59 protein-coding genes (1 of these 59 cut by a window edge) are annotated in these 57493 nt (G+C 32.8%); 24 read left to right on the top strand and 35 right to left on the bottom strand.

All coding sequences use genetic code 11. The annotated features are described in order from the left end of the window. Positions 1 to 43: 43 nt before the first annotated feature. A protein-coding gene (locus ACTJIW_RS05460; RefSeq protein ID WP_440718436.1) for an IS3 family transposase occupies positions 44 to 1410 on the top strand; the annotation gives its coding sequence in 2 pieces (ribosomal slippage) (positions 44 to 512 and positions 512 to 1410; 1368 coding nt in all). Between the two features lie 73 nt (positions 1411 to 1483). On the opposite strand, the gene ACTJIW_RS05465 is transcribed toward ACTJIW_RS05460, so the two are convergent. Next, on the bottom strand, positions 1484 to 1867 hold the full coding sequence (locus tag ACTJIW_RS05465; protein ID WP_440715031.1) for a helix-turn-helix domain-containing protein: 384 nt from the start codon (positions 1865 to 1867) through the stop codon (positions 1484 to 1486). A 136-nt stretch (positions 1868 to 2003) separates the two neighbouring features. Here ACTJIW_RS05465 and ACTJIW_RS05470 point away from each other — a divergent pair, with 136 nt between their 5' ends. The 3 genes from ACTJIW_RS05470 to ACTJIW_RS05480 all read left to right on the top strand — a co-directional run bounded on the left by ACTJIW_RS05470 (position 2004) and on the right by ACTJIW_RS05480 (position 4436). Then, entirely contained in the window at positions 2004 to 2447 is a 444-nt protein-coding gene (locus ACTJIW_RS05470; RefSeq protein ID WP_440715030.1) for a hypothetical protein, read from the top strand. A 210-nt stretch (positions 2448 to 2657) separates the two neighbouring features. Beyond that, positions 2658 to 3662 carry a hypothetical protein gene (locus ACTJIW_RS05475; protein WP_440715029.1) on the top strand — a complete coding sequence of 335 codons (1005 nt, stop codon included), beginning with the start codon at positions 2658 to 2660 and terminating at the stop codon, positions 3660 to 3662. Positions 3663 to 3929: 267 nt separating this feature from the next. Then, positions 3930 to 4436, top strand: coding sequence for a GNAT family N-acetyltransferase (locus ACTJIW_RS05480; RefSeq protein ID WP_440715028.1), 507 nt, complete (start codon positions 3930 to 3932; stop codon positions 4434 to 4436). A gap of 324 nt (positions 4437 to 4760) precedes the next feature. Here ACTJIW_RS05480 and ACTJIW_RS05485 read toward each other — a convergent pair whose 3' ends face one another. Next, on the bottom strand, positions 4761 to 5330 hold the full coding sequence (locus ACTJIW_RS05485) for a Crp/Fnr family transcriptional regulator (RefSeq protein WP_012024633.1): 570 nt from the start codon (positions 5328 to 5330) through the stop codon (positions 4761 to 4763). A 234-nt stretch (positions 5331 to 5564) separates the two neighbouring features. Here ACTJIW_RS05485 and ACTJIW_RS05490 point away from each other — a divergent pair, with 234 nt between their 5' ends. After that, positions 5565 to 6671, top strand: a complete 1107-nt coding sequence (locus tag ACTJIW_RS05490) for a pectate lyase family protein (protein WP_274253022.1) — start codon at positions 5565 to 5567, stop codon at positions 6669 to 6671. A gap of 357 nt (positions 6672 to 7028) precedes the next feature. On the opposite strand, the gene ACTJIW_RS05495 is transcribed toward ACTJIW_RS05490, so the two are convergent. The 3 genes from ACTJIW_RS05495 to ACTJIW_RS05505 all read right to left on the bottom strand — a co-directional run bounded on the left by ACTJIW_RS05495 (position 7029) and on the right by ACTJIW_RS05505 (position 9207). Further along, positions 7029 to 7412 (bottom strand): DUF3037 domain-containing protein, encoded by a 384-nt coding sequence (locus ACTJIW_RS05495; protein ID WP_012024631.1) that lies wholly within the window; start codon positions 7410 to 7412, stop codon positions 7029 to 7031. Further along, positions 7402 to 8181 carry a HipA family kinase gene (locus ACTJIW_RS05500; protein ID WP_440715027.1) on the bottom strand — a complete coding sequence of 260 codons (780 nt, stop codon included), beginning with the start codon at positions 8179 to 8181 and terminating at the stop codon, positions 7402 to 7404. The genes ACTJIW_RS05495 and ACTJIW_RS05500 overlap by 11 nt, the downstream gene beginning before the upstream one ends. A gap of 180 nt (positions 8182 to 8361) precedes the next feature. After that, positions 8362 to 9207 carry an NAD(P)H-hydrate dehydratase gene (locus ACTJIW_RS05505; protein ID WP_440715026.1) on the bottom strand — a complete coding sequence of 282 codons (846 nt, stop codon included), beginning with the start codon at positions 9205 to 9207 and terminating at the stop codon, positions 8362 to 8364. 331 nt (positions 9208 to 9538) lie between these two features. Between ACTJIW_RS05505 and gcvT the strand changes: the two genes are divergently transcribed. From gcvT to ACTJIW_RS05520, 3 genes are all read left to right on the top strand, one after another. Beyond that, a complete protein-coding gene (gcvT, locus tag ACTJIW_RS05510; RefSeq protein ID WP_012024628.1) occupies positions 9539 to 10621 on the top strand; it encodes a glycine cleavage system aminomethyltransferase GcvT in 1083 nt (360 codons plus the stop codon). A gap of 209 nt (positions 10622 to 10830) precedes the next feature. Next, positions 10831 to 12861: a S41 family peptidase gene (locus ACTJIW_RS05515; protein ID WP_440715025.1), complete on the top strand. Its 2031-nt coding sequence runs from the start codon at positions 10831 to 10833 to the stop codon at positions 12859 to 12861. A 138-nt stretch (positions 12862 to 12999) separates the two neighbouring features. Next, the gene (locus tag ACTJIW_RS05520; RefSeq protein WP_012024626.1) at positions 13000 to 13713 is read left to right on the top strand and encodes a YebC/PmpR family DNA-binding transcriptional regulator; all 714 of its coding nucleotides are present in this window, start codon (positions 13000 to 13002) and stop codon (positions 13711 to 13713) included. A gap of 268 nt (positions 13714 to 13981) precedes the next feature. Here the strand turns inward: ACTJIW_RS05520 and ACTJIW_RS05525 are convergent, their stop codons facing one another. The 4 genes from ACTJIW_RS05525 to ACTJIW_RS05540 all read right to left on the bottom strand — a co-directional run bounded on the left by ACTJIW_RS05525 (position 13982) and on the right by ACTJIW_RS05540 (position 19685). After that, positions 13982 to 14875 carry a LamG domain-containing protein gene (locus ACTJIW_RS05525; protein WP_440715024.1) on the bottom strand — a complete coding sequence of 298 codons (894 nt, stop codon included), beginning with the start codon at positions 14873 to 14875 and terminating at the stop codon, positions 13982 to 13984. Positions 14876 to 15219: 344 nt separating this feature from the next. Next, entirely contained in the window at positions 15220 to 16140 is a 921-nt protein-coding gene (locus ACTJIW_RS05530) for a LamG domain-containing protein (RefSeq protein WP_440715023.1), read from the bottom strand. Between the two features lie 373 nt (positions 16141 to 16513). After that, entirely contained in the window at positions 16514 to 17554 is a 1041-nt protein-coding gene (locus ACTJIW_RS05535) for a PLP-dependent cysteine synthase family protein (protein ID WP_012024623.1), read from the bottom strand. A 70-nt stretch (positions 17555 to 17624) separates the two neighbouring features. Next, positions 17625 to 19685, bottom strand: a complete 2061-nt coding sequence (locus ACTJIW_RS05540) for a S9 family peptidase (RefSeq protein ID WP_433810211.1) — start codon at positions 19683 to 19685, stop codon at positions 17625 to 17627. 150 nt (positions 19686 to 19835) lie between these two features. Here ACTJIW_RS05540 and ACTJIW_RS05545 point away from each other — a divergent pair, with 150 nt between their 5' ends. Further along, positions 19836 to 20156 (top strand): YbaB/EbfC family nucleoid-associated protein, encoded by a 321-nt coding sequence (locus ACTJIW_RS05545; protein ID WP_121361669.1) that lies wholly within the window; start codon positions 19836 to 19838, stop codon positions 20154 to 20156. A 140-nt stretch (positions 20157 to 20296) separates the two neighbouring features. Here the strand turns inward: ACTJIW_RS05545 and ACTJIW_RS05550 are convergent, their stop codons facing one another. Then, positions 20297 to 21316, bottom strand: a complete 1020-nt coding sequence (locus ACTJIW_RS05550; RefSeq protein WP_012024620.1) for a threonine aldolase family protein — start codon at positions 21314 to 21316, stop codon at positions 20297 to 20299. Positions 21317 to 21660: 344 nt separating this feature from the next. Here ACTJIW_RS05550 and prfB point away from each other — a divergent pair. From prfB to lpxD, 3 genes are all read left to right on the top strand, one after another. Then, positions 21661 to 22759 (top strand): peptide chain release factor 2 gene (gene prfB, locus ACTJIW_RS05555; protein ID WP_121361670.1). Its coding sequence is split into 2 segments (ribosomal slippage): positions 21661 to 21723 and positions 21725 to 22759, totalling 1098 coding nucleotides; the frame shifts between segments, so codons are not numbered across the junction. A gap of 82 nt (positions 22760 to 22841) precedes the next feature. Continuing rightward, on the top strand, positions 22842 to 23288 hold the full coding sequence (msrB, locus tag ACTJIW_RS05560; RefSeq protein WP_012024618.1) for a peptide-methionine (R)-S-oxide reductase MsrB: 447 nt from the start codon (positions 22842 to 22844) through the stop codon (positions 23286 to 23288). 333 nt (positions 23289 to 23621) lie between these two features. Then, entirely contained in the window at positions 23622 to 24620 is a 999-nt protein-coding gene (gene lpxD / locus ACTJIW_RS05565) for a UDP-3-O-(3-hydroxymyristoyl)glucosamine N-acyltransferase (protein ID WP_440715022.1), read from the top strand. A 217-nt stretch (positions 24621 to 24837) separates the two neighbouring features. Here lpxD and ACTJIW_RS05570 read toward each other — a convergent pair whose 3' ends face one another. The 4 genes from ACTJIW_RS05570 to ACTJIW_RS05585 form a co-directional block, all read right to left on the bottom strand. Further along, a complete protein-coding gene (locus ACTJIW_RS05570) occupies positions 24838 to 25044 on the bottom strand; it encodes a hypothetical protein (protein WP_073409753.1) in 207 nt (68 codons plus the stop codon). 5 nt (positions 25045 to 25049) lie between these two features. Further along, positions 25050 to 25361, bottom strand: coding sequence for a DUF3817 domain-containing protein (locus tag ACTJIW_RS05575; protein WP_073409752.1), 312 nt, complete (start codon positions 25359 to 25361; stop codon positions 25050 to 25052). A gap of 2 nt (positions 25362 to 25363) precedes the next feature. Then, on the bottom strand, positions 25364 to 25822 hold the full coding sequence (locus ACTJIW_RS05580) for a hypothetical protein (RefSeq protein ID WP_440715021.1): 459 nt from the start codon (positions 25820 to 25822) through the stop codon (positions 25364 to 25366). 70 nt (positions 25823 to 25892) lie between these two features. Continuing rightward, complete coding sequence (locus ACTJIW_RS05585; RefSeq protein WP_433810199.1) at positions 25893 to 26483, bottom strand: TetR/AcrR family transcriptional regulator; 591 nt, start codon at positions 26481 to 26483, stop codon at positions 25893 to 25895. Between the two features lie 321 nt (positions 26484 to 26804). Here ACTJIW_RS05585 and ACTJIW_RS05590 point away from each other — a divergent pair, with 321 nt between their 5' ends. The 5 genes from ACTJIW_RS05590 to hemN all read left to right on the top strand — a co-directional run bounded on the left by ACTJIW_RS05590 (position 26805) and on the right by hemN (position 31517). Further along, positions 26805 to 28433: an acyl-CoA carboxylase subunit beta gene (locus ACTJIW_RS05590; RefSeq protein WP_440715020.1), complete on the top strand. Its 1629-nt coding sequence runs from the start codon at positions 26805 to 26807 to the stop codon at positions 28431 to 28433. Positions 28434 to 28553: 120 nt separating this feature from the next. Further along, positions 28554 to 28976 carry a DoxX family protein gene (locus tag ACTJIW_RS05595; protein ID WP_012024611.1) on the top strand — a complete coding sequence of 141 codons (423 nt, stop codon included), beginning with the start codon at positions 28554 to 28556 and terminating at the stop codon, positions 28974 to 28976. Between the two features lie 117 nt (positions 28977 to 29093). Further along, positions 29094 to 29441 carry a hypothetical protein gene (locus tag ACTJIW_RS05600; protein ID WP_440715019.1) on the top strand — a complete coding sequence of 116 codons (348 nt, stop codon included), beginning with the start codon at positions 29094 to 29096 and terminating at the stop codon, positions 29439 to 29441. A 112-nt stretch (positions 29442 to 29553) separates the two neighbouring features. Further along, complete coding sequence (locus tag ACTJIW_RS05605; protein ID WP_149207899.1) at positions 29554 to 30024, top strand: hypothetical protein; 471 nt, start codon at positions 29554 to 29556, stop codon at positions 30022 to 30024. Between the two features lie 128 nt (positions 30025 to 30152). Further along, on the top strand, positions 30153 to 31517 hold the full coding sequence (hemN, locus tag ACTJIW_RS05610; RefSeq protein ID WP_440715018.1) for an oxygen-independent coproporphyrinogen III oxidase: 1365 nt from the start codon (positions 30153 to 30155) through the stop codon (positions 31515 to 31517). Here the strand turns inward: hemN and ACTJIW_RS05615 are convergent. The 8 genes from ACTJIW_RS05615 to ACTJIW_RS05650 form a co-directional block, all read right to left on the bottom strand. After that, the gene (locus ACTJIW_RS05615) at positions 31514 to 32215 is read right to left on the bottom strand and encodes a sulfite exporter TauE/SafE family protein (RefSeq protein ID WP_440715017.1); all 702 of its coding nucleotides are present in this window, start codon (positions 32213 to 32215) and stop codon (positions 31514 to 31516) included. The genes hemN and ACTJIW_RS05615 overlap by 4 nt on opposite strands. A gap of 92 nt (positions 32216 to 32307) precedes the next feature. Further along, positions 32308 to 32757: a FixH family protein gene (locus ACTJIW_RS05620; RefSeq protein WP_440715016.1), complete on the bottom strand. Its 450-nt coding sequence runs from the start codon at positions 32755 to 32757 to the stop codon at positions 32308 to 32310. Positions 32758 to 32770: 13 nt separating this feature from the next. Next, positions 32771 to 34189, bottom strand: a complete 1419-nt coding sequence (gene ccoG, locus ACTJIW_RS05625; protein WP_440715015.1) for a cytochrome c oxidase accessory protein CcoG — start codon at positions 34187 to 34189, stop codon at positions 32771 to 32773. A gap of 11 nt (positions 34190 to 34200) precedes the next feature. Next, positions 34201 to 35142 (bottom strand): cbb3-type cytochrome c oxidase N-terminal domain-containing protein, encoded by a 942-nt coding sequence (locus ACTJIW_RS05630; RefSeq protein ID WP_274253006.1) that lies wholly within the window; start codon positions 35140 to 35142, stop codon positions 34201 to 34203. Between the two features lie 3 nt (positions 35143 to 35145). Next, positions 35146 to 35340, bottom strand: a complete 195-nt coding sequence (locus ACTJIW_RS05635; RefSeq protein WP_073409744.1) for a cytochrome C oxidase subunit IV — start codon at positions 35338 to 35340, stop codon at positions 35146 to 35148. A 7-nt stretch (positions 35341 to 35347) separates the two neighbouring features. Continuing rightward, positions 35348 to 37531 carry a cytochrome-c oxidase, cbb3-type subunit I gene (ccoN, locus tag ACTJIW_RS05640; RefSeq protein ID WP_012024603.1) on the bottom strand — a complete coding sequence of 728 codons (2184 nt, stop codon included), beginning with the start codon at positions 37529 to 37531 and terminating at the stop codon, positions 35348 to 35350. A 3-nt stretch (positions 37532 to 37534) separates the two neighbouring features. Beyond that, positions 37535 to 37726, bottom strand: a complete 192-nt coding sequence (ccoS, locus tag ACTJIW_RS05645; protein ID WP_044047718.1) for a cbb3-type cytochrome oxidase assembly protein CcoS — start codon at positions 37724 to 37726, stop codon at positions 37535 to 37537. Between the two features lie 108 nt (positions 37727 to 37834). Continuing rightward, positions 37835 to 40228, bottom strand: a complete 2394-nt coding sequence (locus tag ACTJIW_RS05650) for a heavy metal translocating P-type ATPase (RefSeq protein WP_440715014.1) — start codon at positions 40226 to 40228, stop codon at positions 37835 to 37837. Between the two features lie 207 nt (positions 40229 to 40435). On the opposite strand from ACTJIW_RS05650, the gene ACTJIW_RS05655 reads away from it, so the two are divergent. After that, the gene (locus ACTJIW_RS05655; RefSeq protein ID WP_012024601.1) at positions 40436 to 41116 is read left to right on the top strand and encodes a Crp/Fnr family transcriptional regulator; all 681 of its coding nucleotides are present in this window, start codon (positions 40436 to 40438) and stop codon (positions 41114 to 41116) included. A gap of 2 nt (positions 41117 to 41118) precedes the next feature. On the opposite strand, the gene mazG is transcribed toward ACTJIW_RS05655, so the two are convergent. The 3 genes from mazG to def all read right to left on the bottom strand — a co-directional run bounded on the left by mazG (position 41119) and on the right by def (position 43127). Next, positions 41119 to 41889, bottom strand: coding sequence for a nucleoside triphosphate pyrophosphohydrolase (gene mazG, locus ACTJIW_RS05660; RefSeq protein WP_073409741.1), 771 nt, complete (start codon positions 41887 to 41889; stop codon positions 41119 to 41121). A 102-nt stretch (positions 41890 to 41991) separates the two neighbouring features. Then, positions 41992 to 42477, bottom strand: coding sequence for a DUF5606 family protein (locus tag ACTJIW_RS05665; RefSeq protein ID WP_012024599.1), 486 nt, complete (start codon positions 42475 to 42477; stop codon positions 41992 to 41994). Positions 42478 to 42536: 59 nt separating this feature from the next. Next, positions 42537 to 43127 (bottom strand): peptide deformylase, encoded by a 591-nt coding sequence (gene def / locus ACTJIW_RS05670; RefSeq protein WP_012024598.1) that lies wholly within the window; start codon positions 43125 to 43127, stop codon positions 42537 to 42539. Positions 43128 to 43326: 199 nt separating this feature from the next. On the opposite strand from def, the gene ACTJIW_RS05675 reads away from it, so the two are divergent. Beyond that, positions 43327 to 45549: an FUSC family protein gene (locus tag ACTJIW_RS05675; RefSeq protein WP_012024597.1), complete on the top strand. Its 2223-nt coding sequence runs from the start codon at positions 43327 to 43329 to the stop codon at positions 45547 to 45549. Between the two features lie 29 nt (positions 45550 to 45578). Here ACTJIW_RS05675 and ACTJIW_RS05680 read toward each other — a convergent pair whose 3' ends face one another. The 6 genes from ACTJIW_RS05680 to ACTJIW_RS05705 all read right to left on the bottom strand — a co-directional run bounded on the left by ACTJIW_RS05680 (position 45579) and on the right by ACTJIW_RS05705 (position 49608). Continuing rightward, positions 45579 to 46151: a cysteine hydrolase family protein gene (locus ACTJIW_RS05680; protein WP_440715013.1), complete on the bottom strand. Its 573-nt coding sequence runs from the start codon at positions 46149 to 46151 to the stop codon at positions 45579 to 45581. An 82-nt stretch (positions 46152 to 46233) separates the two neighbouring features. Then, on the bottom strand, positions 46234 to 47727 hold the full coding sequence (locus ACTJIW_RS05685; RefSeq protein ID WP_012024595.1) for a malate:quinone oxidoreductase: 1494 nt from the start codon (positions 47725 to 47727) through the stop codon (positions 46234 to 46236). A gap of 125 nt (positions 47728 to 47852) precedes the next feature. Continuing rightward, positions 47853 to 48269 (bottom strand): Holliday junction resolvase RuvX, encoded by a 417-nt coding sequence (ruvX, locus tag ACTJIW_RS05690; protein WP_012024594.1) that lies wholly within the window; start codon positions 48267 to 48269, stop codon positions 47853 to 47855. Between the two features lie 23 nt (positions 48270 to 48292). Further along, positions 48293 to 48574 carry a type II toxin-antitoxin system RelE/ParE family toxin gene (locus tag ACTJIW_RS05695; protein ID WP_044047716.1) on the bottom strand — a complete coding sequence of 94 codons (282 nt, stop codon included), beginning with the start codon at positions 48572 to 48574 and terminating at the stop codon, positions 48293 to 48295. Next, positions 48564 to 48809: a hypothetical protein gene (locus ACTJIW_RS05700; protein ID WP_121361685.1), complete on the bottom strand. Its 246-nt coding sequence runs from the start codon at positions 48807 to 48809 to the stop codon at positions 48564 to 48566. The genes ACTJIW_RS05695 and ACTJIW_RS05700 overlap by 11 nt, the downstream gene beginning before the upstream one ends. A gap of 172 nt (positions 48810 to 48981) precedes the next feature. Further along, positions 48982 to 49608, bottom strand: coding sequence for a PAS domain-containing protein (locus ACTJIW_RS05705; RefSeq protein WP_012024591.1), 627 nt, complete (start codon positions 49606 to 49608; stop codon positions 48982 to 48984). Between the two features lie 279 nt (positions 49609 to 49887). Here ACTJIW_RS05705 and ACTJIW_RS05710 point away from each other — a divergent pair, with 279 nt between their 5' ends. Beyond that, a complete protein-coding gene (locus tag ACTJIW_RS05710; RefSeq protein ID WP_073409737.1) occupies positions 49888 to 50703 on the top strand; it encodes a 2,3,4,5-tetrahydropyridine-2,6-dicarboxylate N-succinyltransferase in 816 nt (271 codons plus the stop codon). Positions 50704 to 50755: 52 nt separating this feature from the next. Here ACTJIW_RS05710 and ACTJIW_RS05715 read toward each other — a convergent pair whose 3' ends face one another. From ACTJIW_RS05715 to ACTJIW_RS05725, 3 genes are all read right to left on the bottom strand, one after another. Further along, positions 50756 to 51505, bottom strand: coding sequence for a glycosyltransferase family 2 protein (locus tag ACTJIW_RS05715; protein ID WP_073409736.1), 750 nt, complete (start codon positions 51503 to 51505; stop codon positions 50756 to 50758). 7 nt (positions 51506 to 51512) lie between these two features. Then, positions 51513 to 52226, bottom strand: a complete 714-nt coding sequence (locus ACTJIW_RS05720) for a polysaccharide deacetylase family protein (protein ID WP_073409735.1) — start codon at positions 52224 to 52226, stop codon at positions 51513 to 51515. 271 nt (positions 52227 to 52497) lie between these two features. Beyond that, positions 52498 to 53247, bottom strand: coding sequence for a glycosyltransferase family 2 protein (locus ACTJIW_RS05725; RefSeq protein WP_433810176.1), 750 nt, complete (start codon positions 53245 to 53247; stop codon positions 52498 to 52500). A gap of 124 nt (positions 53248 to 53371) precedes the next feature. Between ACTJIW_RS05725 and ACTJIW_RS05730 the strand changes: the two genes are divergently transcribed. Beyond that, positions 53372 to 54436 (top strand): glycosyltransferase family 9 protein, encoded by a 1065-nt coding sequence (locus ACTJIW_RS05730; RefSeq protein WP_012024586.1) that lies wholly within the window; start codon positions 53372 to 53374, stop codon positions 54434 to 54436. Between the two features lie 18 nt (positions 54437 to 54454). Continuing rightward, positions 54455 to 55228 carry a glycosyltransferase family 2 protein gene (locus tag ACTJIW_RS05735; RefSeq protein WP_440715012.1) on the top strand — a complete coding sequence of 258 codons (774 nt, stop codon included), beginning with the start codon at positions 54455 to 54457 and terminating at the stop codon, positions 55226 to 55228. Here the strand turns inward: ACTJIW_RS05735 and ACTJIW_RS05740 are convergent. Then, complete coding sequence (locus ACTJIW_RS05740; protein WP_440715011.1) at positions 55209 to 55976, bottom strand: Kdo domain containing protein; 768 nt, start codon at positions 55974 to 55976, stop codon at positions 55209 to 55211. The two genes, ACTJIW_RS05735 and ACTJIW_RS05740, sit on opposite strands and share 20 nt — an antisense overlap. An 85-nt stretch (positions 55977 to 56061) precedes the next feature. On the opposite strand from ACTJIW_RS05740, the gene ACTJIW_RS05745 reads away from it, so the two are divergent. Together ACTJIW_RS05745 and ACTJIW_RS05750 are read left to right on the top strand one after the other, a co-directional pair. Beyond that, positions 56062 to 57132: a glycosyltransferase family 4 protein gene (locus ACTJIW_RS05745; protein WP_440715010.1), complete on the top strand. Its 1071-nt coding sequence runs from the start codon at positions 56062 to 56064 to the stop codon at positions 57130 to 57132. A gap of 131 nt (positions 57133 to 57263) precedes the next feature. Beyond that, positions 57264 to 57493: the beginning of a hypothetical protein gene (locus ACTJIW_RS05750; protein ID WP_440715009.1), read on the top strand. 736 nt of this gene lie beyond the right edge of the window; the window shows 230 of its 966 coding nt (coding positions 1-230); its start codon is at positions 57264 to 57266; the stop codon falls past the right edge of the window.

Here is a 57493-nt window from a genome sequence, read left to right on the forward strand (position 1 = left end):
TGAACTGCCCCCAAAAAGTTAGACACTATTTGGGGGCATTTTTATGGAAAGAAAAGTCAAGTACAATTGTGAATTTAAACTTCGTTGTGTAGAAGAAGTTATGAAAAGGCATAACTCGGTTAAAGGCACAGCTAGAGCAAACAAGATAGCTGAAAGCAACCTTACATGCTGGATTAGCCGCTATAATGAATTTGGAATTGAAGGTCTTTTACCAAGGCAGAAAAATAAAGTTTATACTGCAGACTTTAAATTAAAAGTAATACAAACCATTGAAAATAAGTCTTTATCTTTGGATGAAGCCTGCTTGATTTTCAAAATTCCAGCGCAGTCAACCATAATTAGCTGGCAAAGAAAATATGCAAAAGATGATTTGGCAGGCTTAGAACTTAAATCACGTGGCAGACCAGCAGTTATGAATTTTAAGAGAAAGCAACGAAAAACAGACAAACCTTTAACCAGGGAAGAGGAACTCTTAAAGGAGTTAGAGTACCTGCGCGCTGAGAACGAAATTCTAAAAAAGTTCAACGCCTTAGTTCAAGCCGAGCAAGCCAATCAAAACAAAAAGCTCAAACCATAATGGAATTAAGGCATAAGTATGATTTAGATCTTTTGCTAAATTGTATGAACATGGTTAGAAGTACGTATTATTACTATGAAAAGAAAGGTCAGGTAATCGATAAATATCAAGAGATAAAAGATTTAATTAAACAGATTTACAATTATCATAAGGGCAGGTTAGGATATAGACGTATTACTCTATTACTCAAAAAAGAGGGGATTTTAATTAATCACAAAACAGTGCTTCGATTAATGAAATTTTTAGGATTAAAAAGTCTAATCAGAATCAAGAAGTACAGATCGTATAAAGGAGAGCAGGGAAAAATAGCCCCTAATCTACTGCAGCGCAATTTTAAGGCTGATATACCTAATCAAAAATGGGCAACCGATGTGACTGAATTTAATGTTTCTGGCAATAAATTGTACTTATCGCCGATAATCGATCTGTTTAATGGAGAGATAATTAGCTATGAATTATCGCAAAGACCAGTGTTTAATCAAGTTTTAAATATGCTTGAAAAAGCATTTAAAAAAATACCCGATAATACTAATCTGACTCTGCATTCTGACCAAGGATGGCAGTATCAAATGATACAATATCAGCATTTATTAAAGAAAAAAGGAATTATGCAAAGCATGTCCAGAAAAGGCAATTGTCTTGATAATGCGATAATTGAAAACTTCTTTGGAATATTAAAATCAGAGTTGTTTTATCTAAAAAAATACACTTCCATTAATCAATTGAAACAAGAGATTATCGAGTATATAAATTATTATAATAATGACAGGATTAAACTTAATCTAAAAGGAATGAGCCCGATACAATATCGAGCTCATTATTATAAAACTTAATTATTAATTTGTCTAAACTTTTGGGTGCAGTCTAAAGATCTCTTTTTTATTTTAAAATATGTTTCAAAAACGGCTATTTCCCATTCAACAACTTCTCCAAATACTCAACTTTATCTTTTTCAGCTTGCACCAAACGTTCGTAAAGTTCAACAACTTTATCTAAAGGATTAAAAGTACAATTGCAATTGTAAACTGCACTTTGATCTTGAAAAGTATTTCCAATAATATTAAAAACCGCTTCTTCTGAAAAGTTTTTAATTGCTTCAACAGAAACCCCAAGAGCTTTTGCGATCTCAATTAGTTTTTGTTCTTCCACAGTTTCGCTGTTTTCAATAGCTGAAATCGTCTGCTGACTTGTTCCTAAAGCCTGTGCCAGTGCTTCCTGTTTCATATCTTTAAGCTCTCTGATACGGCTTATATTTCTGCCGATATGTTTTGGTTTTGTTGCTGTACTCATAATTCAAAGATATTTAAAATTCTTAAACGAAAATAAATTTCGGTAAAAAACAAAGTTGTTTTTGTAAGATACTATTTTCATAATTTCTATATTAGCCAGCTCGAGAGTAATTACCAATTATTAATCTTATCGTAAAATGGCAGTTTGGCAATATCTTTTAATCGTAGTTCCAGAAGATTCAATCGATAATAATTATGAATGCATTTTTAAAAATAACAAAACAGAATTTTTACCAGAGACTGATGTTTTTTGGAAAAATTTTAATGGCGACATTCCTTCAATCATTTCCGAACTTGATCAAATTATCCCTAAAGCGAATTGGGGAAATGAAACTTATTTAAACTGGAAAGGAAATGGACAAAATGAAGAAGATAATGATGCATGCATTTGTTTAAACGATGATAAAACAAAAATCGAAGAATTTCAATTTAGGATTGATTTGAGGAAACCTTCAAATATTACCAATATTCTTCAATCAATATTGAATCTTTGTGAGAAGCACAATCTTGTATTAATTGACTTAAAAGGAAAAATTTTCGAACCAAAATTAGAAAATGTTTTAGGAAGTATTAAAGCTTGAAATGCTATAAGTTTCATTTCTGATCCAGTAAAGTATTTTGAGAATCTAAGCATATGATTCCATTAACAAAAAGCTTTAAAAATACTTTTCTCAATTCGCAAGACATTTACGGCTTCCCGTAACAAAATGATAAAAAAATAACCGATTTTTACATCGTTAAACCGAGGCTTATAATTTTCAAGCCTCAAAAAATTAAAATCTTAAATTATAATGTACAAAACTACTTTAAAAGTATTTCTTTCTTTTACAGCGATACTATTTATGAGCTGTTCAAGCGAGGAAAATTCAACAACTCCGGAAACAGTAAATGATTCTAGATTACCTGATCAGGAAGTTTTTAAACCTGCTATACAACTGGTTCCCAAAACACTTCTTAATACTACGGCAAAAAACACTGCGAAATCTGCCGAAACATCAAATAAGCATCTTACAAGCGAAATCAGTTATAGAATTAGCAAAGATAATCTTGGAAATGAAATAGAAAGTAATCCATCTGAGAATCGTTATTCTTATGATAATAAAGGACGACTTCAATCTATAGACAGGTACAGAAATAATGCATTCGTGGGAAATATCTCGAAATTTGATTTTAACGATGCTAATAAAGTAATCAAAACATACTATGCAGATATCGTAGCCGAAATCAATAACGGCGGTTTTATTTCTAAAGTAACTTCTACTGACGGAACAGTTACAGATATTTTCTACGACGAAATAGGACGTGACATAAAAGAAGTAGAAAACGGAACATATAAGGTATATCTTGACGAAATAGATAAAAATGGTAACCTTACTAATCAAACAGCTTATGTAAATGAGCAAAAAACTACTTATATATATAGTTACAAAGGCAATAAGGTTTTTGTAAATATAGAAATGAATCAGAAAAAATACCCAAGAATTGTAAAAGATAATCAATACGAGTTTAAAGATAAAACTACCACTATAACGTATGAACTTACTGTAGATTATACAAAAGCAGGTATATATTCAAGCGAACCAATTTTTAGATGTTATATTTATAACTGGATGCATATATTAGACTGGAAAACTAAAAGTGTTTCTGAAGGTATTACTGAGTATGAAATGAGATACGATTATGAGTATATCTATGACGAAGACGGTTATTTAAAACAATCAAAACGCACAACAACAAATATTTTGAATCCTGATTCACCATTATCAATTACAAAAACAAATTATTGGTACAAATAATATTTTATAAAAGGCTGTAAATTTTAAATTACAGCCTTTTTCATGATACCTATTTAAATGTCAACAAATTAAACAAGAATCGCCTCCAGCTTTAGCTGGAGGTTTTGTTTTGTAAACTAAATTCGGCTTTAGCCAAAAAACTTAAAAGATTAGGCTAAAGCCATTTTTCTTATTTAATTTTGTTCCCACAGCTAAAGCTGGAGGCAATTCAAATTTTATCCAGTTAAAACTGGATACCATTTATATTTATAATACAATCAGATTACCATGATTACAAAAGCAACAATCGAAGACATTCCAGCATTAACAACCTTAATAAATTCAGCTTACAGAGGAGAATCTTCTAAAAAAGGCTGGACAACCGAAGCGCATTTACTAGAAGGAAAAAGAACCGACGAACAAGAAATGACCGAAATCTTTCTTGATCCAAAAAATACAATTCTAAAATTTACAGAAAATGACAAGATTATTGGTTCGGTTTTATTGGTAGAAAAGGGACATCAATTGTATTTAGGAATGCTGACCGTTTCACCTGAACTTCAAAACAGCGGCATTGGGAAAAAACTTTTGGCAGAAGCCGAAAATCATGCAAAATCTCTAGGATTGTCAAGTATTATTATGACAGTAATTTCGGTGCGTGATGAACTTGTGGCGTGGTACAAACGTCATGGTTATGTAGATACAGGAAAACGAGAAGCTTTTCCTGAGAGTGAAATTCATGTAACGGTTTCAGAAGAACCTTTGGAGTTTATATATTTAGAGAAGAAAATTTAGTTTATTTATTTCAGGTTTAAAGTTTAAAGTTTTTGGTAAGATTTGTCATTTCGAAGAAGGAGACCCAAGCGATAGCGAACAGGCGAAGCAAATCTCCACTAGAAGCTCTACAAAGATTGGATTATCGTTGCGGAGTTACTTGCTAGGATTTCTCCTTCGTCGAAATGACAAACTGCAAGGGAACTTTATATAAAATCTTCCCGTCTCAGCTCCCGAATAGCTATCGGGATTGTGAGATTTTCATGTAAAGTGAGACGCACTACAGTGCGTCTCTAAAGAAAACCTTTGTCACTTTGTCACTTTGTTACTCTGAACCTTAACATCTTAGCACCTCCTTTTTATCTTCGAAAGAAACTCGTGAGAAACTCCCAAATACGAAGACAAATTCTTATTGTTTATCGAACTTACCTTTTGCGGATAACGCTCTTTAAAATCAAGATAACGCTGTTTCGAAGTTTTGTTAAGAACATCCAAGAGTCTTTGCTGGATGGCAACATTTGCACGTTCTATCATAAGAACGTGAAACTGCATAATTTTTGGGATTTCTTGAAACAGCTGCGCTTTTTTGATTTTACTGATAACCAAAATTTCGCTGTCTTCAATGGCTTTAATGTTGTAGGTCGTTGGTTTTTGATGGTAAAAACTTTCCAGGTCACACATCCATTCGTCTTCAAACGAAAAGAAAATTACGGTTTCTGTTCCGTTTTCGTTTACAATGTAAGTTTTAAACGATCCTTTTAAAATGAATCCTTCATAACTGTTATGAGAATCCTGAATCTGCAGAAACTGATTTTTCTTTAATTTTACAAGTTCTGCTTTTGAAACAATAATGTTCCATTCTTCATCAGTGAGCGGAACTTTCCTTTCAATGTTTTTTCGTAGTAGGTTGTACATTTTGTGTTTTGTTTAAGGAATAAAAGTGGTTACTCAATTCATTATTAATTAGGGGCTTAAACAATGTAATCGATTACGTAAAAATACACTATTTATGCATTTTTGTAAATTTACAACTGTTAAAAAAACACATTTACAAGATTTTTTTACAAAAGTTTGAACTTGTTCAATTTTTTTTCTACAGATAATTCTGAGTTTTGCGTTGTTAAACTTTTATAAATAACCAAACTTATTATGAACTTAAAATTAAAACTTTCAATGTTTTTACTAACATTGACTTTCGGATTTACAGCATGTAACTCTGAAGAAATTGCTTCGAACACAGAAGCAAAAACTGAAGCAGTAACCGAAACTCCTTCGGGCAATTTAACTGCTAAAATTGGAAACTGTGCCGAAGTTCCTGGCTGGGCTTCTCAAAACGGCGGAACAACCGGCGGAGGTTCTGCTGCCGAAACTACGGTTACTACTTATGCTCAGCTGAAATCGGCTATTGAAAACAGCTCTGTAAAAGTTATTAAAGTTTCAGGAACTATTACAGTTACGACCAGATTATCATTTCAGGATCAAACCGGTAAAACTATTTATGGTGCAAATGGCGCAAAACTGGTTTCGACTAATCAGACAAAAGATGCTTCTGGAATCATCAACATCAAAAGATGTAAAAACATTATCATTAGAAACCTAATTTTTGAAGGTCCGGGTGCTTATGATACTGACGGATGGGACAATGCAATTTTGGACGAATGTACAAACGTTTGGGTTGACCACTGCGAATTTAGAGATGGTGTTGATGGAAACTTCGACATTAAAAACAAATCTGATTATATTTCGGTTACGTATTCTAAATTCCATTATCTAAAACCGCCAAAAGCTGGAGGTTCTGGAGGATCTGATGATCACAGATATTCAAACTTAATTGGTTCAAGCGACGGTGCAACTGGTGACCGCGGAAAATTGAGAATCACTTTTGCAAGATGCTGGTGGGCTCCTGGATGTAAAGAAAGAATGCCTAGAGTACGTTTTGGGAAAGTGCATATCGTAAACAGTTTCTTTAACAGTACAGTAAGCAACAAATGCATCGCTGCAGGTTTTGAAGCTGATATTCGCGTAGAAAGCAATGTTTTTGAAGGCGTAAAAACACCAATCGATTTAATGACAGGTTTTACTGCTGTTACAGCAACAGACAACGTATTTACAAGTGTATCAGGAAATCAGGCTGGAAGCGGTACCGCTTTTACACCGCCTTATTCTATCGTAAAGCTTAATAAAACAGCTGTAAAAGCCGATATTTCTGCTAACGCAGGAGCAACTTTGGGCGGTAACATTTGCGGCTCTTTCTAATAAACTCTGGATAGCAAAAAAATGAGTTAGTTTTAGTTTCTAAAACCACGGATTGCAGTAATGCAGTTCGTGGTTTTTTATTTTTTTCCACAAAGACACAAGGACATAAAGTTTTTATTTAATCTCGTAATCACGATAAGCGTTGGCAGAAAGGACAAAAAATTTTTCACGCAGATTTAAAAAGATTTAAGCAGATTTTAAATAGATGAATTTATTAAATTAAATCTGCGTAAATCTGGAAAATCTGCGTGAAACAAAAATCATTTTAATCCCTTTAATCTGTGGCAAATACCTAAACGCATTGGAGTGCATCACAGAAAACCTTAGAATCTTAGCATCTTAGAACCTCAGCCCCTTTTAAAGCACCAACTCTTCAAACAATCTCTGAATGGTTTTCTCTAAATCCTGACACAAACCCGGATGAGGTCTTGAAGTTTGTATTGCCGAACTTCTAATAGCTGTTAACCATCTAAAACGCTCCGGAATTTCAAATTCAGCAATTGGACCGCCGTCTTTGGCTCCGTTTGCAATTTTCTCCAATGAGGTTAAATTGCATTCTAATTGTTCGATGTCAAAATCAGAAGAAAGCGCTTGTATTTTTTCTTTATTAAGATGAAAAAGCACTTTAATAAACTTGGCTTTTTTGCAGAATAAAATGATTCCGATATTTAGGAATTCTTCGCGTTCTACCCTTGGCACAACACGAATCACAGCATATTCGTATAAGTGGTTATCTTGCATTTTGAGCCTGATTTACAAATAATTCTGAATTCTCTAATCTTGTTTTTAAAAACTGCAAATAAACGTTTCGCAAACCTTCTGGTGTCTCATCTGCATCTTCCCACTGCAGCCAGTCTAGCGGAATTGTATTGACAATTTCTTCTAAAATTTCCGGCGTTAAAATGGCTTTAAAATCAGCGTCGACTTCTTTTAAAAGCGAAGCCTGAGGCAGTAAAACGTGATCCTTTATCAATGCAAACGGACTTTTGGCATGCTGTTCCCAGTTGTTCCATGAATGATGAAAATACAAACACGCTCCGTGATCGATCAACCATAATTCTTTATGCCAAATCAACATATTGGTATTTTTAAAAGTTCTGTCAACATTGGTAATATAAGCATCCAGCCAGACAATCTGCGAAGCTAATTTTGCATCGACAGTTGTTACGGCAGGATCAAAAGTTATTGCGCCGGATAAAAAGTGAAGCGCAAGGTTTAATCCCTGACTCCCCTGCAGTAAATCCTGAATTTCTTCATCGGCTTCGGTTCTTCCAAAAGCTTCGTCGAGATTTGCGAATACTAATTCTGGTAATTGTAGTTTTAAAGCTTTTGCAATTTGTCCGCCAACTAATTCGGCTATAAGGGCTTTTACACCGTGACCGGCTCCCCTAAATTTTAATACATATTTAAAATCGTCATCAGCTTCTGCCAAAGCAGGTAAAGAACCTCCTTCGCGCAGCGGCGTTATATAACGCATGACATTTACTGTTCTTAAGTCGAAATTTTTCATATTACAAACTTAATGATTTTAACCGCAAAGAGCGCAAAGGTTTACGCAAGGTTCGCAAAGTTTTAATCTCGCAAAGGCGCAGAGTCGCAAAGAANTTGCGACTCTGCGCCTTTGCGAGCAAATTCTGCATTAAGATAAAAATACTTGTATCCTTTGCGTAAACCTTTGCATACTTTGCGGTTAAATTAAACTCAGAAAAGCTTTTCCTAAATACTTAATAATTGTAGAAGCAGTAAAAGATTCGTAACCTGTTTTGGGTAAAGCTAAATCAGCTGTTAATCCATGAAGATAAACTCCTAATTTTGAAGCGTATTTAGGTTCATAACCTTGCGCTAAAAGACTGGTGAGGATTCCGGTTAAAACATCGCCGCTTCCTGCTGTTGCAAGTGCCGCGTTTCCGGTTGTATTTTCGTAGACTGAAGTTCTGTTTATTATAAATGTCGGTGCACCTTTCATGACAACAATGATTTTATATTTTTCTGAAAAAGCGATTGTTTTTTGAAATTTTTCGGCTTCAGAATTCCATTTGCCTATCAGGCGTTCTAATTCTTTTGGATGAGGTGTTACTATTGTGTCTTCGGGAACTAATTCTAACCAGGATTGGTTTTCTGCTAAAATATTCAATGCGTCTGCATCTATAACTAATGGCGCTTTGTTGATTCTTAAAAATTCGAATAAAGCTTTTTGTGTTCCGAGTTCTTTTCCTATTCCGGGTCCAATTCCAACAGCCTGAGGCTGTAATGGTAAATGAATACTGGTTATAAAATTGGCATTTTCGTCTGTCACGGTCATTACTTCGGAAATGGAAATTTGAAGGATTTGATAACCGCATTTTGGTATAAAAGTCGTTACGAGTCCGCAGCCAGATTTTAAGCAGGATTTTGAGGCCAGAACTCCTGCTCCAATTTTGCCATAACTTCCGGCAATAATCACGGCATGTCCTTGAATTCCCTTATGTGTGTGCGGATTTACGGGTTTATAAATCTTTAAAATTTCTTCTTTATTGATTAAAAACGGAGACTTCATTTGATGGCTTTTTATTTTAAACACATAGAATCATAGTTTTTTCTTTGCGGATAAAGGCGTTTCACTTATTTTAATAAACATAGCTAAACTTGAAAAAGTATGACTTTATATATATTAAAGTTACATAAAAAATTGAAAGCATAAACGTTTCTTTCTAACGGTCACCTCTAGCCCTGATAGCAGCGGCATCCTTTTTGTTTTTTCTTTAAAAACAAAAAGATATAGCGGATAGCAGGAAATAGCTCCTAATTATTGCGAAATTTATAATTTAAGGCATTCTAATTAGATATTTTTTGAATAGATTTGCAAAACAATTTTATAAAACAACACAATGAAAAATACTGCGCTTACGCACATACATGAGAGTCTGGGAGCGAAAATGCTGCCTTTTGCAGGTTATAACATGCCTATTACATACGAAGGTGTAAATGCTGAACATGAAACGGTTCGTAATGGTGTGGGGGTTTTTGATGTTTCGCACATGGGAGAATTTTTGCTTACTGGTCCAAATGCATTGGCATTGATTCAAAAAGTAACTTCAAATGATGCTTCGACGTTGACAATTGGAAGAGCGCAATATTCTTGTCTGCCAAATAATGAAGGCGGAATCGTTGACGATTTGATTATTTATAAAATGAAAGAAGAGCAGTATTTACTAGTTGTAAATGCTTCGAATATTGAAAAAGACTGGAACTGGATTTCCTCTTATAATGATTTGGGAGTTGAAATGAGAAATCTTTCTGATGACTATTCTTTATTGGCAATTCAGGGACCAAAAGCAGTTGAAGCTATGCAGGCTTTAACTTCTGTAGATTTATCTGCGATTACGTATTACCATTTTGAGGTAGGCGATTTTGCCGGAATCGAACATGTAATTATTTCTGCTACAGGTTATACTGGTTCTGGCGGATTTGAAATTTACTGTAAAAACAACGAAGTAGAACAAATCTGGAATAAAGTTTTTGAAGCTGGAGCTGCTTACGGAATCAAACCTATTGGTCTTGCAGCACGTGACACTTTGCGTCTTGAAATGGGATTCTGTTTATACGGAAATGATATTAACGATACTACTTCTCCACTTGAAGCTGGTCTAGGATGGATTACTAAATTTACAAAAGATTTTACAAACTCTGAAGCTCTTAAAAAACAAAAAGAAGCTGGTGTTGCCAGAAAATTAATTGCTTTTGAAATGCAGGAGCGTGCAGTGCCAAGACACGATTATGAAATTGTTGACGGCGAAGGAAATGTTATTGGAATCGTAACTTCTGGAACTATGTCGCCTTCTATGAATAAAGGAATTGGTTTAGGATATGTAACGGTAGCAAACAGTGCTGTTGACAGCGATATTTTTATTAGAATCAGAAAAAATGATGTTCCTGCAAAAGTGGTAAAATTACCTTTTTACAAGAAATAATTTTTTAAACATATAATTTTCATAATGCATTACAAGTCAAATTGTAATGCATTTTTTTATGGCAGATTAATTCATTTTAAAGTTAATTCTTTACACATTTCAATCATTAAAGTTTAGATCGAGTATTTATCTGTAAGATTTTTTATAAATAATATAAAATCGTATCAGAAAATAAGCGTAACTTTAATGTACACATTGATGTCAAACTTATGAGAAAATTTTCGACGCTGTTTTTACTGATTACCTCTTTCCTATTTAGTCAAAATAGCGCGGAGACATGCGAAATACTGAACAAAATAAATGCTGTTATCCAAACTGAACATCTAAGACCAAAACCTGTAGATGACAGCTTGTCTGTTTTTGTTTTTGATAATTTAATCAATGAATTAGATCCTTCCCGAAACATTTTCTTTAAAAGTGAATACGACGAATTAGCTGCTAAATATCGTTTAAATATCGACGATTTAATACTTGAAAACGACTGCAGTTTTTTGACTGATATTACAGCAAAATATGTAAATGGATTAATAAGAACAAAGGAAGTTCTTGAAAAAATTCAATCGACTGCTTTTGATTATACAAAGAAAGATACTATTCGCTTTTATAAAAAATCATTCGCTTTTTACCTTAAAAAAGAAGATCTGGAAAAAGTATGGCGTAAAAAACTCCGCTATCAAATCCTGGATGATATAGCCGAAGTAAGTAACAATTTAGATTCCATAAAAACCAACTTTAATTCGATTGAAGCAAAATCCAGAAAACTGATTTTGTCAAATGAAATATGCCGTATAAGCACGCTTTTGGAAACTAAAACAAAACAAGACGAAAATCTGTATAATTTCTTTTGTACTTATTTTGATCCGCATACAGCTTATTTTAGCAATGATTCTAAATCGAGTTTTGTAGCGTCATTATCAAAAGAGCATTTATCTTTAGGAATGACCGTTAATTTAAACGAAAAAAATGAAATTATTGTACACGAAATTGACCCAAATGGTCCTGCTTACCAAACAGGATTGATAAAAAAAGGAGATCAGATTATTTCGGTTTCTAACCATAAAGAAACGCTTCAGGTTTCGTGTGCTTCATTAGAATCTATTTCTACAATGATTATGTCTGAAGCCAATAAAAGTCTTACCCTTACGCTGAAAAGAAACTCAGGCAAAAACTTTGATGTGCATATTGAAAAGCAAGTTATGAAAGACGAAGAAAACTCGGTTTTCAGTTTTATAATAGGCAAAGAAAGTAAAATAGGTTACATAAAAATTCCAAGTTTTTATGCTGATTTAGACGGAAACAGCCGCAAAGGCTGCGCCGATGATGTAGCACGCGAAGTTATTAAACTAGAAAGAGATAATATTAAAGGTCTCGTTATCGATTTAATTGATAATGGCGGCGGTTCTATGGAAGAGGCTATAAAACTGGCCGGAATGTTTATTGATTACGGGCCTCTTTCGATAGTAGTCGATCATACTAAAGAAAAATCGATAATAAACGATCCATACAAAGGACTAATCTACAGAGGTCCAATAGTAGTTTTGGTAAATAGCAACACGGCTTCAGCGAGTGAATTCTTTTCTTCTATTATGCAGGATTACAATAGAGCGCTTTTACTTGGAAGCAGTACGCTTGGTAAAGCTACCATGCAGACTATTCTTTCGCTGGACGAAACTAAAAATACAGATTTCTTAAAAATTACAATCAATAAGTTTTATCGCGTTACTGGAAAAAGCCATCAATATGTTGGCGTTACTCCAGATGTTGTTCTTCCGGAATTTTATGAAGATGTTTATCAAAAAGAAAGTGATTTTCCTACTGCTATTAAAAATGACAGTATTGAATCTGTTCTAAAATACCGCCCTTATGTAAAACGCAGCTTAATTGATAAAATAGCTAAAAACAGTACTTTGAGACTAGCTGACAATTATTATTTTAACGGAATTAAAAAAATCAATCAAAAAATAGATCAGCTGGTTAATACTCCAAAAGCAGAAATTCCGATGACTTTAGATGCTGTTTTTAAACAGAAAAAAGTTGTGAATTCACTTTGGACTGAGATCAACACTTTTAATGACGAGAATAATCCACTGGATGTTTACAACTCTTCTGTAAATCAGCTTTTATTGGGGGTTTATCCAAACGACAAAACAATCAACCAATATCAAATGGATAATTTGAAAACAAATCCTTATCTAAACGAAGCCGTAAATATTATTAATGAGTTTAACGGTTCGAAGTAAGCTCTTTTTTTCAAGTTTGAGGTTTCAAGTTAAAAACTGAGACTGCAAACCTGAAACAAATAGAAAAAAACTTAAATTTTGATTTTGGATAAATAAGGAATAACCTTTATTTTTGCAACACAAAACTAAAAATTAGAAATGGGAAGAGCGTTCGAATTTAGAAAAGGAAGAAAAATGAAACGTTGGTCTGCAATGGCCAAAACATTTACCAGAATTGGTAAAGACATCGTTATGGCTGTTAAAGAAGGCGGTCCTAACCCTGACGCCAATTCTAGATTAAGAGCTGTTATACAAAACGCGAAAGCAGCCAACATGCCAAAAGACAATGTTGAGCGTGCAATAAAAAATGCAAGTAACAAAGATACTGCAAACTATAAAGAGATTTTATTTGAAGGATATGCTCCTCATGGAATTGCTATTTTGATCGAAACTGCATCTGATAACAATAACAGAACAGTAGCAAACATTAGAAGCTATTTTAATAAATGCAACGGTACAATGGGAACTCAGGGTTCTGTTGAGTTTATGTTCGATCATACTTGTAATTTCAGAATTGCAAAAGATGGCATCGATGCTGAAGAATTAGAACTTGAATTAATTGATTTTGGTGCCGAAGAAGTTTTTGAAGACGAAGACGGAATCTTGATCTACGCTCCTTTTGGAAGTTTTGGTGCTTTACAAAAAGAATTAGAAAACAGAGGTCTTGAAATTTTATCTTCTGGTTTTGAGCGTATTCCGCAAATCACAAAAGAATTAACAGAAGCTCAAATCGCTGATGTTGAAAAATTAATCGAAAAAATCGAAGAAGATGATGACGTTATGAACGTTTATCATACTATGAAAGAAGAATAGTTTTTTCTGAAAATACATTATTAAAGCTCCGGATTTTTCTGGAGTTTTTTTGTTTTAGCACGCTTTGGCTTTTTTAAATCAAATAAAAAATTATATTTGCTAATCTTAGAAATAAACTTAACTAAATATAATTTTATGCAAACCTCAAAAATCACAAGATACGCCGTAATATTACTAGTAGTTCTATTTATAGTAATCAGCGTAATCAGCTAGAAAAACAAAAGCCTTCTGAAATTCAGAAGGCTTTTTTATATATAAAAATTACCAATTACTTTTTTGGAGCGCCATTTGTTACTTTAATCAAATAAGTACCTTCTGGTAAATCGGTTATATTAGAAGCGTTGATCCCTGGAATTTGTTTGCCTTGCGAGAAAACCTCAACATTTTTACTCATTTTATAAGATTCAACCGGGGGAACTGCACTTGAAGACGATGAGGTCTTAGCTGGCAGAATAGTTACTTTTCTTGCAGTAGAAACTGGTGCGGTTTCAGTTACTGCCGGAACTGGTTTCGAACTGTTATACGATTCCATAACCTGTTCATCTGTCATTGCTACAGTATATAATTTTAAATCATCAATATCAGCGTTAATACTTGTCGATGTATTAAGTTTTCCGATGTTTAAAATATAACCTTTTGTAGCACGCGAAATTCCTTCGGCACTTTTTATTAATACTCCGTTACGATATACTTTTGAAACATTTCCGTCATACGTGATACTATAAAAATACCAAGTATCTTTTGCAAGCGGAACCGAAGCCACAACATTACCTGCATCTCCCCAGCCTATCAGACTTAAATCTGAATTTCCTCCTGCTGCTGTTTGCTGTGATAAACCAAAATACTGTCCGTTTACTGCCGTACCATAACCTAAAACATAATTAGGCAGTGTTATGGCATTAAATTTAACCCAAACAGAAATTGTTCTTGGTTTATTAGCTTGCGGAAGATCGCCAACCACAGCCTGAAATGCTTTATTATTTAATCGTAAAGCTCCATTTGCTACACCCAGCCTATCTGGAGCAAAAGTTGGCGAGCCTAAAAACGAAATAGAATTGTCAGCACTATTTAAATTTCCATTAAAATTAAATTCCTGAACGGGATTCTGAGCATTCACGCTTAAAAAACTCACAAACAAGAAAGTGAGTAATGTTTTTTTCATATGCAAAAAGAGATTATATGGTATATTTTATATGTTTTTCAATAATCTAAGTCACAGTAAAAACCTTCTGTTTCTTAAAATATTAATTATATTTTTACAAATTTTGTTAAAACTATAATTTTAATTCAACATCACCAAGCGATTCTTACACACAAATATAGAATTCTCACAAAAATAAAAACACACCTTTTTCTGAATCATTTTAACGAAGTACAAAGTTATTTGGGTACTGAAAAATCAAAAAGCCTCCTGAATACCAGAAGGCTTTTTTTCGTGTTCCAAAACCTGATTGCTGCTAAAAAATATAAAAAAACTAACTAACTATTTAAAATTAAAGTAATGACTTATTTTGAAGTAATTTTCTTGCCTGGTGTATTTGTTATTTTCAGCAGATAAGTTCCTTCCGGAAGATCGCTTATAGTAATTGAACTATTATTCCCCAGCACCTTCTGCCCTTGCGAAAACACTTCGATATTTTTTGAACCCGTATTTAAATCAGCAGCTGCAATTATCGAACCTGATCCCGCTGATTTTATATTGGTTTTAGTTTTTACTATTCCTTTTGCAGCTTTTGCTGTAGTTGTTGTTTCTGAAATCGCCGGAATAAGTGGTTTTGAGCTATTATAAGACTCCAAAACCTGTTCATCTGTCAAAGCAATATTATAAATCTTTAAATCGTCTATATCAGCATTGATTCCTACCGCTGTATTGATTTCGCCTAATCTAAATATATTTCCGTTTGTAGAACGCTTTAAACCGCTTATATACTTCAATAACTCACCATTTCTATACATTCTGGAAACAGTTCCATCAAATGTTATCGTGTATTGGTACCAAATTCCTTTTGCTAATGGAGTCGAAATAATAACATCATTACTTGCTCCCCATCCTGCCAGACTTAAATCTGAGTTTGATGATGTTGTACCTTGCTGCAATAAGCCAAAATACTGTGCATTATAAGGCGAGCCGTAACCCCAAATATAATTTGCTGAAGCAATATCATTAAACTTAACCCATAGGCTTATTGTTCTTGCTGTATTGGCCTGAGGCAGATTATCTATTACAGCTTCTAACGCTTTTTTGTTTAGTCTTTGGGCTTTTCCCACTGCTCCAGTCCTATCAGCAACAAAATCATTTGTCCCCATGAAAGAAGTTGTATTAGAGGTATTATTTAAAGTTCCATTGAAATTAAACTCCTGAATTGGATTTTGAGCAGCAACATTCAAATAACTTACAAACAGCAACGAGAGTAGTAATTTTTTCATGACAATAGATTTAAAGGGTTAAAACTAAGTGTGTTAATTTTACACCCGCTAATCTATGTTAATATGCTGTTCGTCGAAAATTTCTTCGTTAAGTAACCTAAAAAATCGTTAAAATAACCAAATTTGATGGTTTTAACTTTAAATCAGATTATTATACTTTAGGATTTTTTATTAAAATAATATATTTTATTCAACCAAAAACACTATTTCTTACGTATTAATACGGTATTTTCAAACAATTATTATTATTTAACATTTACAAAAAGCAAGATTTCTCCACAAAAGATGCAGTTTTAGACAACAAAATACAGATAGTTAATAAAAAAAACTCCATTCGGTTTGAATGGAGTTTTAAATATATTTAAGATAAATCTTATTTTACAAATTCAATTTTTTGAGCTTCTTCTTCATTAACACTATCAAAGAAACCTTGTTCATTCATCCAGTCATCGCTGAATACTTTACTCATGTAGCGTGAACCATGATCAGGGAAAATCGCTATAATATTACTGTCTTTTGTAAACTCACCTTCTTCTGCATATTGTTTAATCGCCTGCATTACTGCTCCAGATGTATATCCAACAAATAAACCTTCTTTACGAGTGATTTCTCTTGCTGAGTGTGCACTTTCTTCATCGGTCACTTTCATGAATTTATCGATGATGTCGAAATCTGTAGCTGATGGAATTAAATTTTTACCTAAACCTTCTATACGATATGGGTAAATTTCTTTGCTGTCAAACTCTCTTGTTTCATGATATTTTTTCAATACTGATCCAAAAGCATCAACACCTAAGATTCTAATATTCGGATTTTGCTCTTTTAAGAATTTCGCAGTTCCTGAAATTGTTCCTCCGGTTCCGCTGCAAGCAATAAGATGTGTAATTTTTCCTTTTGTTTGTTCCCAGATTTCGGGACCTGTAGTGTTGTAGTGGGCATCAATATTTAGCTGGTTGAAATATTGATTAATGTAAACTGAACCTTTTGTTTCCTCGTGTAAACGTTTTGCTACATTATAATAAGATCTTTCATCATCTGCAGAAACGTGGGCCGGACAGACATACACTTTTGCTCCTAAACTTCGCAGCATGTCAATTTTGTCCTTAGATGATTTTGAACTTACGGCCAGAATACAATTATACCCTTTTATTATACTTACCATTGCTAAGCTGAAACCTGTATTACCAGATGTTGTCTCAATTATGGTGTCGCCTGGTGATAATATTCCTTTTCTTTCGGCTTCTTCAATAATATATAACGCTATTCTATCTTTTGAGGAATGACCTGGATTAAAAGCTTCTACCTTTGCGTAGAAATTTCCTTCTAACTCTTCGGTGATTTTATTTAGTTTAATAAGTGGGGTGTTACCTATTAACTCTAAAACATTATTATAAGCGTTTATTTCTTCTTTCATAAAAAAATAGTTAATCGAAGGTATTTTTAAATAACCTTGATAGGTTGCAAATTTAACAAAAAATTTCTAATTAGCTTTTAATTTTTTCTAAATCTAATAAAAAACTAAATTCTTTTGCTAAGTCTTTTAAAGCCTCAAAACGTCCTGAAGCCCCGCCATGTCCGGCATCCATATTAGTATCTAAAAACAATTGATTGTTATTTGTTTTTAAAATTCTCAATTTGGCGACCCATTTAGCTGGCTCCCAATATTGTACCTGCGAATCATGTAATCCTGTAGACACATACATATTTGGATAATTTTGCGCTTTTACATTGTCGTAAGGTGAATACGACAACATATAATCATAATACTTTTTATTATTTGGGTTTCCCCATTCGTCATATTCTCCTGTTGTAAGCGGAATACTGTCATCCAGCATTGTTGTAATAACATCTACAAAAGGTACCTGAGCAATAACGCCGTTGTATAATTCTGGTGCTTCATTTACAATAACACCCATTAAAAGTCCTCCTGCAGATCCACCTTCAGCATAAAGATGTTCTGGCGAAGTATATTTCTCGTCTATTACAAATTTAGAGCAATCGATGAAATCTGTAAAGGTATTTTTCTTTTTTAACAGTTTTCCGTCCTCATACCATTGTCTTCCTAAGTCCTCTCCTCCTCTAATATGTGCGATTGCATAAACAAATCCGCGGTCTAATAAAGAAAGTCTTGTTGATGAGAAATAAGTATCCATTGTAATTCCGTATGAACCGTAAGCATAAAGAAGTAACGGATTTTTACCGTTTTTCTGCAGTCCTTTTCGGTAAATCATCGAAATTGGCACTTTTACTCCATCTCTTGCAGTTGCCCAAACACGCTCTTCTACGTAATTTTCTTTATCAAATTTTCCTCCTAAAACCTGCTGTTCTTTTAAGATCTCTTTGGTTTTAGTTTTCATATTAAAATCAATTACCGAAGATGGTGTTGCCAGCGATTGATAACTGTAACGCAGAATATCGGTATCAAAATCGATATTTGTAGTAGTGAAAGCACTATAAGTTTCACTTCCAAATGGCAGATAATAATCTGGTTCGTCGTTCCAAGGCATAATTCTGATATGATTTAAACCATTAGAACGCTCTTCTACCACTAAATAGTTTTTAAAGATCTCAATATCTTCTAATAAAACATCTTCTCTATGCGGAATCACATCAACCCAATTTTTTTTGCCTGTTTTATTTTCAGGCGTTTTCATCAATTTAAAATTGGTTGCTTTGTCTTTATTCGTTAAAATATAAAATGAATCTTCGTAATGAGAAATACTGTATTCTAAACCGCGTACACGAGGCTGAAACACTTCAAACTCTCCATCTGGATTGTCGGAATTCAGGATTCTATATTCAGTCGTTAAAGTACTTCCTGAACTAATTACAATATATTTTCTTGATTTTTCTTTGTTTACCGAAACATTAAAAGTATCGTCGGTTTCATTATAAACCAAAACATCCGAAGCAGAATCTGTATTTAATTTATGTCTGAAAATTTTATCAGCTCTTAAAGTAACTTCGTCCTGTTTGGTATAAAAAATAGTTTTGTTATCATTTGCCCAAACAGATCCGCCTGTAGCATTTTCGATTTTATCAGCCAGAATTTCTCCTGTTTCGAGGTTTTTAATTTGAATTGTATAAATTCTTCTTCCTACAATATCGGTTCCAAAACTCGCAAATTTGTTATCCGGACTTATACTTAAACCTCCTAATTTAAAATATGCATGGCCTTTTGCTAATTCGTTGCAGTTGAAAAGAATTTCTTCATCTGCCGAAAGACTTCCTTTTTTTCTGGCGAAAATAGGGTAATCCTGTCCCGTTTCAAATCGTGTAATGTAGAAATAACCGTTATAAAAATAAGGAACAGACGAATCGTCTTCTTTAATTCTTCCTTTCATTTCCTCATATAAAGATTCTTGTAAACCTTTTGTATGAGCCGTCGATTTTTGGTAGTATTCGTTTTCTTTATTCAGATAATCGATAACTTCTGGATTTTCTCTGTCATTCAGCCAAAAATAATTATCGATTCTTGTTTCTTTATGTTTCTTTAATGATTTTGGAATTTCTTTAGCCTTTGGAGCCAGTATATCGTTCTGCATTGATTTAATTAAGCATTAGGTTTTTAATTCGGAGACGCAAAAATACTACAATCACATATAGAACGAAATTAAATTTTTCATAAAATATTCTATTGTAATCATACAGCAATATACTAATTTTGTATGAAATAATATTAAAATCAACAAAAAATGGATTTAATGGGAATGATGGGTAAACTTAAAGAAACCCAGCAAAAAATTGAAGATACAAAGAAACGCCTTGATACTGTTTTAATTGACGAACAAAGCGCTGATGGATTATTAAAAATTACAGTTACTGCAAATAGAAAAGTAAAATCAATCTCTATCGATGATTCTCTTTTAGAAGATAAAGAACAATTAGAAGATTACTTAGTTGTAACTCTAAACAAAGCAATCGAAAAAGCAACAAGTGTAAATGAAAGAGAACTTGATGCTGTTGCCAGAATGGATATGCCTTCTATTCCTGGAATGGATAATTTGTTTAAATAATTTTAAGAAACAAAGGTTCAGAGATACAAAGGGACAAAGGTTTTTTATTATGAAAACCTTGAATCAAAAAAAGACGCAAATAATGCGTCTTTTTTTTTAACCTTTGCCCCTTTGTCCCTCTAAACCTTTGTCCCTCTTTCCTAAATCTTCGAAAGCGTTTCAACTACATAAGTATGCATTACCTCTTTATAATCTAAATGCGTAACAATTCTAAGTTTATTGTGCCCTAAAGAACTTATTAAAATATTTTTCTGTTTTAATTTTTCTATCAAAAGCTGATCGCTGTAGCCTTCTGCTAATGAAAAAATCAAAATATTAGTTTCAACTGGTTCTACTGAAGCCACCCAAGATTTGGTGCTTAAAATTGCTCCAATTTCTTTTGCTCTGCGATGATCTTCGGCTAGACGTTCTATATTGTTTGCCAAAGCATATAATCCCGCTGCTGCCAAATAACCTACCTGACGCATTCCACCACCTAATATCTTCCTGATTCTCAACGCTCTATGAATATCAGCTTTACTTCCAAGCAAAACAGAACCAATTGGAGCTCCTAATCCTTTAGACAAACAAACTGAAATAGTATCGAAAATAGCTCCAAACTCCTTCGGGTTCTGTCTTTTAGCAACCAATGCGTTCCAAATTCTGGCACCATCTAAGTGGAACTTCAAATTATTAGCGTCACAAACTTTTTTAATATCTCTTAAATCCTGCAATTCATAACAAGCGCCGCCCCCTTTGTTTGTTGTATTTTCTACACAAACCAAACTCGTCAGCGGACTATGGTAAAATTCCGGATCGTTTATCGCTGCAGCAACCTGTTTTGCATTTATCATACCGCGGTCTCCATCTAACAAACAGCACGAAACACCGCTGTTAAAAGAAACTCCTCCTCCTTCATAATGAAAAACATGAGCATATTTATCAGCAATTAACTGTTCACCCGGCTGTGTATGAAGTTTAATTGCAGTTTGATTTGCCATAGTTCCAGACGGAAAAAAAAGTCCAGCTTCCATACCAAAAAACTCGGCTACTCTTGTCTCTAATTCGATAACCGTAGGATCTTGCTTGTATACATCGTCGCCAACGTGAGCGTTAAACATATACTGAAGCATCTCATACGTAGGCTTAGTAATGGTATCGCTGATTAAATTTATTTCCATATAAAACTATATATTTTGGACTGCAAAATTACGTATAACTGTTTGTTAATAATCTCAAGTTTTAATAAATTTTAACTTAGAGATTACATAGAACCAAATTAACGTAATATTTATAAAAAACATATAAAACTAGCATTAATAATTCAAAAATTGATTTCTTATTTTTCTAAACAATTGTTTTTACTAAAAAATTAGTTCTCAAATATCTCTCTTTTTTGCACCATAATTTATAGCTGTATTCTAAAAACTAAATCTTATTTTTGTACAACGAAATTAAGCATTGGGTTTTAAAATCTAAACCAATGCAATATCAACAAAAAACATCTAAAACAAGTTATTAATTTATGACAACAGCCGAACAAGTAAAAGGTATTGTGGAGCGCCTTGGTGCGTTGAGGAGGTATCTTTGACGTTGATGCCAAGCTAATCGAAATTGCAAACGAAGAAGAAAAAACTTTTGCTCCTGACTTTTGGAACAATCCTAAGGAAGCAGAAAACATTGTAAAAAATCTTCGAAACAAGAAAAAATGGATTGAAGATTATGATAAAGCCGTATCTCTAACAGATGAATTACAGCTTGCTTATGATTTTTATAAAGAAGGTGAGCTTTCTACAGAAGAATTAGACGAACAATACAATGTAACTCAGTCTCATATAGAAAACATCGAATTCAAAAACATGCTTTCTGACGAAGGTGACAGTTTAAGTGCAGTAGTTCAAATTACGGCCGGAGCCGGAGGAACAGAGAGTTGTGACTGGGCCGGAATGCTGATGCGTATGTACATGATGTGGGGAGAAAGTTATGGTTACAAAATAAAAGAACTTAACTTTCAGGAAGGTGATGTAGCAGGAATTAAAACTGTAACTTTAGAGTTTGAAGGCGATTATTCTTTTGGTTATTTAAAAGGCGAAAACGGAGTTCACCGTTTGGTTAGAATTTCTCCTTTTGACAGTAATGCTAAACGTCATACTTCGTTTGTGTCTGTATATGTTTATCCGCTTGTTGATGACAGTATCGAAATTGACATTAATCCTGCCGATATCGAAATTACTACGTCGCGATCAAGTGGTGCCGGAGGACAGAACGTAAATAAAGTTGAAACAAAAGTTCAATTAGTACATAAACCAACCGGAATCCAGATTCAGTGTTCTGAGACAAGATCACAACAGGACAACAGACAGCGTGCTATGCAGATGCTTCGTTCTCAATTGTATGAAATTGAGTTAAAGAAACAACAGGCACAACGCGCCGATATTGAAGCCGGAAAAATGAAAATCGAATGGGGTTCGCAGATTCGTAACTACGTAATGCAGCCTTATAAATTAGTAAAAGACGTTCGTACAGGTTATGAAACCAGCGATGTCGACGGCGTTATGAATGGAAATATAGATGCATTCCTGAAAGCCTATTTAATGATGATGGGACAGAAGGAAGAGGAATAGTATTCAGTCGCAGTCTCAGTTTTCAATAAACTGAGACTGTACTGAGACTGAAAACTGAGACTGAAAACTAAAAAAAATAGTTATGATAAAATGGGCAGATGTAATTCATTTTACAAATAAAGGAAATCCAACTCCGGATAAAAGAGTGGAGAAAACAGAAGAAGAATGGAAACAGCTTTTAACTCCTGAAGAATATCAGGTAACACGTTTAAAAGGAACTGAAAGATCCTTCAGCTCTGAAATGTGCAGTTTATTTGATCCCGGAATTTACGAATGCAAATGCTGCGGAACTGTTCTTTTTGATGCGAGTGAAAAATTTGAATCAGGAACAGGCTGGCCTTCTTTTACACAGCCAATTAAAGAAAATGCAATTGGTTATCATGCAGACAAATCATACGGCATGATACGTGTTGAAGTTGTCTGTAATGTATGCGACGCACATTTAGGACACGTATTCCCTGATGGACCTCCTCCAACAGGTTTACGATACTGCATAAATGCTATTTCACTATCAAAAATTAAAGAATAAATTCTACAAGCGATTCCTTCAAAAAAAAGCGAATCGCTTTTTTTTAATCTTCACTGAACTAAACAATTAACAAAACAAATGTAAGTCGCTACTTATCAATTAAATTATTTATTTCCTACAGCATCAAAATTAAGACAATTAAGTCAAAAACACAGCTACAGCAATTCCAAACATTAAAAAACTTTCAGTAATTTAATAGTTAAAATGTTAATTTTGTAATATTTAGACTTCTATTTTAAATATTTATTAAGAAACATAAAAAATTTATTAGGTAATTAAAATCTAATTTGTTTTATTTGGCAAAAATTAACCCTAAGTCGATTAAAATTGTCAATGAGATCCTATTCAATTCAAGAAATTAATGAAGTAATTAATGGCGTAATTTACGGCACTACTTCGCAGAACATTACCGCAACTGAGCAATTAGAAAAAGCTACAACTTCAGAGATTTCTTTTATAGGAAATAAAAAATACGAAAAATACTGGTCGACATCAAATGCATCTATTGCAGTTGTAAACGAGGATATTTCGATTGAGCCTGGTGAAAATCGCGCTTTTATTAAGGTTAAAAATGCAGATTTGGCCATGTCACAAATCCTTGCTCTTTTTGCTCCTCCTACACCAATATTCCATAACAATATACACAAAACTGCCAGTATAGACGAAACAGCTGTAATTGGCGAAGGTGCTAAAATTGGTGCGGGATGTTATATTGGACCTAAAGTTGAAATTGGTGCTAATGCAACAATTTACCCAAACGTTACCATTCTAGACGAATGTACTATTGGAAAAAACACCATTATCTGGTCGGGAAGCGTTGTACGTGAGCGTTGTCATATTGGAAGCGATTGTATTATTCACCCAAATGCTACAATTGGAGCTGATGGTTTTGGATTTCGTCCTTGCACTGAAAAAGGTTTAGTAAAAATTCCTCAAATTGGAAATGTAATTATTGGAAACGGAGTTGAAATTGGAGCCAATTCCTGCGTTGACCGTGGAAAATTCAGTTCGACCGTTTTAGGCGACGGCTGTAAAATCGACAATTTAGTACAGATTGGACATAACAGTAAATTAGGCCGATTCTGTATTATGGCAGGAAACAGCGGTTTAGCAGGTTCTGTAACTTTAGGAAACGGAGTTATCATTGGCGGAAGCGCTTCTATAAAAGACCATACCACAATTGGTGACGGAGCTGTAATTGGCGCCGGATCTGGTGTTACTGGAGACGTTCCTGCCGGAAAAACAATGCTGGGTTATCCGGCTGTAGAAGCTCGTGATGCATTAAAACAATGGGCAATGTTAAAACGAATGGTTTGTGCTCCTAAAAAATAATCTGTAATTCTAAATATTTTTAAACACATAGAAACATAAATTTTGTTTTCGCAAAAGGCATTTCATTTGCATTAACAAATATAGGCTATGTGTAAATGATATATCATTTTTTTAATCTTTATTAAGAAAACTAAAAACCTATGTTTCTATGTGTTTAAATTAATTACACGCAATCGTTTATATAAAAAACATCCGCTGCAACGGATGTTTTCTGTTTTTATAAGGCTTCACATTCGAAACCAATTACTTTCATTAAAAAAATTACCTTTTCAATACTATCATCTTTACATTCAAATCGCAGAATATTATCACAATCTTCAAGATCAAAATTCCATTTTGAATTGGGAAATAACCGATTCAGTTTTGGGGTAACTTTCTTTACTTTCGAAATACTGTCAACGTTTGTTTTGAATACAAAAATCATAAATTTTAATGGTTTTGAATTTTACTTAAAATCTTAGAATCGATGTAAAAAGTGCCAAACGGAATTACGCAGGCCAAAAGCACTTTCCAGGTTGTGTCCTTAAATTTCCAGTTCTGTTCTACTCCAACACTTAAAGTGTTAAAAACAAAAAGCAGAAATAAAGCGCCATGAATTGTTCCAACAGGTCTCGTTAAAAATGGCATTTCAAAAACATATTTCATTGGCATTGCAATAAAAAGCAGAATTAAAAGTGACGTTCCTTCAAGGAAACCAATAATTCGTAATCGTCCGGTATTTGTATTGAATAAATTTTTCATAATTATCTAAAATAAGGTCGGCTTGCAAGAGGAGAAAATGGCCACGGAATGGCAATAAAAATAATTATCAAAGCAATTGAAAACCACAAAAACATGGTTCTGAATTTTTGCTCATCAGAAAGTTTTCTTTTGGCTAAAGCCGAGCCAATTGTAATGAAAACTATCGCAGTTAACATTAAAAAGATATGAATAATTCCAAAGAATGAAGCATCCAGATTTAGAAAAGCATCTTTGTAATTTCTCCAGAAATATTTCACAATTGGACTCTGCATATAAACCAAAATTCCAAAAAGAAGCTGGATATGAGCAATTGTTGCTGTCCAGTGCCGTATGAGATTATCTTTTTTGGTAAAAGGAAGTTTTTGAGAATAACCTTTGTAAGCGATATACATAGAATATAATAAGCTTAATAATACGAGCCATCTTATAAAAGAATGGCCTGATAAAATAGTTTGATACATTGTTTTTTGATTTAGACAATGCAAATATATTCAAAAAAACATACTAATTAGTATGTTTTGAAAAATAATTTTATTTCAAACCGTCCAAATACTTCTTAAGTTCTTCTAAATAAACAAGATATACTGAATTATCATTTTGAAGTTTTCCAAAATTTCGTATTCCCCAATAGCCTGAAAGGATAAAAAAAGCTACTTGTTCACCAATAACATCTTTGCGAATCAAACCAGATTCTTTACCTTTTTCAATTGAATTTATAATTGTAGTTTTCCATAAATTGACTAATTCAGTCAAAGCTTCGCTAAACTTAGTATTCCAGGGCGTCATTTCCTGAGTAAGATTTCCAACCGGACAGCCATATTTTACCTGCAAAAAAGGATCTTCCAATAACAGGTATGAAATCATATTATAAAAATCTTGAATTGGATTTTGAGAAACCTCTGTTGGTTTTATAAAATGTTCCTGCATTGTTGGCTTTAGAATTTCTTCTATAATTGCAACTCCCATTTCATCTTTATTTTTAAAATGATAATAAAAAGCTCCTTTTGTAACTTGAGTTGTTGCAATAATTTCATCAACACTAGTAGTTTGATATCCTTTAGTGTATATCAATTCAAATGCTTTATGAAGAATAGTAAGTCGGGTATTGGCAGCTTTAGACATAAAAAATACTAATTGGTATGAAAAAGCAAATTAAAGAAAAATAATTGGTGTAATTGATTTAAACACATAGAAACATAGATTTAAAAAACTTCAAAAGGCGTTTCATTTGTTTAAACAAACATAGTAAGGCTATGTGGTAGAAACTAGTTTCTTTTTGCTTCTTTCTTAAAACTATAAATCCCGATAGCTATCGGGAATGTTTCTATGTGCTTAAATAAAAAACCAGGATTATAAAATTTTTCTTAATTCACAAAGCAATCGGTTTATTTCAATTGATTTTGTAAATTAGCCAACACTATTTTGTAAAATCAATATTATATCATGGATTTAAACTTCAATAAAAACGAAGATCACAATAAACTCTTACTTTCAGAATTAAAACAAAAATTTGCCAAAGTAAAATTGGGCGGAGGCGAAAAACGAATTGAAAAATTACATGCCGAAGGAAAAATGACGGCTCGTGAACGTATCGATTATTTATTAGATGAAAATTCAAATAGTATTGAAATTGGCGGTTTTGCCGGCGAAGGAATGTACGCTGAACACGGCGGATGTCCTTCTGGCGGAGTTGTAATTAAAATAGGATACATAAAAGGAAAGCAATGCATTGTGGTTGCCAATGATGCGACGGTAAAAGCCGGAGCCTGGTTTCCAATAACAGGAAAAAAGAATCTTCGAGCGCAGGAAATTGCTATCGAAAACAGACTTCCAATTATATATTTAGTAGACAGTGCCGGAGTTTACCTTCCTATGCAGGATGAAATTTTTCCTGACAAAGAACATTTCGGACGCATTTTTAGAAATAATGCTCAAATGAGCAGTATGGGAATTACACAAATCGCTGCCGTTATGGGAAGCTGTGTTGCCGGAGGTGCTTATCTGCCCATTATGAGCGATGAAGCTTTAATTGTAGATAAAACAGGCAGTATTTTTCTTGCCGGAAGTTATTTGGTTAAAGCAGCAATTGGAGAAACTATCGACAACGAAACTCTGGGCGGCGCAACAACACACTGCGAAATTTCTGGAGTTACAGATTATAAAGCTAAAGATGACAAAGATGCTTTAGATAAAATTAAAAATATTGTAGATAAAATTGGTGATTTTGATAAAGCCGGCTACAGCCGAATCAAAGCTGAAAAACCAGCTTTAGACCAAAATGACATTTACGGAATTTTACCAAAAGCCAGAACAGATCAATACGACATGATGGAAATCATAAAACGTTTGGTTGATAATTCAGAATTTGAAGCCTATAAAGAAGGTTACGGACAATCATTAATAACCGGTTATGCCAGAATAGACGGCTGGGCTGTTGGAATTGTGGCGAACCAGCGAAAAGTGGTAAAAACCAAAAAAGGAGAAATGCAGTTTGGAGGCGTAATTTATTCTGACGGCGCTGATAAAGCAACCCGTTTTATTGCAAACTGCAATCAAAAGAAGATTCCGCTGGTATTTTTACAAGATGTTACCGGATTTATGGTAGGTTCAAAATCTGAACATGGCGGCATTATTAAAGATGGTGCTAAAATGGTAAACGCAGTAAGCAATTCTGTTGTACCAAAATTTACAGTAATTGTAGGTAATTCTTATGGTGCAGGAAATTATGCGATGTGCGGAAAAGCCTATGATCCAAGATTAATTTTCGCATGGCCAAGTGCAGAACTTGCTGTTATGGGAGGAACTCAGGCTGCTAAAGTTTTGGCGCAAATTGAAGCTTCTTCGCTTAAAGCCAAAGGCGAAGTTATTGATGAAGCCAAAGAAGCAGAATTATTCAATAAAATAAAAGCACGTTACGACGAGCAGACTTCTCCGTATTACGCAGCTTCAAGATTATGGACAGATGCTATTATCGATCCGCTTGATACCCGCAAATGGATCTCAATGGGAATCGAAGCAGCAAACCACGCTCCTATTCAAAAACCATTTAATTTGGGAGTTATTCAGGTTTAGCAGTTTGAAAATTTTGAAAAGCTGTTAAATAAATATCAAAAAACTTATTTTCAGATACTTAAATTAAATATATCATTAAAAATTAGTAACTTTATATGTAATTTTTAATCACGTAGTATCATGGAAAATGTTAAAAGCTTAAATAAGTGGGCGAATTCGCATACTTATTTACCAGTAGATTTGGTGCGTATTATATTGGGTGTTTTTTTATTTATGAAAGGAATTTCATTTGTAACAAACATTCAGTATTTACATGATTTAATTTCTCCTATAGATCAGTTTGGGGGCGGAATGTTTCTTTTGCATTATATTGCACCGGCCCACATGATTGGAGGCATAATGATTGTATTCGGGCTGCTTACCCGCTGGGCAATTGCAGCTCAATTACCTGTACTATTTGGTGCTGTTCTCGTTAATTTTATGGGACGCATGCACTCTGAAAGTTTAATTCTTGCCATAGTAGTTTTACTGCTTTGCATCTTCTTCTTATTTTACGGAGGAGGAAAACACTCAGCCGACTATTACTTTAAAATGCAGCAATAAAAAATTTTATCCTCAACTATTCTACAAATGTTGAGGATAAAATAATAAAGCTACTTTTAAGAAGTAATTAGCACTTAAAATTTCATTTATTGTGTTTTATGAACTAAATTCGCAGCCATGAATTGGATTCGTAAAACCATATTTTTTGTATCACTTTTGATCATAGGACTTTTTGCTGCTCAGGCAAACGAGTTTCCTGTGCAAAAAAATGAAAGTCAAAAAACGGATACCAATTTCTGCAAAGAAACAGTCGATTCATCAGCATTTATTCAGCCTCAGGGCAGTTATCAATTTGCTGCAAATATTAAAACAGATACAGCCGTTGTCATCAAATGGTTTGATGCGCTGTTAGTTGTTATACCGCCTCATAAAGCAGTTAAATCTGCATTTAACTTTACAAATCAGTTTACTACTCAGAGCAAAAAAATCATGTTATTGCTCTACGCCTTCCATTTTTTCTGGTAAATAAAACTTGAATTTTATTCTGAAGAGCAATTCTTCACAAATAAGTAAACCGTTTTCATCCTGAAAACTGTTTATCGTTTCATTTATTTTTCACCAAAAACTTAAATCAAAAATGGAAACAAGTGTAACCATAATTGGTATTGTGATCGCCATCATAGTAGCCATTCCAATGTATTTTTCAGCACGCTCGAGCGCTGCAAACAAATCAAGAATATTAAACATCAAAAAGAAATTCAATCCAAATAATCCGGAGCAATTTGATTTGACTGAATCTCAAAGCAACAAAACACTTACGATCGATCAAAAAAACAGAAAATTCATTTTAATGAATTTCAATCCAAATCAACAGGAATCTACTTATGTAGATTTAAAAAGTGTTTCGTCTTGTAAATTAGTTTTAACTACAGAAGGCAGTTCAGATACAATCGTAAAAATCGATTTTGAATTTCAGGATAAAGAAACTTCTAGAAAAATAATAATTCCATTCTATGATTTTGACGATGACCGCATTAAACAAATAAGCGTTTATCAGGATCATATGTTTGCGAAAAAATGGCTTAAAATCATTCAGGATTCTATTTAATGTTAGTTATTTAATTCAGTAGAAAGAGGCTCTTTATGGGTCTCTTTTTTTTTGTTAATTAATATGATATTTGTCATTTTATACCCCAGTTTCGTGTAGTAATTTTGGTGAAAACTAAATCCGTCTTTATGAAAATTTCACTAACCCAAAAGTACAATGTACCAGGGCCAAGATACACCAGTTATCCTACCGTACCTTATTGGAATGAAGCTGCTTTTACGATAGAAGAATGGAAATCATCATTTCAAAGAGCGTTTTCTGAAAGCAATTCTCAAAACGGAATAAGTTTATACATTCATCTTCCATTTTGCGAAAGCATGTGCACATTTTGCGGCTGCAACAAACGAATTACAAAGAATCATACTGTTGAAGAAAAATACATACAAGCCGTTTTAAAAGAATGGAGATTGTACTGCAATTTATTACCTGAAAGACCTCTTATAAAGGAAATTCATTTAGGAGGCGGAACACCTACTTTTTTTTCGGCACATAATTTAGAGCATTTAATAAATGGTATTTTCAGTTTTGCAAATAAAGCCGAAAATCATGAGTTTAGCTTTGAGGGACATCCTAATAACACTACCTACGATCAATTAAAAAGATTATTTGATTTAGGCTTTCGCCGGGTTAGTTTTGGAGTTCAGGATTATTCTGAAAAGGTACAAAAAGCAATCAACCGAATTCAGCCTTTTCACAATGTGGCCAAAGTAACTTTTTGGGCCAAAGAAATTGGTTACACTTCTATAGGACACGATATTATATTTGGGCTTCCTTTTCAAACGGTTGAAGATGTAATTGATACAGTCGAAAAAACCAATTCTGTAAAACCAGACAGACTGGCATTTTACAGCTATGCTCACGTGCCTTGGATAAAAGGAAACGGACAACGTGGTTTTAATGAAGAAAACCTCCCAAAAGATGCCGAGAAAAGAAAACTTTATGAAACCGGTAAACTATTACTTTCTACAAATGGGTATCATGAAATTGGCATGGATCATTTTGCTTTAAAATCTGATAGTTTATATCAGTCGGCGCAAAACAAAACAATGCATCGAAATTTTATGGGTTACAGTGCTTCTAAAACACAGCTTATGATTGGTTTAGGAGTTTCTTCAATTAGCGACAGCTGGTATGGCTTTGCACAAAACACTAAAAATCTGGAAGATTACTATCAAATTTTAGAATGGAACCAGCTTCCGGTTGTAAAAGGCCATATTTTAAATAATGAAGATCTTATCATCAGAAAACATATTTTAAACTTAACCTGTGAGCTTGAAACATCCTGGAGCAATGATTCTTTATATTTTAAAGAACTGCCTGAAGTTTTATTATCTCTAAAAGAAATAGAAAACGATCAATTGATTTTAATTGAAGAGAATAAAATAAAAATTACTGAAGCCGGAAGACCTTTTGTTCGTAATATCTGTATGGCTTTTGATTTACATTTAAAAAGAAAGTCACCGGAAACCAATTTGTTTTCGATGACGGTTTAATGACAATTAGGAGTTCCCTGAACAAACAAACTCATATTTGAAGGAGATAAATAGGGAATTCCTAAACCTAAACCTCTCAGAATAAACAAAATTCCAATAATTACTGCAACATAAGGAATTGCTTTTTGAATCTTATTTCTAAATGGTAATTTTAAAAGTGATTTTACATAAACCACAATTGTCATTAAAGGAATAGTTCCTAATCCGTACAGAAACATATACAAAACACCAAAGCCGGCACTCTGCATGGCAATTGCCCCAAATAAAGCAACATAAACCATTCCGCAAGGCAAAAATCCATTAAGTAAACCAATTGTAAAAAGAGATTTATAACTTTTCTTTTTAAACTGGCTTCCTAAACTTGATTTTATGTTTGAGATAATTTTATAAACGGGTTTTGAAAAGTTGTATCTCGCAAATATTTTTCCTGGTATCAAAGCAATTAAAATCATTGCTATACCAATAAAAATAGACATTCGCTGCTGCATTCCTGCCAGGAAAAATCCCCTGCCCAATAATCCGAAAATTAAACCAATTGCAGCATATGCTGTTAACCTTCCTAAATGATAAGTAATAATCTGCGTTACTTTTTTAGCTTCATTTTGATGATCAACAGGAAGCATCATAGCAATTGGCCCGCACATTCCAACACAATGCAGACTGCTGATAAGACCTAATATAAAAGCTGAAAACAACATTTTATTTGTTTTTTATAATTAATTCAGACAAATATGTAGCCCCTGCGAGACATTTTCCGTGGGGACTGTATTACTTTAGGCTAAAAGACGAATCAATTTACGTAGATAACTTCTTTTGTTAAGTATTTTTTACCTTCATACTGCCATTCCATATTAACATCCCAGCGTCCTTTAATTAATTTTTTGTGCGGAATAACTATAGAAGAATTGGTTAAGGCAATTTGTGTATCAAAATCAAATTTTTTATTTGAAGGTCTGTACAATAAAATGTTACCTTTTATTTTCTCACTTTCAAAAGTGACAGGAAAAGTAACTTTTACTCCTTCTTCCTCAAATTTAATTAAAGGTTTATGCTGTAAATCATGCGCATTCTGAATTCGGGCCATTTCTTCCTGAAAATGCGTATCATGTTTGTAATATTCTTCTACAACCAAATCATTGTCATATTTACTATTTGATTGTACTTCAAAAACAAAATATAAAATAAAGGTCATAAACAATGCAAATGCAATGACAATTCCTGTTCCCCAATTAATTTTCATGATGATATATATTTTAATTAAAACTTCGTGGTCCTAAGAAATTTGTTTTGGTAGTTTCTAGAAGTTCTCTGCCGTTGTACACACCAATTTTTACATTAGTTTTGTCACTTTCCAGCAGTACTTCATCAATTTCTATAAACAATGTTCCTTGAGAAATTCCTTCTTTTGGTACTTTAAAATGCTGTTTTCCAACATTTCTAATTTCACCTTTTTGATCGATTAATTCAAAATGAATATCGTTGTAATCTTTCATTGTCTTGTTGACAATTTTATAAGTGTAAACGTTGCTTATTTTTTCTCCTTTATGTTGAAAAAGCTGTCCAGGTAAACGTAAAACAACTGCCTGAAGATCAGTTCTTAAAAACAACATTCCAACAAAAATACTCAATAATATAAATAAAACTGCACTGTAGCCTTTCATTCTGGCAGTGAACTTAAAAGGTTCTTTTTTAACGATTTCATCTTCTGATGCATAACGTATAAGTCCTTTTGGCAGTCCTACACTTTCCATAATATGATCGCATTCATCAATACAAGCTGTACAGTTTGTACATTCTAACTGAGTTCCGTTTCTAATGTCAATTCCCATTGGGCAGACATGAACACATTGAAGACAATCAATACAATCTCCTTTTCCGGTTAAAGCTCTGTCTTCTTTTTTATTAAACTTTGCTCTTCCTTCTTCTTTTTCTCCTCTAACAAAATCATACGCTACATTGATTGATTTATTATCTAAAAGAACGCCTTGCAATCTTCCATAAGGACAGGCAATGATACAAACCTGCTCACGAAACCATACAAAAACAAAGTAGAAAACTCCGGTAAAAATTAAAAGTGCAATAAAATTGCTTGCCTGCTGAATCGGGCCTTGTTCAATCATTAGCAGCAAAGCATCACTTCCTACCAAATAAGCTAAAAAGACATTTGCAATAGCGAAAGAAATTATAAAGAAAATCGTCCATTTAATCAATCTCTTTCTTATTTTTTCGGCATTCCATTCCTGTCTTGCCAAACGTGATTGTGAACCGCGGTCGCCGTCAATCCAATATTCTATCCGGCGAAAAACCATTTCAAGAAAGATGGTCTGCGGACAAATCCAGCCGCAAAATATTCGGCCAAAAACAACGGTAAATAAGATTATAAATACAACGCCTACAAGCATTGAAATTACGAAGAGGTAAAAATCTTGCGGCCAAAAAGGAAATCCGAAAATATTAAAACGACGTTCAATGATATTGAACATCATAAACTGGTTTCCGTTTACTTTTATAAACGGATTTATGACTAAAATTGCCAGCAAAACATAACTGACTATTTTGCGGTAATCATAAAATTTACCAGACGGTTTTTTGGGAAAAATAAATTTCCTTTTACCACCTTCATCTATTGTTCCAATGGTATCTCTAAAAGCTTCGTCTGGTAAATTTGACATGGTATTCTATTTTATTTTTTAACTTCTGTGGTATCTTTTTTTGGTGCAGCTGAGGTTGCGTCGTTGATTGGTGCACTTTCGTCTACCCAAACTTCACCTTCTGCTTCTTTTGGATCTTTAGGATTACTTCCTTGTAAAGACAAAATATAACTCGCAACTTTTTGAATTTCTTTTGGTTTCAGAGTACCTTTCCAGGCAATCATTCCTTTTCCGTCACGGCCTCCGTTTGTAATTGTATGGAACAGATTTTTAATTCCTCCTCCTAAAATCCAACGGTTGTCTGTTAAGTTTGGACCAATCTGCCCTCCTGCATCTGCTCTGTGGCAGGCAGCACAATTGTTTGTAAAGATTTCTTTTCCTGCCGCAAGGCTTGCTTCGTCTGTAAGTAAAACAACTGTTTTTTCATCCATTAAATCCGGCGCTGTTTTCAGGTATTCTTCAACATCAATTTTTGCCTGAGCCATTTCTTTCTTAAGCTCCATTTCCTGATCATCAGCTCCTAATACATCGTAACGAACTACATAGATTACCCCAAAAATGATACAGATGTAGAATAAATACACCCACCAAGGCGGTAAATTGTTGTCTAGCTCTTTAATTCCGTCATAATCATGATCCATTAATAAGTCAGCTTCTTTAGACATTGGTTCTGTCTTAGTAAGCTTGTGCATTAATTCTTTGAACCAGGTGCTTTCTTTTAAGCTTAAACTATTTTCGTATTCTAATTTTGCTTTTTCTTCCGGCGACATTAATTGATACATCACTCTGTTTACAGCACTAAGCGTAACTTCGATTGCAATCAAAATAAATAAGAAAACAAATAAAAAGACAGATACCATTGGATATTTGATAAAAGCGGGCTTATCGCCTGAATCTATGAAATATTCCATCAAAGCAAATACGATGAAGAAAATCAACGGTACTCTAACATATACTGGGAAAAACTTTTTCATTTTTTATCTATCTTTTGAGATTATAACTTGCCCTTCTTCTAAAGGTATATTACTCATTTCCTGAATTTTATCTTTTCTATAAGAAAACACCCAAATGCCTAATCCTACGAAAAAGAAGAAGAAAATCAAGAGGGAAAGTATCGGGTAAATTTCTACACCCGATATCGTTTCCATATTGTGTTTTATTTGTTCAAACATAATGCTGTTATTTAGTTTCTTTTACTTTAATATCAGTACCAAGTCTTTGTATATAAGCAATCAAAGCGACAATTTCTCTTTCATTCATCGGAATGAATTTTTCTCCTTTTGCAGCTGCTTTTTTCTTGCTGTCTTCATAACTTTTCACAAAGTCAGGATCACTTTCTAAGCTTTTCTCAATCTTAACTGCCTGTTCTCTTAATGTTCTTTGTGCATTTTCAACATCTTGTGCTGAATAAGGAACTCCAAGTGAAATCATAGCATTCATTTTCTTTTGTGTCAATGAAATATCAAGCGGTTTGTTATCAAATAACCATTTATATCCTGGCATAATAGATCCTGCCGATGTACTTTGAGGATTCCACATGTGGTTAAAGTGCCAGTTGTCGTTGTACTTACCACCTACTCTTAATAAATCTGGTCCTGTACGTTTTGATCCCCATAAGAATGGATGGTCATAAACAAACTCTCCAGCTTTTGACTGTACTCCGTAACGTTCAACTTCACTTCTAAACGGACGAACTGACTGAGAGTGACATCCTACACAACCTTCTCTGATATATAAATCACGTCCTTCAAGTTCTAACGGTGTATATGGTTTTACACTCGAAATAGTTGGAATATTTGATTTTACCATAATGGTTGGTACAATTTGAATAATACCTCCAATTAAAATGGCAATCGTAGCCAGAATAGTTAACTGAATTGGTTTTCTTTCTAACCATGAGTGGAATTTTTCTCCGCTCAATCTGTTACTGCTTATTTTTTGTAAAGCCGGAGCCTGGGCTAATTCGTCTTCAACTGGCTCACCAGCTCTAACTGTCATGATGATGTTATAAACTAATGTCAGCATTCCTATTAAGTACAAACTACCTCCAATAGCTCTCATCCAATACATTGGCATAATCGCTGTAACTGTCTCTAGGAAGTTTCCGTAAGTTAAAGTTCCGTCTGGATTAAATTGTTTCCACATCGAAGCTTGTTGGAATCCGGCAACATATAAAGGAATTGTATAGACAATAATACCCAGAGTACCAATCCAGAAATGGAAGTTTGCCAGTTTCTTAGAGAACAAAGTTGTTTTTGTCATTCTTGGAATCAACCAGTAAATAATTGCAAATGACATAAATCCGTTCCAAGCTAAAGCACCTACGTGTACGTGAGCTACGATCCAGTCAGTATAGTGCGCAATAGCATTTACATTTTTAAGAGATAACATCGGCCCTTCAAAAGTAGCCATTCCGTAACCTGTAATTGCTACTACGAAGAATTTTAAAACCGGTTCTTCTCTAACTTTATCCCATGCACCTCTTAATGTTAAAAGTCCGTTGATCATACCTCCCCAAGATGGAGCGATAAGCATTACTGAAAACGCAACTCCTAAGTTTTGAGCCCAGTTTGGTAAAGCTGAATATAATAAGTGGTGAGGCCCTGCCCAGATATAGATAAAAATTAAAGACCAGAAGTGAATAATTGATAATCTGTAAGAGTAAATAGGACGATTTGCAATTTTAGGAACAAAGTAATACATCAATCCTAAAAATGGTGTTGTTAAGAAAAACGCAACTGCATTGTGTCCGTACCACCATTGTACTAAAGCATCCTGAACACCTGCATAAACTGAATAACTTTTTAATGCTGAAACCGGAATTTCGATGTTGTTAAAAATATGCAGTACAGCAACCGTAACAAACGTAGCAAGGTAAAACCAAATTGCTACATACAGGTGGCGCTCTCTTCTTCGAAGCATTGTACCTATCATATTAATTCCCATTACTACCCAAATTAACGCTATAGCAATATCAATAGGCCATTCAAGCTCTGCATACTCTTTTGAAGAAGTATATCCTAATGGTAATGTAATTGCGGCAGCAACAATAATTAACTGCCATCCCCAAAAGTGCAGATTACTTAAAAAGTCACTGAACATTCTGGCTTTCAGCAATCTTTGCATTGAGTAATACATACCTGCAAAGAAAGCATTCCCAACAAAGGCAAAAATAACGGCATTAGTGTGCAAAGGTCTTAAACGACCGTAACTAAGCCATGAGATCCCGTCTGTGATATTGGGAAAAAGGTACATAACCGCTAAGGTCAGTCCCACTAACATACCCACGACTCCAAAAAGAATGGTGGCGTAAATGAATTTTTTTACAATTTTGTTGTCGTAATAAAACTGTTCCATTTCCATAATTTATACTTGTTTTTCTTCGATTGGTGAATTATTATTTTGGGAAGTAATTTTTGTCTCGTCATCAAAAAGAATTCTGACCGAGGGCGTATAATCGTCATCGTACTGACCGGATTTTACAGCAATAATGAAAGCAATAAAGAAACAAACTGCTACGAAAATACTTACTGAAATTAATAGATAAATAACACTCATACCATAAATTTATATTAACAAAATTACTAGGTGATTGGCGTTTAAAATATGATAATTATCATAGTCGGAGAAGAATACTAAAATTAAAAAAAATATTCTTTGAATTATTTAAATCTGATATAAATTACTCTTGCTGAAATAGTTAGACATGATAGTAACGAAGCTTACAATGGTAATTGTACTAAGCGGCATTATGATTGCAGCAACGAGCGGATTTAGATTTCCGGTGACTGCAAATGCCAATCCTACTACATTATAAAGCAGCGATAAAGTAAAGCTCATTTTAATTATTAAAATTGACTTATGAGACAGTTTTAAAAAGTAATTCAATTTTGAAAATACACCTGCATCTAAGATCGCATCGCAGGCCGGAGAAAATACATTTACATTCTCAGAAACTGAAATACCAACGTTACTTTGCGCTAAAGCTCCAGCATCGTTTAGACCATCTCCAACCATCATAACGTTTTTGCCTTGCGATTGAAGTCCTTTGATAAATTCTAATTTCTGTTCTGGTTTTTGATTAAAAACCAATTCTGTATTGTTTGGCAGGATTTCTTCAAGAGTATTTCTTTCTCCATCATTATCTCCAGAAAGGACTTTGATGTTGTACTCTTTGCTGAGTGTTGCAAATAATTTTTCTAACCCTTCGCGATATTGGTTTTGAAAAACGAATTTTCCCAGATAAAGATTATCTATTTTGATATGAAGCGCTGTTCGTTCTATCTCAGATACCTCTGCAACAGGACTTTCTACAAATGATGAAGACCCTATTTTTATTTCTTTACCTTCTACGACTGCCAGAATACCTTTTCCGGTAATTTCCTGGAAATCATCAATTTTAATTCGTTTGTTTTCAGGCAAAAAGTCATACAACATTCTGCTTAACGGATGATTAGATCCTCGGAGAACATTTTTAATCAACAAATAATTATCGGCAGAAATATTTGTTCCTTCGTATATGATATTCGATTTTTTATTGGTTGTAATAGTTCCTGTTTTATCAAAAACGATGGTATCAACTTTATCCAATTGCTCTATAACCAAAGCATTTTTTAGATACATCTTTTGTTTTCCCATTATTCTGAGAATGTTTCCAAAAGTAAACGGAGCTGTTAAAGCCAATGCACAAGGGCATGCAACAATTAAAACTGCCGTAAAAACATTAAAAGCTGTATTGGCATCAATAAATATCCAATAACCAAATCCTGCAAATGCAATTAATAATAAAATTGGCGTAAAATAACGGCTTATTGCATCTGTAATTGTTTTATGCTTTTGCTGCACTTTTTTTTGAAAAACTTCATTGCTCCATAACTGTGTTAAGTAACTTTGAGAAACAGAATGTAAAACTTCCATTTCTATCACTTTTCCAATTTGTTTTCCGCCGGCAAAAACTTTATCTCCCGATTTTTTTGTAATTGGAACTGCTTCTCCCGTTACAAAACTATAATCGATCTCAGCTTTTTCACTAATTAAAATACCATCAACAGGAATTAGCTCCTGATTTCTAATTAAGAGTCTGTTTCCTTTTAAAACATCATAAATTGGCACACTTTCTTCAGATGCATCTGAATTAATTCGGGTAACAGCAATAGGAAAATAGGATTTAAAATCTCTTTCAAAACTTAAAAAACTGTAGGTTTTAATTTGAAACATTTTCCCAAGCAGCATAAAAAAAACCAAACTGGCAAGACTGTCAAAAAATCCCGGTCCGTGGTCCATTAGCATATCATAAGTACTTCGTATAAACATTACAATGATTCCTAATGCAATTGGAATATCAATGTTAAGCATACCGCTTTTGATACTTTTATAGGCCGAAACGTAATAACCACTCGCTGAATAAAAGAAGCTTGGCAGAGCCAAAACAAAAATCAAAAGTCTAAAAAACGGTTTGTAGCTATCTAACCAAAATTCTTTCATTTCGAAATATTCCGGAAAAGAAAGCAGCATAATATTTCCGAAGCAGAAAAAAGCAACACCCAATTTATAGGTTAAACTCCTGTCTACTTTTGTTTTTCCTGTTTCGTAGTTTTCTAAACTTATATAAGGTTCGTAACCAATTGAACTCAATAAATAGGCAATTTCTTTTAGCGATACGATTTCTGAATTAAAAGTGATTCTAACTCTTTTTTCCGGAAAATTAACCTGAGAACTGCTTATACCTGAATTTAATCTGTTTAAGTTTTCCAGAATCCAGATACATGAACTGCAGTGAATGTGAGGGATATTTAAAGAAACTATTGAAGTATTTGATTCCTGAAACTCTAAAACTTTGGCAAGAATAGATTCGTTGTCTAAAAAATCATATTTGCCTTTAATATCCTGCGGAGTTGCGCCAGGAGATTTTTCGAAATCATAATAACAGGTTAAATCATTTAGACTAAAAATTTCGTAAACTGTTTTACAGCCTGTGCAACAAAATGTTTTTTCATCAAAATTGATTTCTTCATCTTTAGGAATTTCAAGCCCGCAATGAAAACAACTCTGCTCACTCATAATTTGTTTTTTTAATTCGACAAATATTCCAAAAAAGCAGTAATTATAACTATGATATTTATCATGTTACAATGAATTCAAAATTCTAATTTAGCAAATTAAAACGCTCAAACAGCGATAATCACTTTTTTATGTATTTTTTAGACAATAAAATTACCAAGAAAGCCCAATATTGGTTAATTTTGCATCAAACTTTTTTTAATTGCTATGAGTAAATGTGATCAATGTATCGTTAGACAGCTTTCTTCATTAAAGGCTCTTAATAAAGATGAAGTTGTAAAACTTGCCAGCAGTAAAACGACTTACACTATTAAAAAAGGTGAGGCTATTTTTGAAGAAGGTGAAGTTACCAACGGCGTTTTTTGTGTTAAGGACGGAGTTGGAAAACTGTCTAAATTAAGTGCCAACGGAAAAGACCAGATTGTAAAACTTGTAAAATCTGGTGAACTTTTAGGCCAGCGTTCTATGATTAGCAATGAACCAGCCAATTTATCTGCAAAAGCAATTGCTGATATGGAAGTTTGTTTTATTCCGAAATCTGAAATTATTCATTTCTTTAATAACAACAATCAATTTTCTTTGAACCTGATGCAGTCTGTATGCGAAGATTTGAAGGAATCTGACAATGACAAAATCGCTTTAGTTCAAAAAACAGTAAAACAGCGTCTGGCTGAAACTTTACTGCAGCTTCATGATGATTTTGGTGAAAATCCAGATAAAACCCTTAAAGTACAGCTTACCAGAGAAGAACTTGCCGGAATAATTGGTACTGCAACTGAAAGCTGTATCCGATTACTATCTGATTTTAATAAATTGGAATTGATTGAATTAGTTGGTAAAAAAATTATGCTGAAAAACGTAAAAGCCTTAAAAAAACTGGCAGAATAGTTTTATTGCTTTTTCGCTTCATTCCAAAAAACATCCATTTCGGCCAAAGTCATATCCATTAAAGGTTTTCCTAATTCTGAAGCTTTGCTTTCTAAATATTGAAAACGCTTAATGAATTTTTTATTGGTGCGTTCTAAAGCATCTTCCGGATTTACATTTAAAAATCGGGCATAATTAATCATCGAGAATAAAACATCTCCAAATTCAGCTTCAATTTTATCCTGATCTCCAGCCTGAACTTCAACTTGTAATTCTTCAAGCTCTTCCTGAACTTTATCCCAAACCTGATGTGGTTCTTCCCAGTCAAAACCAACGCCTTTTACTTTATCCTGAATTCGGCTTGCTTTTACTAATGCGGGTAAACTTCTCGGAACACCTTCTAAAACTGATTTTTTACCTTCTTTCAATTTTAGTTTTTCCCAGTTTTGTTTTACTTCTTCTTCATCTTTTACAACAGTATCGCTGTAAATATGCGGATGACGATGAATTAATTTATCGCAGATTTCATTGCAGACATCGGCAATATCAAAATCATTGGTTTCTGAACCTATTTTTGCATAAAACACGATATGTAGTAGCAAATCGCCAAGTTCTTTTTTTACTTCGTTTAAGTCATTATCCAAAATAGCATCTCCTAATTCATAGGTTTCTTCAATAGTTAAATGCCTTAATGTCTGCAAAGTCTGTTTTTTATCCCACGGACACTGCTCACGAAGTTCATCCATTATAATTAATAATCTTTCGAAGGCTTTTAATTGAAGTTCTCTGCTCATTTTTGAAGTATTTTTGATATTGTAACCGAATGATGTAAAAGTAAAAAATCCTGTTAAGAAAACATCTTAACAGGATTAATATATTTTGAATGCAGTAAACTGCTATTCTTCTTTTTTAGCTTTAGCTTTTTTAGCAGCTGGCGCTTTTTTTGGTTTTTCTTCAGCAGCAGGAGCTTCTTCCGGAGTTTCAGCAGCAGCCGGAGCTAAATCTGTTACTAAGCCTTTAGCCTGAAGTGTATTGTACCAGTTTAATACTTTTTTAATATCTGAAGGATAAACTCTTTCTTCATCATATTCTGGCAAAATTTCTTTGAAGTAAGCGCTTAAAGTTGCATTATCTTCTTTATGAGAAATAGCCTGACCTTTGTTTTCTTTTACTGCAATTTTTTGCATTACTTCAGTCAATGGTTTTTCACCTTCGTATGTATAAATTGAAATTTCAGATAATAAACTTACGTTACTTTTTAAGTTTACTGTGATTTTTTTTCCATCTAATAATGATTCTGCCACAAAACCTGTACGAGTCTGCACTTTCAATACATATAAACCTGGTTTCCCAGAAATGGCTAAAATTTTGTCTAAATTCATGTTTATTAAAATTAGTATTAAGAATTTCTAGTATTTTTTTGATGTTCTTTTTTAGAACATTATCTGCCTTTTTTAGCGGCTGCAAATTTCATTCTGTATTCCTGAAACGTTTTGCCTTCTGTGATATTTTTCAATTTCTTTTGAATCAAACGCTTTTTCAAAGAAGATATTTTATCTGTAAATAAAACTCCTTCGATGTGGTCGTATTCGTGTTGAATTACTCTTGCAATTAAGCCGTCAAAAACTTCTGTTTTCATTACAAAATCTTCTTCGCAGTATTCAATTGTAACAGTTGGTTTTCTGTAAACATCTTCACGAACATCCGGAATACTCAAACATCCTTCGTTAAAACTCCACTCCTCACCTTCTTCTTTAACAATTTTAGCATTGATAAAAGTTCTTTTAAAACCTTTTAAATCCTTTTGTTCATCTGCCGGCAAATCCTCGTCATCACTAAAAGGTGTTGTATCGATAACAAATATACGTATTGGCAAACCTACCTGCGGTGCAGCAAGTCCAACTCCGTAAGCATTATACATGGTTTCATACATGTTTGCTATTGTCTCTTTTAAGTTAGGATAATCTGGCGTAATTGCCGTACCTACTTTTCTTAAAACAGGATCACCATATCCTACAATTGGTAAAATCATTTGTTTTTATTTAATGTTTTTCTAACGAAAACCTTAAAAATCGGTTCTCATAATTCAGCTGGCAAAAATAGTAAAAAATAGTCAACCAATAGTTGTAAACGCACATTATAACATATTTTTTATATGCTTTGGAAAACTCAGCTATAATTATGCCAAAATATTTCGTACAATTCTTAACTTTGCTAGTAAACCTCATTATATGTTTGACCGCATCTCAAAATTTACAAACAGTACTTCTTTTTTAAACGCTTCAAAAGTAACAATTGCTTCAGTTGTGCCCGTTTTAATTTTGAATTTTTTAGGCCATTTTGAAATAGGTTTTACTATTGCACTGGGTGCTTTTTATACTTATCCCAGTGATATCCCAAGTTCTTTAAGCCACAAAATTAAAGGATTAATCGTTGCATCGTTTATTGTATCGGGTGTAAATTTATTAGTAAATCTTGCTTATCCATTTCCTTTTTTATTTTATCCTTTTTTAGGATTTTTATTGTTTTTATGTTCGATGATTTCGGTTTATGGACAGCGTGCCACACTGGTTTCGTTTTCTGCCTTATTATCTATTTCGTTATCCTTTGGACATTTGCACGAAGGCTGGGAAGCTTTTCAATATTCTGGGTTTATTTTTATTGGAGGAATTTTATATCTGATAGTTTCACTTGTTTTTCATTTTGTACAGCCTTATAAATATGTAGAATTGCAAATTGCAGAAGGTATAAAGCTGACGGCAAAATATTTAAAACTAAGAGGAGATTTATGGAGTCCGGAAGCGAATCGCGAAAAAATAATTGAAAAACAGCTTGCCATACAAGTCGATTTGAATTTGATTCATGAAGATTTGCGTAAAATGCTTATCGGAAATCAAAATGCATCTGGAACAACAAGCCAAAACCGAAAAATGCTTTTGGTTTTTATTACTTTGGTTGAAATTCAGGAACTTGCATTATATACATCATTCGATCATAGTAAACTTCATGAAAAATTTGCTAAACATCCCGAAGTTCTTCGTACGTATCAAAATGTAGCTTACAAACTGGCTTCAACACTTAAAAAGCTTTCTAAAAATGTACATCATATTGCAGTTTATGTTGACAAAGACGATCTTAAAAATGAATTAGATGCTTTAGAATTTGCCATTTTTGATTATGAAAAAACATTAGGAAAAGAAGAAGCTGCAGAAGGCGTTTTAATGCTGACCAATATGCTGAAATATGCCAAAAATCAGGTTGGAAAAATTAAAATTATTCAGCGTGCGTTATCACTGGCAATGCAGTCTTATAAATTGAAAGATAAAGATAAGGAGTTAGAAAAATTCTTAACACCTCAATACTACCCTTTAAGAACACTTACTGAAAATTTAAGTTACTCTTCGTCTATTTTCAGGCATTCTCTGCGATTAACCATTACGATTTTAATTGGTTTATTTATTGGAGAAATGCTGGATCTTCAAAACGTTTATTGGATTTTACTTACCATTGTAGTAATTATGCGCCCTGGTTACGGATTAACCAAAGAACGATCATATAATCGTATGTTTGGGACTATCCTAGGCGGATTATTAGCTTTTGGAATTGTGTCCATAATTCAAAATCATGTTGCATTAAGTATTTTTTCAATTGTATGCATGCTTTTAGGTATTTCTTTTACTCAAATTAACTATAAAATAAGTGCAACATTTGTAACTATGTATGTTGTATTTATCTATGGCATTTTAACTCCAAATGTTGTAGAAGTTATTCAGTTTAGAATTTTAGATACGCTTACCGGAGCGACTTTGGCATTTATAGCCAATCAGTTTTTATGGCCTGCCTGGGAGTTTATAAACACGCCTATTCATATCGAAAATGCAATTAGGGCAAATCGAAATTATCTCAAAGAAATTGCTGATTTTTATAATAAAAAAGGAGAAATTCCAACTTCATACCGATTAGCCAGAAAAAATGCTTTTGTTGAAATTGGAAATTTAATGACTTCTTTTCAGCGTATGATGCAGGAGCCAAAATCTAAGCAAAAAACAATGCCTTTGGTAAATAAACTGGTAGTTTTAAACCATTCGCTTTTGTCTGCATTAGCGTCTTTATCAACTTATATTCAGTCACATCAAACAACGTCTGCTTCAGATTCATTCAATTATATTATAAAAACCATTTTATCTAATTTAGATAACTCGATTTCTATTTTAAGAAATGAAACTATAATTACGGATACTTTTTTTGACAAGGAAGATGTGACTTTACAGTTTGAGGAACTAAAACGCAAAAACTTCACTCGTCTGGCAACAGATGATGAATTGGATAAAGAAACTCGTCAGGCTAAAATGCAGGAAGCCTCGATGGTTATTGAGCAGTTAATCTGGATGAGCAATCTTGCAGAGAAAATTTTAAAAATAACAAAAGAATTAAAAGCCGTAAAGAACGATTAAGGCTTTTAATTCTTTTGTTTTCTTTGTTTTTATTTGATATTTTGTTTTACAAAATCAGTTGTTACAACAGCTGCAAATTCATCATTTAAACTTGCCAAAGCAGTTTCATGAATTAGTTCTGCCGAAAAATTCTGTCCGTCCACTCCTTTTTTATTAAAGGTTGCTGTCGCATCTGAAACGATAAAAGTATCAAAACCAAAATTTCCTGCCATTCTTGTTGTTGTCGACACACAGTGATCTGTTGTTAAACCTACAATTACCAATGTCGTTATTTTAGCATTATCCAATTGTTCTTTTAAATTTGTACCTATAAAAGCGCTGTTTACATTCTTTTTAATAACGATTTCTCCTTCATTTGGTTTTACCACATCTTTAAACTCATTCCCCGCATTATTTTCGTTGAGCAAAGAATTTGGATTTGAAGAACAATGCTGAATATGAAAAACTGGCAGATTATTTTGTCTCCACAGATTTAAAATTTCAGCAGCGTTTTCTTCTGCATTTACATTATTTCTCTGTCCGCCCCAATAATCAATATCATCAAATCCTTTTTGAATATCGATTAAAATTAATGCCGGATTGTTTGTTTTTGAAAGTGCCATATTCTTTTTGGTTAAAATTAAAAAAGGACTCAGTTATTTACAAACTAAGTCCTTGGGTATTATTTACATTTCGAAATTTTAATTATTTAATTTTTAAAACTTCAGCCGTATGTTTTCTCATTTCTGCTAAAAGCTCTGGTTTGTCGTTCAGAGTTTTACCGTAAGAAGGAATCATTTCTTTCATTTTAGCTTCCCACTCAGGAGTTTTAATCTGATTGGTAAAACATCTGCTGATTAAGTCAACCATAATAGCTACTGCAGTTGATGCTCCCGGAGAAGCTCCTAATAAAACTGCCAGAGTTCCGTCGTGTGTATTGATTACTTCTGTACCAAATTCTAAAACACCGCCGCCATCTTTTCCTTTTTTAATAACCTGAACACGCTGACCTGCTTTTTCTAACTTCCAGTCTTTAGAGCGTGCAGTAGGCAAATATTCACGAAGTGCTTTCATTCTGTCTTTTGGAGACTGACGAACCTGCTCGATTAAATATTTCGTTAATGGAATATTATGGAATCCCGCAGAAAGCATTGGGATTAAATTATTTGCTTTTATAGATAGAGGTAAATCTAAATATGAACCATTTTTTAAGAAACGTGTTGAGAATCCGGCGAAAGGTCCAAAAAGAAGTGCTTTTTCACCATCGATTACACGTGTATCAATATGAGGAACTGACATTGGAGGTGCTCCAACACTAGCTTTACCATAAACTTTTGCCTGGTGTTTTGCAATAACTTCCGGATTAGTACATTTCAGCCATTGTCCGCTAACTGGGAAACCGCCGTAACCGTGACCTTCCGGAACATCTGCTTTTTCTAATAATGGCAATGAACCGCCGCCAGCACCAATAAATACAAATTTTGTATATGCTTTGCGTTTTTGTCCTGTCGACAAATCTGTAATTTTAATTCTCCATGATTTATCTTCACGCTGTTTTAACTTTTTAACTTCGTGATTAAAGTATAAAGTAACGCCGTCTAACTTTTCAAGATAATTAAACATGCTTCTTGTTAAGGCTCCAAAATTAACATCGGTACCTATTTCCATGTGAGTTGCAGCTAATTTTTCATCTGCTTCTCTTCCTTCCATTACAAGAGGCATCCATTCTTTTAACTGATTAAAATCAGTACTGAATGTCATATCTGCAAAAATTGGGTTACTTTGAAGTGCTTCGAATCTTTTTCTTAAATATTCTACATTTTTGTCTCCCCATACAAAACTCATGTGAGGAACGCTTTTTATAAAATTTTCCGGAGATGGAACTTTATTCTGCTGTACTAAATACGACCAAAACTGGCGTGAAATTTCAAATGATTCAGCAATACTGATTGCTTTTTTAGGGTCAATACTTCCATCAGCCTTTTCTGGAGTATAATTTAATTCACAAAAAGCTGAGTGTCCGGTTCCTGCATTATTCCAGGCATCCGAGCTTTCGGCAGCCGCCACATCTAATCTTTCGTAAATTTCAATTTTTATATCCGGCTGCAGCTCTTTTAAAATTAATCCAAGAGTTGCACTCATAATTCCAGCTCCAATAAGCACTACTTCACTATTGGAACGTATTGTATTGTCAGGCATAACAGTATTTTGTTTTTAAAATGCAAAGGTACTTCTTTCAATCGCAAAAAAAAACTAATTTTTGCATGATAAAAGTTAGGAAACTATAATTTTTTCTAAAAAAGAAAAATTAATCAGAAATACACTTAAAAACGTTTAGAAGAAAGATAATCCTGAAGCATAATTGTTGCCGAAATTTCGTCGATTAAACCTTTGTTCTGGCGTTGTTTTTTGCTGAGCCCGCTGTCGAGCATGGTTTGAAATGCCATTTTTGAGGTAAAACGTTCATCAACACGAATTACTTTCATATCAGGAAAAATATTTGAAAAGTGAGTTACAAACCCATTAATAACAGATGCACTTTCAGATGGCTGGCCGTTCATTTGTTTGGGCTCGCCAATTAAAACGGCTTCAACTTTTTCTTTAGCGAAATAATCTTTAAGAAAATCGATTAAAGTGTGAGTTGGAATCGTAGTTAAACCAGATGCTATTATCTGCATTTCATCTGTAACTGCTATTCCGGTACGTTTTTGTCCGTAATCTATAGAGAGTATTCTTGGCATTGTATTTTTTTAGCAGGTTTACCTTAAAATAATTTATTGTGTTTTAAAAAACCAATAATATAAACGATTTCTAATTCCGATTCAATTCTAATAATTGCAGTGTAACCTTTAAAAACATAATCTCTATACTTTTCCTCATCAAAATAAATGGATTTTTTAAAGTAAAAAGGGTTTACCAAATCTTTTTTAATATTCTTAAGCAAATCTTTTTTAAATTTTCTCGCAGCAATTGGTTTATCTTTAGCTATATATTTTATTTGTTCTTTTAGTTGCAACATAAAGTCCTCAGTAAAGCTAACTTTCATATTTAGAAATAGTTTTTTCTAAGATTTCATCTAATTCCTCAAACGTGTAAAGCTTTGCTGTACCATTATCAATTTTAGCCGCTGCAGCCTCTAATTTTCTTTTATTTTTAATAAAATTAGGATCAACAAAATTACTCTCCTCAACTATTTTCAATTCATCAGAAGAAAATGAACTTAATAATTTCAATATCTTCTCCTTAATTTCTGGCTGAAATTCTAATCTTATTGCTTCCATAATACTTTATTTTACAATACAAATATAAAGCTTTTTGAATTGATGTTTTTACAATTTAACTTACTTCAAAAAGTCCATTAATTTAATCTCTTAATTATTTAACCCAAAAGGTCCGCCTTGAGCGAACTCAAAACGGACCCGAACCTAAATATTTAAAAACTAAAACTTTATTCTATCTATTAAATAATCTGCTGAAAAAACCTTTGTGCTCTTCAGTATCTTGTTCTTCTTCATAATGAGCAAATTTTGCCTGTGCTTTTTCGTGCTCAAAAATTAACTCTTTAATATATTCTACATAAGTTCTCTTTTTTTCTTCTAAGAAACCTATTAGGTATTTTTCACTAAATTCTACTCCGCTTGCTGCTTCAATTTGAAGCAGTTTTTTATATAATGGTTCAATATGCATTGTAACAACCTCTTGAGGAACGGCTTGTCTTCTTCCAAAGTAGTTCACAATAACTCCATTTTCGTCTCTGGCAATATCAAAGTCAGTTATAACCCAATAGTATCTTCCTGATTTTGCTAAGTTTTTTACAATTGCATGAAAGTTTTTTCCGTTTTTAAGATTTTCCCACAGGACTTTAAAAATAACTTTTGGCATATCTGGATGACGAATAATGTTGTGCGGCTGTCCCATTAACTCGTAATCTTCGTAACCACAAACGTCAACAAAAACTTCATTGGCATATTCAATAATACCAAAAGCGTTTGTTTTGCTCATAATTACCTGTGTTTTATCCCAAGTAACTTCTTTATCAATAACTGTAACTGGTGTTCGAAGTTGATTTTCTTGATTCATGTCTCGTAAATTTAATATGTTTTTGGATTGGATTTTTTAATTCTGGTTTGTAAGAATTAATTACACAAAAGTAGAGAGAAGAAAAAGTGCAAAATCTGACTTTTGTCATATTTTGATATAAAAAAAACTTTTAGTGGATGTTTTTTAAATTTATTTCACTTAAAGAGCATTGAAAAAATTTATCAAATTAAAAACAAAATGTTACACCTGTAACATTTTCAATCTCGTTTACTTTTTTGCTTTTCTTTAAATACTTTATCTTTGCCAAAAATTTAAACTATGAATTCTTTACAGACTATAATTGAACAAGCTTGGGAAAACAGAGCTTTATTACAAGAAACAGCTACAACTGATGCTATTAGAGAAGTTATCGAATTGGTTGATGCAGGAAAATTACGTGTTGCTGAACCAGTTGGTGATAAATGGCAGGTAAACGAATGGGTTAAGAAAGCGGTTGTAATGTATTTCCCAATTCAAAAAATGGAAACATGGGAATCTGGTATTTTTGAATACCACGATAAAATGCTTCTTAAAAGAAATTATGCTGAGAAAGGAATTCGTGTAGTACCAAATGCTGTTGCACGTTATGGAGCTTATATTTCCAGCGGTGTTATTTTAATGCCTAGTTATGTAAACATTGGTGCTTATGTTGATGAGGGAACTATGGTTGACACATGGGCAACTGTTGGAAGCTGTGCACAAATTGGTAAAAACGTACACTTAAGCGGTGGTGTTGGAATTGGCGGTGTTTTAGAGCCATTACAAGCTGCTCCGGTAATTATTGAAGATGGTGCTTTTATTGGTTCTCGTTGTATTGTTGTAGAAGGTGTTCACGTTGGTAAAGAAGCTGTTCTTGGTGCTAACGTTTGTTTAACTGCTTCAACAAAAATTATTGACGTTACGGGTGACGAACCAGTTGAAATGAAAGGTTTTGTTCCTGCACGTTCTGTTGTAATTCCAGGAAGTTACACTAAGAAATTTGCTGCTGGTGAATTCCAAGTTCCATGCGCTTTAATCATTGGAACTCGTAAACCGTCTACAGATTTAAAAACTTCATTAAATAATGCACTTCGCGAATACGATGTTGCAGTATAGATTTTAAAAATCAATAAAAAATCCAAATTTCAATTGAAATTTGGATTTTTTATTATTTATTACTTTTCTGAAGTTTCAAAAGCTTCGCATATTTCATGTAAGAGAAAAAAGCCTGAATCATTGAAAAAGTTATACCATCCAATCCGTTTAAAAAACCTTTTTTAAAGAAATAACATCTTATAAAAGAAACTGTTCCATTTAATACAGGTTTAAAAGCATTGACTCTTTTTCCCTGATCATAAAGTTGCTGCGCATGCCAGGTTGTATATAAATTTTTCTTATTGAGAAATTGATCGAAATTTTCCCATGCATAATGATTTATATGGACCTTTAAATGAGATTTGCTGCTTCCGCAAACTTTTTGATGTACTCTGTCTTTTGACGGTGAAGCAGTACTTTTATTAAAAAAACGAGCTGTTTTATCCGGATACCACCCTGCAAAATCTATTTTTTTACCTCCTAAATAATTGTATAATCTAAAAGTGTAAACATCAAAATCTTGATTTTCATATTTTCCAGATAATATAAATTTTTCGGCATCTTCGGCTAAAATCTCATCTGCATCCAGATTTAAAATCCAGTCATTTTTACAATATTGAAGTCCATGAATTCGCTGCGGTCCGTCGCCTAAAAATTTTTGCGGGATAACTTTAGCTCCTTTTTCTTCTGCAATTTTTACTGTATTATCAACACTTAATGAATCTATTACGATTACTTCATCACAAATTCTAAAAAGTGCATCTATACATTTACCTATATTTTTCTCCTCATTATAGGTTATTACCAATCCGCTGATTTTCATGTATTATTTAAAATAATTTAAGTTTTCCAATCTTTAATTTTAACCTAAATCTAAACAGACTGTCCTCTCCTTTTATGTCAATTCTTTTTACTAAATAATTATTTTTAAAAGGAAATTTATTAACCCTGTTTCCAATTCTCAAACCATATTTTATGCCATTATCGCGCATAATTTTTTCAAAAACAGCAAATTGAGCCTCTTTTTTAGCATAATTACCAAAAGGATAAGCTAAAACTGGTTTTATATCTAATTGATTCTTTTTTATAAAATCATTTGACTTAATGAAATCAGCTTCTAATTCTTCTTTTGATAATGAGCTGTATCTTTTATGTTCAAAAGAATGATACCCTAATTCAATAAGATTAGTGTTTAATTCTTTTAATTGATCAACACTCATTATTTTTTCTTTTCCTTCAATCCAATAATCAAAATTACCAACGAAAGAAAATGGTATAAAAAAAGAAGCTTTTAATTGGTATTTTTCAAGCAAAGGCACCGCATACAAAAGCTGGCATTCTGTAACATCATCAAAAGTGATGATAATGCTTTTTGAAGGCAGCTCATTTAAATTCTCTAAATCCTTAAAATGAAATGTTGTATAATTATTATCATGCAGAAACTTTAATTGAGATTCCAGCTTAGAAATAGAAATACTTAAATTCAAAGATTTAGCTTCATCCACAACAACATTGTGGTACATTAAAATGGGTAACTTTGACATGTACTTTTTTGTGCAAATCTATATATTTATAGAATTGATTAACAAAAAAAAGAAAAAATTAAACAAAAAATAATATTTCACATATTTCTAGCCTATTATTGTAAGAATTACGAATCATTTTCTTAATTCACTTAGAAAAGTATAATAAGGCAATACATAAGAATATAAATACAATTAATACAACCAAAAGACTTTTGTTGCGTATAAGATGTTTTTTAATAGATTACTCAGCAGGTTTAGAGTACTATTATTTTAAAAAAAAGCTGAAATTTTATTTCAGCTTTTTTTGAAGTTTTAAAAGTTTAGCATATTTCATATAAGAGAAAAAGCTCTGGATCATTGCAATTGACAATCCGTCGATGCCATTAAAGACTCCTTTTTTGAAAAAGTAACAGCGTATAAAAGATACTGCACCATGAATTACAGGTTTTAAAGCATTAATTCTTCTCCCCTGATCAAATAACTGCTGTGCATGCCAGCCAGAATATTGATTTTTTTTAGAAATAATCTGATCTAAAGAATCCCAGCCATAGTGCAAAATATGCACGGCAACTTTTTTTTCATTTTGGGTAATTATTTTTTGATGCACTTTAGAATCTGAGGGATGAGCCGTTTTCTTATTGAAAAAACGAACTTTATGATCTGGATACCAGCCTGAAAAATCAATCAGTTTATCTGCTAAAAAGTTTTTCACTCTAAAACTAAAAGCATCATAATTACCTTGCAGATATTTTTCATTAAGGATAAACTGCTCTGCATCTTTATCCAAAAACTCATCGGCATCAAGATTTAAAATCCAATCATTTTTGCAATAAGGCAAACCATGTGTTCGTTGTGGGCCATCTCCTAAAAAAGCCTGCTCAATAACTATTGCACCCTTTTCTTTTGCGATTTCAACTGTACGATCCTTGCTGAAAGAATCTACAATAATAACTTCATTGCATACTTTCAATAAAGCATCAATACATTTTCCAATGTTCTTTTCTTCGTTGAACGTAATGACGAGGCCGCTAATTTTCATTCTAAATTTTAATTTGATTTTTACAAAAATAACACATTTTATTTTAATTCATTTTTAATACCTGGAATGGTTGCACACTTCATAAAATAGTTTGTAATTTAGCCTTCAAATTGAACTGAAAAAAATGAGGATATTAGTTATTCAACAAAAAAGGATTGGAGACGTACTAACGAGTACAATAATTTGTAACAACTTAAAGGCTAAGTTTCCAGATTCGGTAATCGACTATATGTGTTATCCAAATTCTATAGATGTACTAAAAGAAAATCCAAACATTGACAACATTATTCCGTTGTCAAACGAAGTTAGAAAATCTATTCCTTCTCTTTTTAAATTCATTTTTCAAATTCGCAGAAAAAAATATGATGCGGTAATTGATGTGTATTCAAAATTAGAAACTAACCTGATTACCTTATTTTCTGGAGCAAAATATAAAGTTTCGTACCATAAATGGTATACTAAAATATTCTACAATTATACATACGAACGTTTTGATGCCGTAGAATCTGAGCATGGTTTAGCAATTGAAAACCGATTATTACTTCTAAAACCCTTTATTTCAGAAAAAATTACAAATGTTAAACCTAAAATATTTTTAAAAGACTCTGAGATTAACGAAGCTAAACAACTTTTAAAAAGTTACAACATAGACAGTGAAAAACCGCTTATTATGTTTGGTATTTTAGGAAGCGAAGTTTACAAAACCTATCCTCTTGAAGGAATGGCAAAAATTATAGATTTTACAGTAGCTAAAACTAATGCAACTATAATTTTTAATTACGTTCCATATCAAAAAGATCTGGCTTTAGAGGTATATAATTATTGTAGTGAAGAGACAAAAAAACATATTGTTTTCGATTTGTACTGTACAGAACTTCGTCCGTTTTTAGCTTTACTTTCACAATGTGAAATGTTAATTGGAAACGAAGGCGGTGCCGTAAATATGGCCAAAGCGCTTGAAATTCCAACTTTTTCAATCTTTACACCTTCTGTTAGAAAAGAAACATGGCAGATATTCGAAAATGAAGCAAAAAACTTCTCCATTCACTTAAAAGACTTAAAACCAGAAATATACAAACAGCATACTGAGCAATATATTAAAGAACATACTTTTGAATATTATGCTGAGTATCCTCTGTCTTTAATATTGGAAAAATTAGAAGCTTATTTTCGAGAGTACAAAAATTGAGAAAAGTATAAGCATCGGATGAATACTACTGAAAAACAAAAGCTGTCGGTTTTAATTATTACTTTTAATGAAGAGCGATACATAAAATCCCTGCTCGAAGATGTTGATTTTGCTGATGAAATCATTGTTGTTGATTCTTATAGTACCGATTCTACAATTAAAATAATACAATCTTTTCCAAATGTTACTTTAATTGAAAAGAAATTTGTTGACTATACTTCTCAAAGAAATTTTGCAATAGATCAGGCAAAAAATGATTGGATATTGTTTATTGATGCTGATGAACGTTTAACTCCAGAACTGAAAACTGAAATTATTTCGACAATACACAATAAAGATGCTGTAAGTGCTTATCTGGTTTACAGAATTTTTATGTTTAAAAACAGTAAATTACGTTTTAGCGGCTGGCAGACTGATAAGATTTTCAGGCTTTTTAATAAAACTTACTGCAGGTACACCGAAGACAGAATGGTACATGAAAAGCTTATCGTAAACGGAAAAATAGGTATCTTAAAAAATAAAATCATTCACTTTTCTTATACTTCATATCAGGAATATAAACTGAAAATGTATAAGTATGGTATTTTAAAGGCGAATGAAAAAGTAAAAAAAGGACAAAAACCAGTTCGAATATTACTGATTTTTCATCCTCTTTATACATTTTTATATCAATATTTAATAAGACTTGGTTTTTTAGACGGCATAAATGGAATTATAATATGCTACCTAAATGCTTACAGCATTTATGTCCGTTATAAAGAGTTTTTCCGTCTTACTTCTTCCAAAATTTAAGCTTCTTTTTTAGGCGTTTCTTTCTGTAAAACTGCTCCTGAAAATCGGCTGTATATTTCCACAAAGTTTCAAAAATCTTTTCCTCAGATTCTTTTTTATACAATTTTGCATATTCATTACTCATAACTGCAACCATTTCTTTTAAAGGAGTTAAACGGCATAAGTTTTTCATTCGCATTTCAAAAGTCATCGATTCATGAAATTCCATTCTGTTTAAATCAACAAGAAAAAAATCATAAGTACCTTCGTTATTCTTTTTAATTAGGGTATTTCCTGGAGAATGGTCTAAAAATTCAATTCCTTTTTCGTGTAGTCCAAAACTAAATCTGGTAAACTGTCTTAATATATTTTCATTATCTGGATAATTTGGAATTTCTACCAGTTCTCTATATGTCAAATCAGCATTTAAATGCTCACTTACATAATAACTGTCTTTTAATCCCAGAATATTAAAATTTTCAAGAAATGCAATTGGTTCGGGCGTTCCAATTCCTTTTTCTAATAAAATAGTTGCATATTCAAATGATCGTCTTGCTTTTGATTTTCTAAAATATCGATAAGCAATTTTGTTAATTAAATTCGGAATTTTAAATGACTTTATATTGATTTTTTTTTCGTTAAAATCAAATAATTTTATCTTATTACGATCTCCATTTCCAAAAAGTTCACCCGTAGAACTGAACATTTTGATTATATTAAGTATCGACTCAGTGCTATTTTCGAAAATTGGATTTACTTTAAAATTCATCAGCTTTTTTTTATAAACAACAAAAATACGTATACGATCTAAGACTTCAAATTATTATTGTATTTTCGTAAAAAAAAGAAAAAAAATGCCACCTAAGATTTTTCTGGAAACACATAATATAAGCAATCGGGCAGCTGGCTTAGGAACTTTCAATTATGAACTGGTAAAAGGTTTATCTGCTTTGGATTTTAAAGATTATGAACTAATTTTAAACACTCCTGAGCCTGATATTTTAAAAGAGGAATTCAAAGCTAAATTTAAATATCACAAATACAATAGTTTATCAAGACATCCGTTATTTAGAGTTCGGAAAAAACACGATTTATGGCACTCTGTAAATCAAAATACTAAAGTCGAACCTTTTTCTTGTAATAAATATCTATTAACTATTCATGATGTTCATTTTATTGAAGAAGTTTCTCCAGATCCAAATCATAGACTAAATAGATTATTTAGGGCTAAACTTGAAAAATCAACTGCGATAACTTATATCTCAGAGTTTGCAAAGTCTGAGACTCACAAAAATTTTAATGTGCCAGATGTTCCTGAATATGTAATTCATAATGGAAATCCGATTTCTACAGTATTAGATACATCTAAATACATTACAAATATTCCCGTTGACAGGCCTTTTTTCTATGCTATTGGAGATTTTCTTGAAAGAAAAAATTATCAGTCGATTGTCAATATGATGAGACATGTAAAAGACTTCAATTTAATTATTTCCGGGAACAATGATAAAAAATACGGTGACAAAATAAAGCAGTTAATTGCTGATAACGGATTAACGAAGCGAGTTTTTTTGACTGGAAAAGTAAGCGAAGAAGGCAAACAGTTTTTTATGAAAAATTGTACTGCTTTTCTTTTCCCTTCAATTAGAGAAGGTTTTGGGCTTCCGCCAATTGAAGCAATGAGTTTTGGAAAACCTACTTTTTTATCAAATAAAACATCTTTGCCTGAAATTGGAGGTGAAGCATCAATTTATTGGGATAATTTTGATCCTGAATACATGACGAATGTTTTAATTGAAGGGTTGCATGATTATGAAACCAATAAAACTGAAAGAGAAGCAATCATAAAAAAACGAGCAGCCGACTTTGATTGGAAAAGAACAGCTGCCGATTATTTTGATGTTTATACAAAAATTTTATCCTAAATTACTAAACAATATTTCTCTCTATTTTATGTTTAAAAAATAAAATAATAATATTTATTTATCACTAACTTAAATTTAAATTAAATCGTTAAAATTTTCTTAATTTTACCCTAACAGAATTAACATACATTATGCGTATTACCCTTGTAAGTCTTGATAATTGGGGATTCAATAACTATATAGCTACTGCTTTAAAAGAAAGCGGACATAATGTGCAACACTTAAATTTTGACGAGTACGAATATAAATATCAGAATTCCCTTTATAGAATTTATAATTTTTTTCTAAAAACCTTTTTTAAAAGAAATTTGAAAACAATCCACTATGGAAAAAAAATAATTGAAAATATAAATAAACTAAA

The organism is Flavobacterium sp. 22659, assembly GCF_052044235.1.
Classification (GTDB): Bacteria; Bacteroidota; Bacteroidia; order Flavobacteriales; family Flavobacteriaceae; genus Flavobacterium; species Flavobacterium johnsoniae.

Coding starts and splice junctions, on each gene's coding strand:
- ACTJIW_RS05505 (WP_440715026.1), bottom strand. CDS start 9,207: ATGAAGTCTCCGTTTTTAATCAATAAAGAAGAAATTTTAAAGATTTAT.
- ACTJIW_RS05730 (WP_012024586.1), top strand. CDS start 53,372: ATGAGGATATTAGTTATTCAACAAAAAAGGATTGGAGACGTACTAACG.
- ACTJIW_RS05720 (WP_073409735.1), bottom strand. CDS start 52,226: ATGTCAAAGTTACCCATTTTAATGTACCACAATGTTGTTGTGGATGAA.
- ACTJIW_RS05655 (WP_012024601.1), top strand. CDS start 40,436: ATGAGTAAATGTGATCAATGTATCGTTAGACAGCTTTCTTCATTAAAG.
- ACTJIW_RS05480 (WP_440715028.1), top strand. CDS start 3,930: ATGATTACAAAAGCAACAATCGAAGACATTCCAGCATTAACAACCTTA.
- ACTJIW_RS05590 (WP_440715020.1), top strand. CDS start 26,805: ATGGATTTAAACTTCAATAAAAACGAAGATCACAATAAACTCTTACTT.
- ACTJIW_RS05605 (WP_149207899.1), top strand. CDS start 29,554: ATGGAAACAAGTGTAACCATAATTGGTATTGTGATCGCCATCATAGTA.
- ruvX (WP_012024594.1), bottom strand. CDS start 48,269: ATGCCAAGAATACTCTCTATAGATTACGGACAAAAACGTACCGGAATA.
- ACTJIW_RS05535 (WP_012024623.1), bottom strand. CDS start 17,554: ATGAAAGAAGAAATAAACGCTTATAATAATGTTTTAGAGTTAATAGGT.
- ACTJIW_RS05745 (WP_440715010.1), top strand. CDS start 56,062: ATGCCACCTAAGATTTTTCTGGAAACACATAATATAAGCAATCGGGCA.
- gcvT (WP_012024628.1), top strand. CDS start 9,539: ATGAAAAATACTGCGCTTACGCACATACATGAGAGTCTGGGAGCGAAA.
- ACTJIW_RS05580 (WP_440715021.1), bottom strand. CDS start 25,822: ATGTATCAAACTATTTTATCAGGCCATTCTTTTATAAGATGGCTCGTA.
- ACTJIW_RS05485 (WP_012024633.1), bottom strand. CDS start 5,330: ATGTACAACCTACTACGAAAAAACATTGAAAGGAAAGTTCCGCTCACT.
- ACTJIW_RS05475 (WP_440715029.1), top strand. CDS start 2,658: ATGTACAAAACTACTTTAAAAGTATTTCTTTCTTTTACAGCGATACTA.
- ACTJIW_RS05700 (WP_121361685.1), bottom strand. CDS start 48,809: ATGGAAGCAATAAGATTAGAATTTCAGCCAGAAATTAAGGAGAAGATA.
- ACTJIW_RS05725 (WP_433810176.1), bottom strand. CDS start 53,247: ATGAAAATTAGCGGCCTCGTCATTACGTTCAACGAAGAAAAGAACATT.
- ACTJIW_RS05630 (WP_274253006.1), bottom strand. CDS start 35,142: ATGAAAAAGTTTTTCCCAGTATATGTTAGAGTACCGTTGATTTTCTTC.
- ACTJIW_RS05715 (WP_073409736.1), bottom strand. CDS start 51,505: ATGAAAATCAGCGGATTGGTAATAACCTATAATGAGGAGAAAAATATA.
- mazG (WP_073409741.1), bottom strand. CDS start 41,889: ATGAGCAGAGAACTTCAATTAAAAGCCTTCGAAAGATTATTAATTATA.
- msrB (WP_012024618.1), top strand. CDS start 22,842: ATGATAAAATGGGCAGATGTAATTCATTTTACAAATAAAGGAAATCCA.
- ACTJIW_RS05470 (WP_440715030.1), top strand. CDS start 2,004: ATGGCAGTTTGGCAATATCTTTTAATCGTAGTTCCAGAAGATTCAATC.
- ACTJIW_RS05705 (WP_012024591.1), bottom strand. CDS start 49,608: ATGAATCAAGAAAATCAACTTCGAACACCAGTTACAGTTATTGATAAA.
- ACTJIW_RS05740 (WP_440715011.1), bottom strand. CDS start 55,976: ATGAATTTTAAAGTAAATCCAATTTTCGAAAATAGCACTGAGTCGATA.
- ccoG (WP_440715015.1), bottom strand. CDS start 34,189: ATGTCAAATTTACCAGACGAAGCTTTTAGAGATACCATTGGAACAATA.
- ACTJIW_RS05585 (WP_433810199.1), bottom strand. CDS start 26,483: ATGTCTAAAGCTGCCAATACCCGACTTACTATTCTTCATAAAGCATTT.
- ACTJIW_RS05465 (WP_440715031.1), bottom strand. CDS start 1,867: ATGAGTACAGCAACAAAACCAAAACATATCGGCAGAAATATAAGCCGT.
- ACTJIW_RS05490 (WP_274253022.1), top strand. CDS start 5,565: ATGAACTTAAAATTAAAACTTTCAATGTTTTTACTAACATTGACTTTC.
- ACTJIW_RS05540 (WP_433810211.1), bottom strand. CDS start 19,685: ATGCAGAACGATATACTGGCTCCAAAGGCTAAAGAAATTCCAAAATCA.
- ACTJIW_RS05600 (WP_440715019.1), top strand. CDS start 29,094: ATGAATTGGATTCGTAAAACCATATTTTTTGTATCACTTTTGATCATA.
- ACTJIW_RS05710 (WP_073409737.1), top strand. CDS start 49,888: ATGAATTCTTTACAGACTATAATTGAACAAGCTTGGGAAAACAGAGCT.
- ACTJIW_RS05685 (WP_012024595.1), bottom strand. CDS start 47,727: ATGCCTGACAATACAATACGTTCCAATAGTGAAGTAGTGCTTATTGGA.
- ACTJIW_RS05520 (WP_012024626.1), top strand. CDS start 13,000: ATGGGAAGAGCGTTCGAATTTAGAAAAGGAAGAAAAATGAAACGTTGG.
- ACTJIW_RS05620 (WP_440715016.1), bottom strand. CDS start 32,757: ATGAAAATTAATTGGGGAACAGGAATTGTCATTGCATTTGCATTGTTT.
- hemN (WP_440715018.1), top strand. CDS start 30,153: ATGAAAATTTCACTAACCCAAAAGTACAATGTACCAGGGCCAAGATAC.
- lpxD (WP_440715022.1), top strand. CDS start 23,622: ATGAGATCCTATTCAATTCAAGAAATTAATGAAGTAATTAATGGCGTA.
- ACTJIW_RS05500 (WP_440715027.1), bottom strand. CDS start 8,181: ATGAAAAATTTCGACTTAAGAACAGTAAATGTCATGCGTTATATAACG.
- ACTJIW_RS05530 (WP_440715023.1), bottom strand. CDS start 16,140: ATGAAAAAATTACTACTCTCGTTGCTGTTTGTAAGTTATTTGAATGTT.
- ccoS (WP_044047718.1), bottom strand. CDS start 37,726: ATGAGTGTTATTTATCTATTAATTTCAGTAAGTATTTTCGTAGCAGTT.
- ACTJIW_RS05615 (WP_440715017.1), bottom strand. CDS start 32,215: ATGTTGTTTTCAGCTTTTATATTAGGTCTTATCAGCAGTCTGCATTGT.
- ccoN (WP_012024603.1), bottom strand. CDS start 37,531: ATGGAAATGGAACAGTTTTATTACGACAACAAAATTGTAAAAAAATTC.
- ACTJIW_RS05495 (WP_012024631.1), bottom strand. CDS start 7,412: ATGCAAGATAACCACTTATACGAATATGCTGTGATTCGTGTTGTGCCA.
- ACTJIW_RS05570 (WP_073409753.1), bottom strand. CDS start 25,044: ATGATTTTTGTATTCAAAACAAACGTTGACAGTATTTCGAAAGTAAAG.
- ACTJIW_RS05515 (WP_440715025.1), top strand. CDS start 10,831: ATGAGAAAATTTTCGACGCTGTTTTTACTGATTACCTCTTTCCTATTT.
- ACTJIW_RS05735 (WP_440715012.1), top strand. CDS start 54,455: ATGAATACTACTGAAAAACAAAAGCTGTCGGTTTTAATTATTACTTTT.
- ACTJIW_RS05675 (WP_012024597.1), top strand. CDS start 43,327: ATGTTTGACCGCATCTCAAAATTTACAAACAGTACTTCTTTTTTAAAC.
- ACTJIW_RS05650 (WP_440715014.1), bottom strand. CDS start 40,228: ATGAGTGAGCAGAGTTGTTTTCATTGCGGGCTTGAAATTCCTAAAGAT.
- ACTJIW_RS05550 (WP_012024620.1), bottom strand. CDS start 21,316: ATGGAAATAAATTTAATCAGCGATACCATTACTAAGCCTACGTATGAG.
- def (WP_012024598.1), bottom strand. CDS start 43,127: ATGATTTTACCAATTGTAGGATATGGTGATCCTGTTTTAAGAAAAGTA.
- ACTJIW_RS05635 (WP_073409744.1), bottom strand. CDS start 35,340: ATGTTTGAACAAATAAAACACAATATGGAAACGATATCGGGTGTAGAA.
- ACTJIW_RS05575 (WP_073409752.1), bottom strand. CDS start 25,361: ATGAAAAATTTATTCAATACAAATACCGGACGATTACGAATTATTGGT.
- ACTJIW_RS05680 (WP_440715013.1), bottom strand. CDS start 46,151: ATGGCACTTTCAAAAACAAACAATCCGGCATTAATTTTAATCGATATT.
- ACTJIW_RS05695 (WP_044047716.1), bottom strand. CDS start 48,574: ATGAAAGTTAGCTTTACTGAGGACTTTATGTTGCAACTAAAAGAACAA.
- ACTJIW_RS05595 (WP_012024611.1), top strand. CDS start 28,554: ATGGAAAATGTTAAAAGCTTAAATAAGTGGGCGAATTCGCATACTTAT.
- ACTJIW_RS05665 (WP_012024599.1), bottom strand. CDS start 42,477: ATGAATTTAGACAAAATTTTAGCCATTTCTGGGAAACCAGGTTTATAT.
- ACTJIW_RS05545 (WP_121361669.1), top strand. CDS start 19,836: ATGGATTTAATGGGAATGATGGGTAAACTTAAAGAAACCCAGCAAAAA.
- ACTJIW_RS05525 (WP_440715024.1), bottom strand. CDS start 14,875: ATGAAAAAAACATTACTCACTTTCTTGTTTGTGAGTTTTTTAAGCGTG.